Genomic DNA, 56,353 nt, shown 5'->3' with positions numbered 1-56,353 from the left:
ACGTTAGCGGCGTTAGCAGCTTCGTTGGCGGCGTTGGCGGCGTTGTCAGCAGCGTTGGCGGCGTTTTCGACAACGTTCTCGACGACGGCGTTCGAAGCGTTCGCGGTTTCGTTGGCCGGCTTCTCACCGCAAGCGGCGAGGGCCATCAGGCTGGCCGAAGCGAAAACAACAGCGATCTTCTTCATTGTGTACGGCTCCCATAGCATTATGCCGCGTCTGGCACGTTACAAATGTGACCCTACGCGAGCGACCCGCATTAACGTGTGCGCTGCACAAATCAATGCTTTTCTGACGTCGGTGAAGCGGCAGAATCACGCGACGGGGCGTTCTCTACTATAAAAGTTCAGTTAATGCCCAATGTTTCTGTCGCATTCGCAGCAATGTTGAGCGTGACCGCCCAGGCTGCGACATTCTGGCGCAACTGCGCCGGATCGATCTTGTCCAGCGTGTCGTCAGGCGTGTGGTGAATGTCGAAATAGCGCGTGCCATCCTGCTGCAGGTCGATCACCGGAATGCCTGCTTCCACCAGTGGTTCGATGTCCGATCCGCCATGCGCCTTGTCACGGCTCGGCACGATGCCCAGCGGCGCCAGCCCTTGTGCGATCCGGGTCGAAAGCGCTTCATGGCCGGCGGGCAGGGTGAAGTCGACCTTCCACACCTTGTCGGCGCCAAAGTCCGATTCCAGCACCAGCGCGTGCGGCTCCTTGCCATGGGCGGCATAATAAGCGCGGCCACCATTGCCGCCCACTTCCTCGGCACCGGCGAACAATATGCGGATCGTGCGGCGCGGCGTGCCGGCCTTGGCGACCTGCAACGCGGCGGCAGCGACGATACCGCAGCCCGAAGCGTCGTCAATCGCGCCGGTGCCCTGGTCCCAGCTGTCGAGGTGACAGGCGGCGACGATGACGCCAGCCTTGGGATCGCTGCCGGGGATTTCCGCGATGACATTGCCCGACGGCTGGTCCTTGGCGGTCTTCGATACGGCGGTCAGATGGACGCGGACCGGCTGGCCGCGCGAGACTACACGCGCCATCTGCTCGGCATCGGGCACGCTGACGGCGACGGCCGGGATCGGCGTCACGCCATCGGCCCACATCTGCACGCCGGTATGGGCGATGCGGTGATGATCGGTGCCGATCGACTTCACCAGGATTGCGATCGCGCCCTTCTTGGCGGCGATGCTGGGGCCCTGGCGACGGGCGGCGCCATAATAGCCATAGCCCGACCCGTCCTGGGCGGCGACCATGTCATGGCTGACGAACACGATCTTGCCCTTCACCGCGCTGTCCGGCGCGGCCTGAAGGTCGGCGATGGTCGGGAAATAGGCGATTTCGCCCTCGATGCCCTGGGCCGGGGTCGATCCGCTGTTGCCCAGCGCCGCGACGACCAGTTTCTGCGGGAAGGGGGCGATGATCGCCGCCTCGTCATGGATGCGTTCCCACAGCGGCATCTTATAGGGTTCGATGCGGACGTTGGCGAAGCCCAATGCCTTGAGCTTGGTTGCGGCCCATTCGCGCCCGCGCGCTTCGAGCGGCGTGGCGGCCGGGCGCGGACCGACTTCGGTCGTCAGCCCCTCGGTAATGTCCCAGGCGACATCGTCCTTCAGGGCGGCTTCGCGAATCGCCGCGTCACTGGCCGGAGCGGCCTGGACCAGAGCGGGGGTGAAGATGCTGCCAAGGAGCAGGGCGGCGAGCGGGCCCGATCGGATTTTCTGCATGGCTGAAGGCTTACTCAGACATACCCCATTTGCCAATGGCTTCCGCCTTCGCTAATTCGGCGCAAATTTTCCTGTCCATACCCTTTGGAGCTGCGCGAACCCATGTCCGCCTCATCGCAATATGCCTATGTCATGAAGAACATGACAAAGACCTTCCCCGGCGCGCCCAAGCCGGTGTTGAACAACATCAATCTGCAATTCTATCGCGGGTCCAAGATCGGCATCGTCGGCCCGAACGGCGCTGGCAAGTCGACCCTGATCAAGATCATGGCCGGCATCGACACCGACATCAGCGGCGAAGCCTGGCCGGGTGAGAATGTCACCGTCGGCTATCTGCCGCAGGAGCCCCAGCTCGATCCGACCAAGAATGTGCTGGAAAACGTCAAGGACGGCGCCCGCGAGATGGCGGACAAGCTGGACCGCTTCAACGAGATCAGCATGATCATGGCTGATCCGCCGGAAGACGTCGATTTCGACGCACTGATGGAGGAAATGGGCACGCTGCAGGAGCAGATCGACGCTGCCGATGGCTGGACGCTCGACAATCAGCTCGAAATCGCGATGGAAGCGCTGCGCTGCCCGCCGTCGGACTGGTCGGTGGAAAGCCTGTCGGGCGGTGAAAAGCGCCGCATCGCGCTCACCCGCCTGCTGATCCAGAAGCCGGACATCCTGCTGCTCGACGAACCGACCAACCATCTCGACGCCGAAAGCGTCACCTGGCTGGAAAATCATCTCAAGGAATATGCCGGGTCGGTCCTGATGATCACCCACGACCGCTACTTCCTCGACAATGTTGTCGGCTGGATCCTGGAGCTCGATCGCGGGAAATATTTCCCCTATGAAGGCAACTACTCCACCTATCTGGAGAAGAAGGCCAAGCGTCTGGAACAGGAGGACCGTGAGGCCACCGGCCGCCAGAAGGCGATCAATGACGAGCTGGAGTGGATCCGTCAGGGCCCCAAGGGCCGCCAGACCAAGTCGAAGGCGCGTATCGCCAAGTTCGAGCAGCTGGTCGCATCCCAGGAAAATCGTGCGCCCGGCAAGGCGCAGATCGTCATCCAGGTGCCCGAGCGTCTGGGTGGCAAGGTGATCGAGGCCAAGGGCATTTCCAAGGCCTATGGTGACAAGCTGCTGTTCGAGGATCTGTCCTTCATGCTGCCGCCCGGTGGCATCGTCGGCGTCATCGGCCCGAACGGTGCGGGCAAGTCGACCCTGTTCCGCCTGATCACCGGCCAGGAAACCCCCGATTCGGGTGAGATCGACATCGGTTCGACCGTGCGCCTGGGCTATGTCGACCAGAGCCGCGACCATCTCGACGCGTCGAAGAATGTCTGGGAAGAAGTCTCGGACGGCCTCGATTACGTCAAGGTCAACGGCCATGACATGTCGACCCGTGCCTATGTCGGCGCCTTCAACTTCAAGGGCCAGGACCAGCAGAAGAATGTCGGCAAGCTGTCGGGTGGTGAGCGCAACCGCGTCCACATCGCCAAGATGCTGAAGCGCGGCGGCAACGTGCTGCTGCTCGACGAACCGACCAACGATCTTGACGTCGAAACGCTGGCCGCACTGGAAGAGGCGATCGAGAATTTCGCCGGTTGCGCCGTGGTCATCAGCCATGACCGCTTCTTCCTCGACCGTCTGGCGACCCACATCCTCGCCTTCGAAGGCGACAGCCATGTCGAATGGTTCGAAGGCAATTTCGAAGCCTATGAGGAAGACAAGCGCCGTCGCCTGGGCGATGCCGCCGATCGTCCGACGCGCCTCGCCTATAAGAAGCTGACGCGCTGATCTGATCGGGAGGCTGGAAACGGCCTCTCGCTAAATGGCGTCAGAACAATGATTTGAAACGCCCGGTGCCCCTCGGGACACCGGGCGTTTTGTCGTCCCATCGCCCTGGCGGTAATGAAGTTGCAATATCTGCAACGCCGGTGCCGCCCTTCGCAATTGCGAAAGAACGCGCTGCGCTGCACATAGGAGAGGCCTTTCAGGCATCCTCTCCTAAAACTTATCAAGGCCGGCCTTTCGGGGCTGGCCCTTTTTTGTCCGTGGAACGCGTGTTTTCAGGCGGGCACAGCTCACGCGGGGATGGGGCAGGACGCGGCAGGCCGGCCCAGTGCGGCATTCTTCAGGAAATCATGGTCCGTCAGCGCGTCGAGAAAGGCGAGCAGGACAGGCATGTCGACATCGACCAGCATCGGCGCGGCGTGGCGGCGGATCGCCGATTCGATCGTCGGCGACTGGCCATCGTGCAGCCAGGGGCCAGTGACGGCGACATTGCGCAACGACGGCGTGCGGAACTGCTCGGGCGGCGGCTCGAAGCCCGGCGGCAGGGGCTTGCCGCCATAGGCAGCCGCATCGACCTCCTGCGGCGCAGCGGTGCCGACATAATGGGTCTTGCTGTCGGTGAAGTCCGGCCCGGAATGGCAGCTGCCACAGCCCGCTGCGACGAATTGCCTGGCCCCACGCTGCGCCAGTGGCGACGATGTGCCGCGATCATGGGCGCTGCCGAAGGAGATCATCGTCCGCTGGAACGCCGCAAGAGCCGCGGTCACCCTTGCGAAGCCCAGGTCATTGGGTGCGTCAGGGAAGGCGGCCGCGAACATCCGGCGATAGCAGGGATCGGCACCGATCCGCCGGGCCAGCCCGACATCATCCTGCGCCAGTCCCATCTCGACCGGCTTGGTCCCGGTCATCGGCACCATCGCCTGCTGCTCCAGCGTCGAAAGGCCGGCCTCGGTCCAGGTCAGGCCGGTGCGCCAGGCTACATTGGCGAGGCCGGGCACATTGCGCACGCCCATCTCGCCCATCACGCCCTGATGGGTGGCTAAGCCATCGGCAAAGCCCTTTTCCTGCTGGTGGCAATCGGCGCAGGCCATGCTGCCATCAGCCGACAGGGCGCGATCATAAAAGAGCCGGCGGCCAAGCGCGACCTTGGCCGCGCTCATGCCGTTGTCGGACGGGATGACGGGCGCTGCAACGCCAGCGGGCAGGGCAGGCCAGCGCCAGGCGGGACGCGCAGCCCCCAGTCCCGTCGCCAGCAACGCCGCCCCGATGATCGCCGCTCCACCCACTCGCATCCGCCGTCCCCTTCGCCGCGCATGACGAACCAAGGCTGACCGATCCGCAGGCCGGGGTAAAGGGGGAGGGGACAGTCATGCTCGATGGAGATGGAGGATGGCGATCACTCGCAATGTCATTGCTTCGAGCGACGTCGGATGCACCCTGTCGACCAGAAGGTTGTTGAGGTCTGGTTAAGGGAATGGCAACTTCGGGTGGATTGCGGTCAGTCAGCTTTTGGAGAGATAAGTAGCGATAGCTGACGCTGCGCGTTAAAAAGTCTCCCGGCCGCAATCGCCCAGTTGCGGACCTTTCAGCGCGAGGTAAGCTGGACTTATGACGCAGGTAGCTCCCACTCCCTCGGCCCAGAAGGGCGGAACCTTTCAGTCGGCCTATCTCCACCCTTATGCGTGCTTTCGATGTCGTAAGAGCTTCAAGTGGGCTACGCGAGCAGAGGCTGTCCTGCCATGCCCTGAATGCGGAGGCCCCAGCATTGGGCTAACTCGCAAATTCAAACCGCCAAAGCGATCCGACGAGAGGCAGTGGAAAAAGGTCGAGGCTCTGGTGCGCCACGGCTTCCTGTTCTGGAGCATTGGGGAGCCTTACCTCGATACTCTCCAAGAGGTGGCGGCGTTTGCGCGTCGTCATGCGGACGAGATCCAACGCGCGCGGGCACGAAGCCCGGAAGGCTACCGCCAGATCGAGGAAGCGTTGGCAGTTCGGGATTGATCGCGCATGTCGACTTTCCCTCGATTTGGTAATACTTGCGATTTGAATGAGCGGCCGGTTTCAGGAATGCGGATGATCTAATGGAGTGAAGACCATCCTCCCCTGCAAGGGGAGGTGGCTGGCCGCAGGCCAGACGAAGGGGTGTCGCCCTTTCGATAGGGCGGCACCCCTCCACCACTTCGTGGCCCCCCTCCCCTTGCAGGGGAGGAATTTACCGCCGCTCTTGGTCGTTAGATACCATCGCAAATCCGTCAGCCATGCGAGGCGGGTCTGTCCTATTTTGCCTAATCCTGGTCTGCTCGGGCCATGAAAAAAATCGCCCCGATCTCGGCCGTTCAACCAACTCTTTCGCTTCGTTGTCGCCTGACCGTCGCGTCAGCGGCGCGCGGGGGTGCCCTGGCAATGACCCCGCTGGCGCGTCGCAGGCGCGTGGTTGTCGCGTCATGGGCGCGTGGCAGGGACAAAAGGCCCGAAATGGCCCGACGACACTGTGAACTTCGGGCGAAAATAAACTGTCGCGTCGATTGCTGCGCTGGCGGCCGGGCATTTCCGCTGTCCTACAGGCTGTCATCCAGCCTAGATTCGATCGGCTCTTTGATCTGTCGAGACCCTCTCGCGCCTCATGACCGCCTCAGCCTGTCGGCTTTTTCTCGAAGTCGTTCAGTGCCTCGACCGGCGCATTCGTCGCCTCGATCCGCGCGACCTTTGCCGCGGGCGGGCCATCCAGTGCCAGCGTGATGAATTGATCGACCACGTCAGCCTCGCCCTGCACCAGCGCCTCGACGCTGCCGTCCATACGATTGCGCACCCACCCCGTCAGCCCCAGGCTGCGTGCGGTCTCGACCGTCCAGTTGCGGTAGAAGACGCCCTGCACCCGGCCGAGGATCATCAGGTGGCGGGCGACGGGCGGCATCAGCGGATCCGCTTGATCCAGGTCTGACCGCCCTCGCGCACTTCGGTGGTGAAATTGGGGATGGCGGCAACCAGATCGGACAGCCGCTTGAAACCATAATTGCGCACATCGAAGCTGGAGCGGTTGCCGACCCGCTGGCCGACGGGCCCCAGTGCCACGAAGCCGCGCTCGTCCCGCTTCGCCTCATCATAGGCGTCGATCAGCAGGCGCACGACTTCCGGGTCCACCGCCGCGCCGGTGCCCGCTGGCGCAGGCGGTGCGACTGGCGGGGGTGGGGCCGCTGCGGGGGCAGGTTTGGCGGCCGCGCTGCTCTTGGCCGGCGCCTTCTTCTTGGGTGCCGCCGCCGGCTTGGCCACTGGTACTTCGACCGGCCGCAGTGCCGCGACGTCGATGAAGCGGGTGCAGGCGCGGCGGAAGCCTTCGGGCGCATTGGCGTTGCCGAAGCCATAGACCGGGATGCCGTCCTGGCGCAGGCGCGTCACCAGCGGGGTGAAGTCGCTGTCGCTCGACATCAGGCCGAAGCCGTCGACGCGCCCGCTCGACAGCAGGTCCATCGCGTCGATCGTCATCTTCATGTCGGTGGCATTCTTGCCCTTGGTCAGATCGAACTGCTGCTGCGGTTCGATCGCCTGCGCGACGGACAGTGCCGCCCAGGTCTTGAGCGTCGCCTTGTTCCAATTGCCATAGGCGCGGCGGATATTGACCGTGCCAAGCTCCGCCAGCACCGTCATCACCGCATCGAAATGGGCCGCCGACGCATTGTCCGCGTCGATCAGCAGGGCGATATTGCCGCGCCCTTCCTGCCGCATGGGCATGATGTGCCTCCCGTCAGGCTGCGGCGAAGACGCCGGTCTGTTCGTCCAATATGTGGAGCTGGCCATCGGCAATGGCGAAGAAGCTGCCGACCAGCTTCAGTTCGCCGCTCTTTTCCTTGGCGCGGACGCAGGGGAAGCTGCGCAAATTGGTGAGGCTGACCTTCACGCCTTCCTGCTCCATGGCGCGCTCGACATCCCGGTCGCGCTGGTCACCATAGCGGTCCACCACCACGTCGCGGGCATCGTCAAGCAGTTGTATCCAGTTATGGATGAAGCCGCCTTCGCCCGGAGGCGCGTCCTTCAGGTCATGGCTGAGCGCTGCCTTGCAGCCGCCGCACTTGCCATGGCCCATGACGACGATCTCGCCGACCTTGAGCACCTGAACGGCGAATTCCAGCGCGGCCGACACGCCGTGCCAGCCCGGATTGGTCTCGAACGGCGGCACCAGCGCGGCGACATTGCGCACGACGAAGATTTCGCCGGGACTGGTGTCGAAGATCTGGGCCGGGTCGACTCGGCTGTCGGAACAGGCGATCACCATCACGCGGGGGCTCTGCCCTTCGTTGAGTTCGTCCCATCGCTCGCGCTGCTGGGACCAGCCGGTGTCACGGAAGCGGCGATAGCCTTCGAGCATGTCTGCAAAGTCGGTCATGACGATTGATGTGCCGCACAAAGAGAGGGCTGGCAAGTATGGTCCTGCATCGCTATCTGGGGCCGATGAACGACATTGCCCCGATCCCCGTCCCCGGTCAGCCCGCCACGACCGAGCGTGCCCGCAAGCCCGACTGGATCCGCGTCAAGGCGCCGACCAGCCCCGCTTATCATGAGACGCGCAAGCTGATGCGGGAAAAGGGTTTGAACACGGTCTGCGAGGAAGCGGCCTGCCCGAATATCGGCGAATGCTGGACCAAGAAGCACGCCACGGTGATGATCCTGGGCGATGTCTGCACCCGCGCCTGCGCCTTCTGCAACGTCAAGACCGGCATGCCGCGCAAGGTCGATGTCAACGAGCCGCAGAACCTGGCCGATGCCGCTGCCGAAATGGGGCTGGAACATATCGTCATCACCTCGGTCGACCGCGATGACCTGCCCGATGGTGGCGCCAGCCAGTTCGTCAAGGTGATCGAAGCGCTGCGCCGCACGACGCCGGGCACCACGATCGAAATCCTGACTCCCGACTTCCGCAACAAGCATGAGCGCGCGGTCGAGATGATCGTCGCCGCCCGCCCGGACGTCTATAACCATAATCTGGAGACGGTGCCGCGTCTCTATCCGACCATTCGCCCGGGCGCGCGCTATTATGCGTCGCTGCGCCTGCTGGAGAGCGTCAAGAAGCTCGATCCGTCGATCTTCACCAAGTCGGGCATCATGCTGGGCCTGGGCGAGGAACGTCTGGAAGTCCATCAGGTGATGGACGACATGCGCTCGGCCGACATCGACTTCCTGACCATGGGCCAATATCTGCAGCCCACGCCCAAGCATGCCAAGGTGATGGAATTCGTCACTCCGGCGGCGTTCAACGCCTATGCGGCGATTGCGCGGGCCAAGGGCTTCCTGCAGGTGGCATCTAGCCCGCTGACCCGGTCGAGCTATCATGCCGGCAAGGACTTCGCCGAGATGCGCGCCGCGCGCGAGGCGAAGCTGGCCAAGGCGGCCGCCACGAAGGCCTGATCGGCGAATGCCCAAGCATAACGAGACCCGCCAGCTGCCCTATAGTCCGGAACAGATGTTCGACCTGGTGTCGAACGTCTCGGCCTATCCGCAATTCCTGCCCTGGGTCAGCGCGATCCGTATCCGATCGGACAGCGAGAGCGAGATGGTTGCGGACATGATCGTCGGCTTCAAGGGGATCAGCGAAAGCTTTACCTCGCGTGTCCACAAGCATCGCCCGGACCATGTCCGGGTCGACTATCTCAACGGCCCGCTCAAACATCTCCACAATGAATGGCGCTTCCGCGACGACGGGCAGGGCGGCGTGCTGGTGGATTTCGAGGTCGAGTTCGAATTCAAGAACCGGATATTCGAGATGCTGGCCGGTCAGTTCTTCGACAAGGCGCTGCGCAAGATGATCGGCGCGTTCGAGACGCGCGCGGCGGCGCTTTATGGTGCTGGCGAGTCGGGCAGCAGCAGTTCGAGCGCGCACAACGCCGCCTGAAGGCGGACGCCGCCCCGGCCATTATCCTCGAAATGATGCATGTCGGCCACGACCTTGTCGGGGCTGCCGCCGCGTTCCGCACGCGCGAAGACGACGGTGCCGACCGGCTTCTGCTCGCTGCCGCCGCCTGGCCCGGCGATGCCGGTGATCGCGACTGCGACATGGGCGTGGCTTTTCTTGAGCGCACCCTGCGCCATCGCCCAGGCAGTGGCGATGGAGACCGCGCCGAACGTGTCCAGCACATCATGCGAAACCTTCAGAAGTTCGGTCTTCATATCGTTGGAATAGGTGATGAAGCCGGCTTCGAAGACGTCGGAGGAGCCTGCAATTTCGGTAAGGGCCGCGGATACCAAGCCGCCAGTGCAGCTTTCTGCCACGGCGACGGTGCGACCGGCGCGGCGGTTGGCGATGATGACCTTCTCGGCAAGGTCGACGAGCTGAGCGGGCAGGATGGTATTGGGCATGGTCGGCTCAGAATAGCGTGGGGAGGGAGAGGGTGGCAACCGCCTGCGCGGCGATGCCCTCGCGCCGGCCGGCGAAACCCAGCCGCTCGGTGGTGGTGGCTTTCACGCTGATCCGGTCGAGCGGAACCGCCAATATCTCGGCGATCCGGGCGCGCATGGCGTCGCGATGCGGCCCGATCTTGGGCGCCTCGCAGATGATGGTGAGGTCGACATGGGCGATCCGGCCGTCCCGTTTCAGGACCAGATCGCGGGCATGGGCGAGAAAGCGATCCGACGAGGCGCCGCGCCATTGTGGATCGGACGGCGGGAAATGGCTGCCGATATCGCCATCGGCCAGCGCGCCGAGGATCGCATCGACGATCGCATGGAGCGCCACATCGGCATCGCTATGGCCGGCCAGGCCCCGGTCATGCGGGACCAGCACACCGCCGAGCCACAATTCTTCGTTGGGCGCGAGGCGATGGACGTCATAGCCCATGCCGACGCGGGTGGTGCGAGCGTCCATGATGCGCGCTTCGGCGCGAGCGAAATCCTCAGGATAGGTCAATTTCTCCAGCCTTTCATCGCCCTGCACCAAGATGACGTCATGGCCCCAGGCGCGCAGGATCTGGGCATCGTCGGTGGCTTCTCGCGTCTCGTCCCAATCGCCGTGCGCGGCCAGGATCGTCTCGAAACGGAAGGCCTGCGGCGTCTGCACGCGATGAAGACTGGCGCGATCGACGCCGTCGCCCATCAGAGCGCCATCGCTGCGCACCAGCGTATCGGCGACGGGCAGGGTGGGGATGGCGCCTTCGGCATCTTCCAGCGCGGCGAGCAGCCGGTCGACGACCGATGCGGGCAGGAACGGGCGGGCGGCATCGTGGATCAGCACGATGTCTGCGCTGCCCGTCGCCGCGATTGCCTCCAGCCCGGCGCGGACCGAGCCGCGCCGGCTGTCCGCGCCGGTGACGACATGGGCGGTGCGATCGCCGAGCGCAGCCTGAGCGCGGTCTTCCTCGCCTGCGCCCAGGACAATGTGGATGGCCGACACGCCGCCATGCGCCGTCAGCGCGTCATGGGCATGGGCCAGCACGGCCTTGCCGCCGATCTGCCGATATTGTTTGGGAATGTCGCCACCAGCCCGGCTTCCCTGCCCGGCGGCGACGATCAGCGCGACGATCCTGCTGTTCGATGTCATGCTGCGGCGCATAGACGCTCTGCCCCATGATCGCCAACCTCTAAAGCGCGACAAGTGGTCAGGAGCCTGCCTTGTCGTCGCGGCCATTTTCGGCTAAGGGCTGCCTGTTTTTTAGGCAGTGATAGAAGATGACGCGCAGGCTTTCCCCTATTTCCGTTGGACCGGTGACGGTCGACATGCCGGTCATATTGGCGCCGATGACGGGCGTTACCGACATGCCCTTCCGCACGCTGGTCCGTCGTTTTGGTTCCGGTTTGAACGTCACCGAGATGATTGCGAGCGCGGCGATGATCCGCGAGACGCGCCAGTCGCTGCAAAAGGCCGCCTGGCATCCGCTGGAAGAACCGGTGTCGATGCAGTTGGCCGGCTGTTCGCCGATGGAAATGGCCGAAGCCGCCAAGCTGAACGCTGATCGCGGCGCGGCGATCATCGACATCAACATGGGCTGCCCGGTGAAGAAGGTCGTCAACGGCGATGCGGGCAGCGCGCTGATGCGCGACCTGCCGCTGGCGGCGGCGCTGATCAAGGCGACGGTCGAGGCGGTCGATGTGCCGGTGACGGTCAAGATGCGCATGGGCTGGGATCATTCGAGCCTCAATGCGCCCGAGCTGGCGCATATCGCCGAAGATCTGGGCGCGAAGCTGATCACGGTTCACGGCCGTACCCGCTGCCAGATGTACAAGGGCAGCGCCGACTGGGGCTTCGTGCGCTCGGTCAAGGAGGCGGTCAAGCTGCCGGTGATCGTCAATGGCGACATCTGCTCGATCGAGGACGCGGAAACCGCGCTCGACCAGAGCGGCGCCGACGGCGTGATGATCGGCCGTGGCGCCTATGGCAAGCCGTGGCTGCTGGGGCAGGTGATGCACTGGTTCGCCACCGGCGAGCGCCGTGCCGACCCGAGTCTTGCCGAGCAATATGATCTGATTACAGAGCATTATCGCATGATGCTCGACCATTATGACAATATGACTGGCGTCAACATGGCACGCAAGCATATCGGCTGGTACACCAAGGGCCTGACCGGATCGGCGGAGTTCCGCAACACGGTCAATCAGGAGGCCGACGCGCAGCGGGTGCTGGGTATGCTGGCCGCCTTCTACGAGCCGCTGATTGCGGCGGATGAACCGGCGGTCGCACTTCAGGCTGCATGACCATGCCATTGCCGTCCCTCCCGCCGCTTCAGATGCAGCAGGATGGACCATCCCTGTCGGAACTGATGACGGCGTTGCCGGTCGCGACCTTGGTGGTGCGGCCGGATAACGGCATTGCCGACGCCAATGTGCGGGCGGAAACCCTGCTCAACATGGCGCGGTCGGCGATCATCGGCAGCGATGTGGCGCGCACCGTGCGGATCGCCGAGGCTGGCGCCCGGTTCGATATCTGGCACAGCAACAAGCCGATCGCCGCCTATGACATCAAGGTCCATGCCGGGCGCACCGCGGAGATGGAGGTGGACCTGATGATTTCCCCTATCGTCGATCATGATGGCTGGCGGGTGGTGTCGATCCATGCACAGGGGCAGGCCCGCAAGATCGGCCATCGCGGCACGGCGGGCGGCGCGCGATCGGCGGTCGGCGCGGCGGCGATCCTGGCGCATGAGATCAAGAACCCGCTGTCGGGCATTCGCGGTGCTGCGCAGTTGCTGGAGACGAGCAACGGCGGCAGCGATGCGGCGCTGACCCAGTTGATCTGCAACGAGGTCGACCGGATCGCCGCGCTGATCGACCGGATGCAGGATTTCACGACCGATCGCACGCTGGAATGCGGCCCCGGTAACATCTATCCGCTGATCGATCGTGCATCGCATATTGCGGCGGCTGGTTTTGCCAAGAATGTAAAAATTATAAAGCGTTATGATCCATCCCTGCCATTCGCGATCATCAATGACGATGCGCTGGTGCAGGTGATGATCAACCTGCTGAAGAATGCGGCGGAAGCGCTGGAACGTGTCGAGCAGCCCTGCATTCGCGTGGAGACGGCTTTCCGGCATGGCATGTCGGTGCTGGTCGGCGATCGCAAGGGCAGCGCCGTGCTGCCGATCGAGATCGTGGTGATCGACAATGGACCGGGCGTGCCCGAACATATTCTGGACCACCTCTTCAACCCGTTCATCACGGGCAAGCGGGACGGGCAGGGCCTTGGCCTGGCATTGGTAGACAAGTTGGTGAGGGACATGAGCGGTTTCGTGCAATATTCCCGCGATCAGGAAGCCGGGGAGTCGACCTTCCGCATCCTGCTGCCGATGGGAATGGGCTGATGGCCGCGACGGGCACGGTCCTGGTCGTCGATGATGATCCTGCCATCTGCGTGGTGGTAGGGGAAGCTCTGCGGCGCCAGGGGCACAAGGTGAAGATCGCCGGATCGATCCGCGAGCGCACGGCGTTGATGGAGAGTTTTTCTCCGGACATTCTGATCACCGACGTCATGTTGCCGGATGGCGATGGGCTGGATGGCGTGGCGGAGATTATCGAGCGCAAGCCCGACCTGAATGTTATCATTCTTTCTGCACAGAACACCCTGAACACAGCGATCCGGGCGACCGAGAAGGGGGCGTTCGAATATCTGCCAAAGCCGTTCGATCTCAATGAGTTGACGCGCGCTGTTGCGGACGCCTTGGGGCATCGATCGGGCGGGGCGGATGCGACGGAACAGGGGCTGCCGCATGACGGCCTGCCGCTGGTCGGTCGCTCGCCTGCGATGCAGGAAGTCTATCGCACCATCGCCAGGGTTCTTTCCAATGATCTCAGCATATTGGTGCTGGGCGAGTCGGGGACGGGCAAGGAGCTGGTGGCCGAAGCCATCCATAGTCTGGGTCAGCGGCGCACCCGGCCCTTCGTCGCGATCAACATGGCGGCCATTCCGCGCGAACTGATCGAAGCGGAACTGTTCGGTTACGAAAAGGGCGCCTTTACCGGTGCGCAGGCGCGGACCGCCGGCAAGTTCGAGCAGGCGCAGGGCGGCACTTTGTTCCTGGATGAAATCGGCGACATGCCGATGGAGGCGCAGACAAGGCTGCTCCGCGTGCTCCAGTCGGGCGAAGTGACCACGGTCGGCGGGTCGAAGCCGGTGCGGGTCGATGTCCGCATCATCGCCGCCACCAACAAGGATCTGCCGCGGCTGATCGAGGAAAATCGGTTCCGTCAGGATCTCTATTATCGGCTCAATGTCGTGCCGGTGTCGCTGCCGCCTTTGCGCGAACGACGCGAGGACGTGATCTTGCTGGCCCGCCATTTCCTGGATCGAGCGGCGCAGGACGGCTTGCCGCGCAAGGCTCTGGCCGAGGACGCCGCGCAACTGTTGATGGCCTATCATTGGCCCGGCAATGTCCGCGAGTTGCAGAATATTATGCAGCGACTTGCCGTGCTGAGCCGCGAGAATGTGATCGCGGCCGACATGCTGCGCCACGCGCTGCCGCTGGATGCCGTGCCGGCCGACCATGCCGCGCCCGCGGGGCAGCTTGCGCAGGCCGTGCGGGAATGGACCAAGCGGCAACTGGGCGTCGGGCTGGGGCAGGCCAATCCCCAGTTGCATGACAATCTGCTGGCGGTGATCGAGCCGATCCTGTTGCAGGAAACGCTGGCCAGCGTCGACGGCAACCAGATCCGCGCCGCCGGCCTGTTGGGGATCAATCGCAACACGCTGCGCAAGAAGCTGACCGACTATGGCCTCGACCCGCTGCAATTGCGGCTGAGCGATTAGCGAGGGCGAGACGAAGCGCCCAATCGCATCGACCAGCGACATGGTTTTATGTAAAAACTGTGTTTGATCGGGCACGGCATTGTTGTAACGAAGCCACTATGACTGGTGCGGTGACAATCCCCCGACGGGGGCAGGCTTGGGCAAGGCTGATCCGGCCTTACCTGCGCAACGGTCGCCTGGCCGCCGCGATCGAAGCGGTCACGCTCATCCTGTTTCTCGGCACCGCTGGCCTGACCTATCGCCTGTTGTCCGGGCAGGACCAGTCCTACACCTTGCTGACCCCGCCGATCGTGGCGCTGTTGCTGGTCGCCAATCTGGTGCCGGCGATCGCGCTGCTGATGCTGCTGGGGCGTCGTGTGGCCAAGCGCAGGGCCGCGAAATCCGCCATCGGTAGCGATGGTCAGCTCCACGTCCGCCTGGTGGCGATCTTCTCGGTCGTGGCCAGCGTACCGATGCTGCTGGTCGTGATCTTTGCGTCGCTGCTGTTCCAATATGGCGTGCAATTCTGGTTTTCGGACAGTGCGCGCGGCATGCTGCAGAACGCCAGCGACCTGGCGCGCGGCTATTATGAGCAGAATTTGCGCGAGGTCCGCGACGAGACGCTGACCATGGCGAGCGACTTGCGCGACTATCTGGGCCAGTCGAGCGTTTCCAGTCCCCGCTTTGCCGAGGGCTATATCTATCAGGTGGTGACGCGAAAGCTGAACCGGTCGGCGATCATCGAGATTGGCAAGGACGGCGTGGCGCGGACCGCCGCGACAGTCGATCCCGAGAGCCGGCCGGCGTCCGAAATGCTGTCGGCCGATGTGGTCAAGCGCCTGGCGTCCGGCGAGGATGTGGTGGTGGCGGCCAAGCCCAACCAGATCGAAGCGGTGACGCTGCTCTACCCCAATTCCAAAATCTATCTCTATGCCACGCGCAATGCCGGCAGTTCGTCCTTCTCCAATGTGGAGCGGGCGCAGAAGGTGCTGGGCGATTATGATCTGTTCGCGGCCCAATCCCGCGCGCTGCAATTGCGGTTCAACCTGCTGTTGTTCGTGGGATCGCTGTTGCTGGTCGGCATCGCCGTCTACATTGCGCTGGCGGTCGCCGACTGGATGGTCAGGCCGGTCAATGAACTGGTGACAGCGGCCCGCAAGATCACGGCGGGCGACCTTTCCGCACGCGTGACCAGCCCGGCCAGCCGGGACGAAATCGGCACGCTCGCCTCCGCCTTCAACCGCATGACCCAGCGGTTGGAAGCGCAGACCGGCGCGCTGGTCGCGGCCAACAGCCAGCTTGATGAACGGCGCGCCTTTATCGAGGCGATCCTGTCGGGCGTGAGTGCCGGCGTGCTGTCGGTGGACCGCGGCGGCGTGATCCAGTTGCTGAACAGCTCGGCCGCTGCGATCCTGGTGCGTGAAGGCGACGATCCGGTCGGACGGCCGCTGGCCGAAATCTCGGCCGAACTGGCCGAACTGGTTGCCTCGCAGGAGGATGCCGGCATCGTCCAGGTGCGCGCGCAGGGAGATTTGCGCACGCTGGCGGTCAAGGTGTCCGAGGATGTGTCCGGTCATATTCTGACCTTCGACGACATCACCCAGCAATTGTCGGATCAGCGCCGTGCGGCCTGGTCGGATGTGGCGCGCCGTATCGCCCATGAGATCAAGAACCCGCTGACGCCGATCCAGCTGGCGGCCGAGCGCCTGCAGCGCCGCTATGGCGAGGAGGTGACGAGCGACAAGCCGACCTTCGCCCGGTTGACCGGCACGATCGTGCGGCAGGTGGGCGATTTGCGCCGCATCGTCGACGAATTTTCCTCCTTCGCGCGCATGCCCAAGCCGGTATTCCGGCGCGAGGCGCTGGGCGACATCGCCCGCCACGCGCTGTTCCTGCACGAAGTGGCCCACCCCGATATTCGCTTCGCCTTCGAGGCGGATGCCGGGGAGATGGAAATGGTGTGCGATCGCCGCCAGCTTGGCCAGGCGCTGACCAATATCGTCAAGAATGCGGTCGAGGCGATCGAGCCGAAGCCGGTGCCCGAGGATGGCGGGGTACGCGGCCATGTGCGCATGCGCCTGCACGAGGCTGACGGCGCGCTGGTGATCGAGGTGCGCGACGATGGCATCGGCCTGCCGCCCGAACGTGAGCGCATCCTGGAGCCCTATATGACCACCCGGTCGAAGGGGACGGGTTTGGGCTTGGCCATCGTCAAGAAGATTGTCGAAGAACATATGGGCGAAATCCGCTTCGATGACGCGGAAGGCGGGGGCGCGCGGGTGACGCTGCGCTTCCCTGTCGCGGCCCTGGAGAAACTGGAAGAGGGGCAGGTGGTTGCCTTGCCCAAAGGAAAAGTGACGGCCAATGGCGCTTGATATTCTGATAGTCGACGACGAAGAGGACATTCGCGATCTGGTTGCGGGTGTGCTGGAAGATGAGGGTTTTACCACCCGCACCGCCGCCAACAGCGACAGCGCGATCGAGGCGCTGGACAGCCGGCGCCCCTCGCTGGTGCTGCTCGACGTCTGGCTGCAGGGCTCGAAGCTCGACGGGCTGGAACTGCTGGACGAGATCAAGCGGCGCGACGCGACCGTCCCGGTGCTGATGATTTCCGGTCATGGCAATATCGACACGGCGGTAGCGGCGATCCGCAAGGGTGCGGCCGATTTCATCGAGAAGCCGTTCGAGGCGGACCGGCTGCTCCATCTGGTGGCGCGCGCCACCGAGACCGAGCGGCTGCGGCGCGAGAACCAGACGCTGCGCGCGCGCTTTGGCCAGGATGATGAGCTGACCGGCACGTCGGCATCGATCAATGGCGTGCGGGCGACGATCAAGAAGGTTGCGGGCACCGGTAGCCGGGTGCTGATTTCCGGGCCGGCGGGCGTCGGCAAGGAAGTCGCCGCCCGCATGCTGCACAGCTGGAGCGGTCGCGCCGACGCGCCGTTCATCATCGTCGCCGCGGCGCGGATGGATCCGGACCGGGTCGAGGAGGAACTGTTCGGCGTCGAGGATCCCAGTGGGCTGGTGCGTCCGGGCTATCTGGAACAGGCGCATGGCGGCACGCTCTATCTGGACGAGATCGCCGACATGCCCGTCACCACCCAGGGCAAGATATTGCGGGTGCTGACCGACCAGAGCTTCACCCGCGTCGGCGGGCAGCGGCAGGTGAAGGTGGACGTGCGCGTCATTTCCTCGACCGCGCGCAATCTGACGGCGGAGATCGAGGAGCGGCGCTTCCGCGAGGATCTCTTCTATCGGCTCAATGTGGTGCCGTTGCAGATTCCGTCGCTGTCCGAGCGGCGCGATGATATTCCGCCGCTGGTCGAACATTATCTGGCGCGCTTCGCCGCCGATCGCCGGGTCAATCCGCCCGAGATCGCCAGCGATGCCATGGCGGCGCTGCAGGCCAATGAATGGCCGGGCAATGTCCGTCAGTTGCGCAACGTGATCGAACGGACGATGATCCTGGCGCCGGGCGACCGGATCGGGCGGATCGAGCTGGACATGCTGCCGGCCGAACTGACGAGCGGTGGCGGCGGCGATGGCATCGGCCAGTCCGCCATCATGGGCGCGCCGCTGCGCGAGGCGCGTGAAAGTTTCGAACGGGAATATCTGCGTATCCAGATCCGGCGTTTTTCGGGCAATATCTCGCGCACTGCGACCTTCATCGGCATGGAGCGGTCTGCGCTGCATCGCAAACTGAAATTGCTGGGCATTACCGACGGAAAGGACGGCTGACGCTAGGGAAATTCCCGATGGCGATGTCAGGCATGGACGCCCCTTCGCAATTGCGGTAGGATTGCCTCGCCCTCGACAAGCGGGGGCAGGCAAGACACCTCCGCCCAGAGGTGCGAGAGCGGGTAACGTCCCGCCAATAAAGGACTGGCAAAAACCATGGCCGACAAAGTGAACAACCTTCAGGATATTTTCCTCAACAGCCTGCGCAAGTCGAAGACCCCGGTGACCATGTTCCTGGTCAAGGGCGTGAAGCTGCAGGGCATCATCACCTGGTTCGACAATTTTTCCGTGCTGCTGCGCCGCGATGGCCAGTCGCAGCTGGTCTACAAGCATGCCATTTCGACGGTCATGCCGGCCCAGACGATGGACCTGACCGATCTGCGCAAGGCCAGCGACGGCAATGGCAAGCCGCGCCTGCTGCAGGAAATCTTCCTGAGCGCCGTGCGCAAGTCTGGCAGCCCGGTGACCATGTTCCTGGTCAACGGTGTGATGCTCCAGGGCGAGATCGCCGCCTTCGACCTGTTCTGCATGCTGCTCGAACGCGACGGCATGGTGCAGCTGGTCTACAAGCACGCCATTTCGACCGTGCAACCGCTCCATTCGCTCGACCTGTCGGGCGAGAACGAGCAGGACGACTGATCGTCCACGCCGCATCCGGTCTTCCCGCCGATCCGCGCGGGTAGACCGGAGCGCGGCCAGATGCTCTAAGCTGACATGGCCATATTCAATCGCGACTCCGAGGACGAAGTGGCGCGCGGTGCGCGTGCCATCGTTGTGCATGCCGAAACCCATGGCGGCGACCGCCGCGACAGCGACGCTCGGCTGGAGGAGGCCCGGGGCCTGGCCCTGGCGATCGGCATCGACGTGCGCGCCGCCCAGAGCTTCCGCGTGCGCGACCGCAAGCCCGCCACATTGTTCGGCAGCGGTCAGGTCGACCAGATCGCCACGCTGGTAGTGCAGGAAGAGGCCGAACTGGTCATCGTCGACAATGCGCTGACCCCGGTGCAGCAGAGCAATCTGGAAAAGGGAACCGGCGCCAAGGTCATCGACCGGACCGGGCTGATCCTGGAAATTTTCGGCGAGCGCGCGGCCACCAATGAAGGGCGGCTGCAGGTCGAACTCGCCCATCTCGATTACCAGGCCGGGCGTCTGGTGCGCAGCTGGACCCACCTTGAGCGCCAGCGCGGCGGCTTTGGCTTCCTCGGCGGTCCGGGCGAAACCCAGATCGAGGCGGACAGGCGCATGATCCGCGACCGCATGGCCAAGATCCGGCGCGAACTGGATCAGGTGACCAAGACGCGCGGCCTGCATCGCGCCCGGCGCCAGCGTGCGCCCTGGCCGGTGATCGCGCTGGTGGGCTATACCAATGCCGGCAAGTCGACCCTGTTCAACCGCCTGACCGGCGCCGAGGTAATGGCCGAGGATCTGCTGTTCGCCACGCTCGATCCGACGATGCGGCAGATCGTGCTGCCGGGGCTCGACAAGGCAATCCTGTCCGACACGGTCGGCTTCGTCTCCGACCTGCCGACCCAGTTGATCGCGGCCTTCCGCGCGACGCTGGAGGAAGTGCTGTCGGCCGATATCATCGTCCATGTGCGCGACATCGCCCATCCCGATACCGAAGCGCAGCGCGACGATGTGCTGGACGTGCTGAGCGAACTGGGGGTGGCCGGCGAAGAGGCGCTGGAGCGCGGCGATGGCGAGGGCGATCCGCCGCCGATCATCGAGGCGTGGAACAAGCTGGACCTGCTCGACGCGGAGAGCGCCGCGCAGGCGCGGGAGATTGCGGCACGGCATGATGACGTCGTCATCATCTCGGCCTTGACCGGCGAGGGTGTCGAGGGGCTGCAGCGGGCTATCAGCAGCCGGCTGACCCGTGGCGCACGGGTTCACAGCCTGCGTCTGCCGATCGCCGATGGTGCTGCCCTCGCGTGGCTGCACGAGCATGGCGAGGTGCTGGCAACGCGGCCGAGCGAGGCGGAGATGCAGGTGGATGTCCGCCTGTCCGACTCCGGCCTCGCCCGCTTCCTCAAGCGCGATCGTTAGAGCAAATTCCGATCCGACTGCGTCAGATCGGTTGCTCTAAATTTTTGGTTTAACGCGTTTTCCGAGTCATCAGGTGATTCCACCTGATTAGAAAACGCTCTAATCGGGCAGTCGCGCCACGAAATCCTGGACGACGCGGGCCGAATTGGCCGAGGCGAGCGCCATGAAGACGCTCATCTGGTTCTGCTCGGCGTCGCCACCGGCGAGATCCGAGAGGCTGCGGAAGGCCAGGAAGGGCACGCGGTTGGCATAGGCGACCTGCGCCACGGCCGCGCTTTCCATGTCCAGCACCTGCGCCTGGAAGGTCGCGAACAGATATTGGCGATAGGCGGCATTGTCCATGAAGGCGGGGCCGCTGATACCGCGCCCGCCGACATGCAGGCTGGGCTGATGCGGCAGGCATTTGGCGGCGGCCGCATCGGCGCAGCGGGCCAGGCTTTCCGAGGATGACAGGGCGCGGGCGATAGCGAGCAGGGCGGGATCGGCCGGGAAGGCGCGGTGCCAGCTCTTGGCTTCGGCTTCATTGCCGACCTCGACGTCGCGCGGAAAGATCATGCCATAATTGGGCAGGTCGTTGCCCGGCGTGCGGAAGATCGGCGCATAGCCGCCCGGCGACTCGCGCGCGATCGTGCTTTCCATGAACTGGCCCCAGTCGGCCGCGACCACGACATCGCCGATATGCAGCGACGGATCGATGCCGCCGGCAATGCCGGAAAAGAGAATGCGCTTCACCGCGAAGCGATCGACCAGCCACTGGGTGGTCATGGCGGCATTGACCATGCTGACGCCGCTTTCGACCAGCAGCACCGGCTTGCCGGCCATCTGGCCAAGCGTCACCGGCACGCCGTTGACGCGCACGGTCCGCGGTTGCTCTATCCGGCCGACAAGCGCGGCATGTTCGGGCGGGAAGGCCGTCATGATCGCGGTGCGGGGCCGCTCATCGAGCTTCTGGGCGAGGGCGGGGGTAGCGGTCAGCAGGCCGACCAGGGCGAGGAGGAACTTCATGCGGCGGCAACCCAGGCAAAGCGGATGACGATCAATATGGCGAGCAGGAAGAGCAGCCAGTCGGCGCGGCGCATTTGACCGCGCAGCAGCTTCAGGATCGCATGGGCAACGATGCCGAAGGCGATGCCGTTGGCGATCGAGAAGGTGAGGGGGATGAGCGCGAGGGTGAGGAAGGCGGGAACAGCCTCGAACGGCTCTTCCCAACTGACTTCCACCAGCGGCGCCATCATCAGGCTGCCGACCAGGATCAGCGCTGGCGCCGTTGCATAGAGCGGCACCAGGCCGGCATAGGGCGCGGCGAAGATGGTGAGCAGGAAGAGGAGGCCGGTGACGATGGCGGTGAGGCCGGTACGGCCGCCCGCGGCGACGCCCGCTGCGCTTTCGACATAGGATGTGACGGTGCTGGTGCCCGCCGTCGCGCCGACCATGGTCGCGGCCGCGTCGGCGATCAGGATGCGGTTGAGATTGGGGACGCTGCCATCGGGCCGAGCGAGGCCGGCGCGCTTGGTCACCGCCATCAGCGTGCCCAGATTGTCGAACAGGTCGACGAACAGGAATACGAAGATGATTTCCAGCACGCCGATGCCATGGCTGCCGGCGAAGACCGCACCAAGATCGAGATGGAAGGCGGTGCTGCCGAGCGCCGAGACGTCATAGGGCGTCGGCGTGAAATGGAGGGCGCCGACCAGCCAGCCGAGCAGAGTGGTGGCAACGATGCCGATCAGGATCGCGCCGCGCACCTGGCGGATCGACAGGCCCGCGATCAGCGTCAGGCCGAACAGGGTGAGCAGCACCGGCGCCGATCGAAGGTCGCCGAGCGCGACCGAGGTGGCGCTATTGGACACGACGATGCCGGCATTGCGCAGGCCGATGAAGGCGATGAAGAGGCCGATGCCGCCGGCGACAGCAGCCAGCAGATGGGGCGGGATGGCGGCCAGGATCATCTGGCGGATGCCCGCCAGGGTCAGCGCCAGAAAGGCGATGCCCGAGAGGAAGACGCAGCCGAGCGCGACCGGCCAGGGAATGCCCAGGCCCAGCACGACCGAATAGGTGAAATAGGCGTTGAGGCCCATGCCCGGCGCCAGTGCGAGCGGCACGTTCGCGACCATCCCCATCAGGATGCTGGCAAAGGCAGCGGCGAAACAGGTTGCGGCGGCCACGCCGACCAGCGGCATGCCGGCCTCGCCCAGGATCGCCGGGTTGACCAGCACGATGTAGGCCATGGTCAGGAAGGTGGTGATGCCCGCGACGATTTCCGTGCGCACATTGCTGCCGCGCGCGGCTATCTGGAAACGGCTGTCGAGCCAGGACGACAGGGGAGCCGTCATTGCGCGCAACCGGCCAGGAAAAGGGAAGGGGCCATGGCCGGCCCGGACAGCGAAGTTGACACCAGATACCCCCTATGCGCGATGGTCGCGATTGCGCGCCCTATGCCGCTGCGCACGCGCCGCGTCAAAGGTAACGATGCATCACAAATGTGTCGACCAATCCGAGTGTCGGATGGGTAAAGGCATCGGGCACGCGGCCGACAATGGCAAAGCCCATCGCCTGCCAAAGCGCGACCGCGCGGCTGTTGGAGGAAACCACGAAATTATATTGCATGGCGCTGAAGCCCAGATCGCGGGCCAGATCGAAGGAGGTGGCGCACATGCGCCGGGCGACGCCGCGTCCGGTGGCGTGGCCTGCGGTGACATAGCCGGCATTGGCAACATGATTGCCACCGCCTGGCTGATTGGCGCGGACGTAGAAGATACCGAGCAGGGTGCCATCCTCCTCGACGACGCGGACGGTGCGGTCTGGGGACAGCCACAGGGCAAGGGCATCTTCGCGGCCGATCGCGCGATCGGCCGCCAGGGTTTCGCCAGCGCGCAGCACGGGTTCCAGGATTGCCCAGATCGCGTCATGATCCGCCGGCGTGACCGGCCTGATTATTCCACCTGCTTCGCCTGCTGCCATAGCGCTTCCTTCTCGTCGAGCGACAGGCCGACGAACGCGTCGCCGGCGATTGCCTCCATCTTACGGAAACGACGATCGAACTTGGCATTTCCGCCACGCAGCGCGACTTCCGGATCGATCTTCAGATGGCGTGCGAGGTTCACTACGGCAAAGAGCAGGTCGCCGACCTCTTCCTCCCGATGGGCATGGCTGGTCGCACTGGCAACCTCGTCCAGTTCCTCATGGATCTTGGCGATCGCGCCCTGGGCATCGGGCCAGTCAAAGCCGGTGCGGGCGGCCCGCTTCTGCAATTTTTCGGCGCGCAGCAGCGCCGGAAGCGCTTGCGCGACGCCGGCCATGGCGCTCGGGTCGGGGATCTTGTCGGCGCGTTCGGCCGCCTTGATGCTTTCCCACTGCGCATGACCATCCTCGCGCCGGGCGCCTTCGCCAAAGACATGGGGATGGCGCCGGATCATCTTGGCCGCAATACTGTCGATCACGTCCTGCAGGCGGAAATGGCCGGCCTGTTCGGCGATGCGGCTGTGGAACACGACCTGCAGCAGCAGATCGCCCAGTTCATCGCGCAGGTCCGCCATGTCGTTGCGCTCGATCGCATCGGCCACTTCATAGGCTTCCTCGATCGTATAGGGCGCGATGCTCGCGAAATCCTGCTCTATGTCCCAGGGGCAGCCCGTTTCCGGATCGCGCAGCCGCGCCATGACATCGGCGATCGGCATGATATCGGCGGGACTGGCTTTGGACATGGGAACCTTCGCATTGGCTGCTGATGGGCCTGCGGATAGGCGTTTGCCGGATACAAGGCCACCCCCGATGTCGAACGGGGCGCCGATAGGCGGATATGGTGCCCATGGCGATGCGAGTCGGAGCCTATGGGAGGGCTATTCCGCTGCGGCGACGACATCCTCGTCCTTGACCGGATTGTTCGTCCGGACCTGCACGACCCGACCCCGGTCGAGATGAACGATGACGTCGGCAAGTGCGACGAGCGATGCCGTATGGGCTATGGCCAATATGGTGATATGGCCCCGCAAACCGGCAATCGCGGTTTCGATCTTGGTCTGTGCGTCCATATCGAGGGCACTTGTCGCCTCGTCCAGGATCAGCAGTCTGGGATGGCGCAGCAGCGCGCGCGCGAGGGCGATGCGCTGCCTTTCCCCGCCGGACAGACGGCTGCCACGATCGCCGACCACGGTATCGAGACCCTGAGGCAAGGCGCCGACGAACTGCCGGGCATTGGCGGCGTCGAGAGCGTTCCACAACTCCTCATCGCTCGCATCCGCCTTGCCGATGCGTAAATTGGTTGCGATGCTGTCATGCAACAGGAAGACATCCTGGGGCATATAGGCGATCTGGGACCGCCATTGCCGATCATCCTGGGCAAGGTTGACACCGTCGACCAGAATTTGGCCCTCGCTGGGATCTAGCAGCCCCATCAGCATGTCCGCTATGGTGCTCTTGCCTGCACCCGAAGGCCCGACCAGGGCAATGATCTTGCCGGCGGGTAATTCCAGATCGAGGTTCGCGACCGTCGGCGTGCCCGCGCCCTGATGGGTGATGGATACACGGTCGAAACGGACATGCCGGGTCAGGAGGGGCATCTGCCCGCGCTCCGGTCCTTCGGTGCGGTTCTGCTCTGCCGTGAAGATGTGCAGCAGCCTCGCGACATTCTCATAGCCGGGCAGGCAGAGGAGCAGTTGCTGGAGCGTGCTTTGCAGGGCGTTGAAGCGCGGCGCGAGGCGCATGAACAACAGCAGCATCGTCATCAGCTGCGGCAGGGGCAGCGCGATGACGGCATAGGCCACATAGACGAACAGGGCTGCGGCCGCACCGCTTGCCAACTGGAACAGAGCGGTGCTGTTGGATGTCAGCCGGGCGAACTCGACAGTGCCGACGCGCAGCGTTTCCAACAACCGATCCAAGCGTTGGAGATAATAGGGTTCGCTGTTGAAAGCCTTGGCGATCTTCATGCCGGTGATGAATTCGAACGCGACATATTGCCGTTCCTGCAGGGAATTCGACATGGATTGCGCATGGCGGGCGATCTTCCGGCGCACCGGATACAGGCCGAACAGGGTTGCTGCGCCAACGGTCATGGCGAACAACGTCATCTGCCAGGATATCAGCGTGGACAGCAGGCCGTAGAGCGTCAGCCAGATGATATTCTGACCAAATGACATGAGGCTGAAGACCGCGACCTGGATGCGATCGACATCGTTGCTGAGCGCATGGTTGAGATCGGACCCGCGCATGTTCGCGACCAGCGACCAGCGACCATAGCCGATGGCCGTGAACAGGCGCATGCGGATGTCGTCTACCGCCTGCTGCATCGTGCGGGTCATGAGGAGGAGGCGGCGGCGCGACACCAAGGCCTGAAATACCATGAGGCACAGCATTGCCGTCAGCAACCAGCCGAGCGAGATGCTGCCAATCCAGGGCAGTTGAATGCTGCTCTGGGCCGCACCGTGATTGGTGCCGATCAGTTTCAGCAACGGGATCATCGCCAGCAGGGAGCAGCTTTCCAGAATGCTGCCGATCAGGATCAGCAACAGGATGATGGACACTTGCCGCCGATAGCCGCCCAGGGAAAAGCGTGCGAAGTCGCTGATCTGACGGAACAGGCTCACCTATGGTCCTCGCAGTCGGCACGGACGAGCTCGACCGTCTCTTCCAGTCGATTGAGGGCATGCGGGACGTGCAGCGTTGCCACCTGGACGCAACGGGCCAGGGCAGCGCAGCCCTGCATGTGACGGGCCTCGTCGGCGGGCGAGAGCGCTGCCTTCCCGAAACGGGTTATGTAGGAGTAGCGCAGGATCGCCGACAGGGCCTGGGTTCCGGCAAGTCGGGTGAGGCCGGGCTGATCCCCCACGCGGTCGAGAACATAGAGGCGTTCGGGTTGAAGCTGATCATGGCGGAAATCGCCCATCAAGCGATGCTGGCGTTTGGAAAAGCCGGGATAGACCAATGGCAATGGCTGCGCTTCGGCCAGTTGCATGGCGTCTGCGGCCTCTTCCGCGAGCTTGAGCTGGCCATAGGCCGGCAGGATTTCGAGCGTGCCGTCCGGGTTGGCGCGGATCGCCAGGAGGTCGTCCGTCAGCAGACGATGGCCCGCCCGGAGGAAGGCTGCGGCGGTGGTGGACTTGCCCGCCAGTTTGTCGCCAACGAAGATGACGCCATGCCCGTCCAGGTCGATCGCGCTGGCGTGGAGCGTGATGTAGCCGCGCATGTGCAACGCCAGCGCCATGATCGGCCCCAGCAGAGGAAAGGGGAGGTAGGTCACGGGCGTATCGGGATAGGGCTGTATCTCGATGAGGTCGGGGCCGTGGAACTGGAAGGCTGCAACGTCGGGCCATGCCAGGAAATGGGTCCCGTCCGTGCGGAACCGCGTGATCACGCCCTCTTCGCGCGACGGCAGGGGCAGGTCGCGACTGTAGATGATGCGGATGTCGGGCACGGAGCCCGCCGGGGCGGCCGTCAGTTCCGGCAGCGGAACATCCGATTCGATTGTCAGCCCAAAGGCACGATAAAGGGACGAGGCCTTGCTGGCGGGGGCAAGGGCGGGCTGAGGCGTTGGGCCCATCTTCATGTCATCCTCCTGCATGTACGATGTGAAATTTAGCCCTCGGAGCGGCGGGCCGGGATCGTCTTGCAAGCCAGCGGCCCAGACTTGCGACCCGATACGCAGCGAATAAGGGGGCGGCATCATTGGCCATGGACTGATCGAACTGCGTGATGGCCGCGCGGGCCACATCGATGTCGACAAATGGCGCCAACATGTCAGCCTGCGCATCCAGCATCGTCAGCAAGGATGCCCGGTGACGCGCCATGCCTGTTCCCAACTGGCCAGCAAAATTGAACTTGTCGCGCCGCAGTCGGACCTGCTCTGGCAACAGGCCTGCCATGGCTTTCCGCAGGGATGCGCGCGGATAGCCATTGTCGAGCTTGGCATGGGCCGGGAGCGATACGCAGAATTCGACGAGACGGCGATCATAGAATGGGAAGCACAGCCGCACCCCGGATGCAGCGGCCGAACGATCCAGCACTTCAAACGCATAGGGTTGTTGTGGCGATGTCAGGGTCGACAGGTGACGCTGCTGCTCGGTCTGATAGGCCGAGCGGCTGGGCATTGTCGCTGTGCGGCGCAAACCTATGTCCGTGCGACGGGCGAGGTCCGGTGCGACGAGCGCAGTCGTGAAATTCGGTGAGGTGCGGGGCGGATGTGCATGGTGGACGATGCGCCGCCAATTCTGCCGGAATCGCCGTATCGTCGCGATATGATCGAAATGGGGGGACGCTGCCTGCCAGGTCGAACAGCGGAGAATATGGGCCAAGCCATGTGCTTCGCGCAACAAGGTGGCCCAGCGCCGTTCCATCGCCAGTTCGTTCAGCCGCCCAAACCCGTGGGAAACGACTTCATCGCCGCCATGTCCGTCCAGAAGGCGGGGAAGCCCCAGTTGCCGGGCCCTGTGATAGAGGCGTCGTGAACTGCCCAGATTGTAGGCGAGGCAGGGGCCATCCTGTTCATTCAGGATCATGTCCAGTTCCTGCAGCGGATCCTGATGCTCGGTGGGCAGGAAATGGGAGGCAAAACGTCCTGCTTGCAGAACGGCTTCTATGTGCGGGCCATCCGTCCAGTTGGGACTTGTGTCGAACGTCATGGACAGGCTTGGCACGGGCGGTCCCGCCGCCTCGGCCCGCAAGCTCGATGCCATCATGGCGATGGACGAGGAGTCCAGCCCTCCGCTGAGCAACACGCCGGCTTGTTCGCTGATCCGACACGAGACCGCCTGCTCGAACAAATGGCGGAACTGCTCGGCGGTTTCTTCATCCCTTGGTGGCTGCGATGCCGCCAGATGCCAGTAACGGCTGATGGTGAGTTCGTCGCGTGCGACCTGGATGACGTGCCCTGGCGGCAGACGCCGGATTTCGCGATAGAGCGTCGTCTGGGCATCGCCGACTATGCCGGCGACAAAGTCTGCTGCACCAATTTCGTCGATGGCGGATGAAATCTCCGAACCGAGCAGCGCCCCAATCGTTGTCGCCGCCATGAACAGTCTGGGCGAAGCATGATAGTAGAACGGGCGGACGCCGAAATGATCACGGGCGCCAAATAATGTCTGTGTCGCTTCGTCCCAGAGCACAAAGGCGAAGTCGCCCAGCAACATGGAGGCGCAGTCTGCGCCATAGCGCTCGTACAGCGCGGCTATCAGGCTCGCTTCAGGGAGGGCGGGGCGGGGAGGAAGGCCGAGCCGTGCCTCGATTTCCGCGCGATTGTCGAGCCGGACATCAGCGGCCACAATGAGGCCCGGACGCCGCTTCTCATGGTCCAACGCCTCCATGCCAGCCCCGGCAAGAATCGTCGGGCCGCTATCGATCGCGCAACGGACCCCGCGTGATACCAGGGAGGCGATGCCTTCGCCGGGCCAATGCCGTGCCGGCCGGCCATCGCGGTGGAACAGGCCGGCAAAAGCATTCATTGCCGGACCAGTCCGTCCAGGTCCGCCAGGACGTTGAAGCCGGCCAAGTCCTGCCGGCTGCCGCCAATAATAGGCCTTGCACGATGGTCGAGCAGCCAGGCATGGGCCTGGAAGCTGCCATCTTCGGAGCGGCGTACACCGATCCGGATCCAGCTTTCATGTCCCATCCAGGCGAGCAACGTCCGTGTGGCCACGGCCTGGGTCAGGCACGTGGCGCCGGGAACAAGTCGTGAGACGATGCTGACAGCGCGGGCTACCTGGCGCACCCAGAGCGGATTGCGCTCGCCAGTGGACTGCGGCAACCATTCGCACAGGCGCGCATAGCCGGTGAGGCTGAAGGCAAGGCGGACAGCCAATACCACAGGCAGTGCGACCGGCAGCAGCAGTGCCAGAAGTAGCCCTGCCAAAGTGCGATCAGGACGCCGGCGCATGCTGGACGCTGATCAATGTGAACTGCGACAGGTTGCTTAACAGGCTCTCCAGATCCTTGCGACACTGCTCCGGTCGGACGTCGAAGCGTTGCTCGATATTATCCTGCAACGCACCGACACTGGTGGGGGTCGCGATCGTTTCCCAGACATGGACGCCGACGCGATTGAGCGCGAAATAGCGGCTGGAGGTCAGGTCCAGTAGAACTCTCTCATTGTCCAGGTCGCAAAACACGATGTTGGGATCTGCTGCCACGATTGTCGCGGATGGCCAGTCGATCGTCATCTTTCTTCCCCGCTACCAAGGCCTTTGCAGGAGAATGGACGCCCCCTCTGTCCGAGAAGGGCGTCCACCCTGTCAGGAGAACGTGAGCTCGCCGCGCGGCGTACCGTCCGGGAAGGTCGCGTCCAGGCTTTCGCCATATGACGTGCCCTGCGTCAGCGATTCGAACGAGCCGAGTTCGACGAGCTCGGGCGATTCATAAGACTCCTTTTCCATACTCAACTCCTCATCATCTGCTGAACCATTCAGCGGATATAAATTGATCGTAAGTAAATGTTTAAGTCAAATTCCAATCCATCCGCGGTAACACCTATAGGTATAAACACATATCGCCATAGTTTAACTTTGTAGGGCAATGTTTTGTATAAGATAACATTCGAGGCGTGATTGATGTGTCGTTAGATCCCTCCCGCAAGGCACGGAAAATCGTGGACATCGTAAGATGCCATGTGGCCCTGTCCGTTTCACAGATGATCGTTAGCGCTTCCTCTCCGGCGATCGACGCCGACGATTGGGCGGACATCATAGCGGTTGGGAAATCTTGTAAACTTCTGCTGCATCTTGGTGCCGGGCTCCGCGCCGCTGGGCAGGATATTCCGGACGCCTTCTCGCGCGAGGAGGGTAGATTCAGGAAGTTGACGCTCGCGATGAACGGCGTGAACATCTCTACAATAACCAATATATCTAAAACTCTAATCCAAGATGATCTGCGATTTATAGTTTTCAAAGGGCCGCTTGCTCAGGGAAGAATTTATGGCGGATATTTTCATCGTCCGTCATCGGATGTCGATATCCTGATCGATCGCAGTGATCTGCGTCGCTGCACTGCGCTGCTCCAAGGGGCGGGTTATTTCCTGCCCGTGGAATGTGATCGTATCTGGTGGCGTGCGTTTCTGGGAGAGCAGCATTTCTTCTCGCGTTCGCCGAACCAGGCAACGGTCGACGTTCATCACCGGCTCCAGCAGCCGGGTTGTCCGCACCCCATGGACGTGGGCGCATTTCTGCGTGAGCCGGCGGATCAGGAACTGGGGCAGCTGAAGGTTCCCTGCATATCGCCAATCCACGAGATCCTGCTGGCAAGCCTGAGCTTCGTGAAGTCTCTGACCCAGCATTGCCACGCAGCGGCCTATCTTCTGGATTTCTGCGCCGCAGCCTCTCGGCTCGACAGCGCAGGCTTGGCGGATTTGCATCAGCGGGCAATGGAGCAGAATATCGAGCACAGCTTGCGCATCACCATCGCTTGCGCTGACAGCATATATGGACTGAAACTATCCGGGGTTGCTGCACCACTTCCGATTGCAGACCTTTTTGGCGATGATCTGTCGCTGGCCATCTTTACACCGGATGATCCATCCATCGCGTGGCCCCGATTGCGCCAGCTCTTGTGGCGGCTGTGCGACGACCGGCGGACTGGCCAAAAGTTGGGTACCTATATCTGGGTTGGCGGGAGCTTTCTCGCCTCCAAGGCTGCACGCAAAATGCCGAGTTGGCCAAAGGAGGAGCTGAACGGCATGGGCACGACATCCGTTGCATTGTCAGGGTGATCAAGCCGAAGTTGGAGAGGGGTCACACCGTCGCAAACAGATAGTCGGCATCGCTGGCCGCTCGGATCAATGGTGTCGGCTGGGTCAGCAACCAGCATTCGCCGGCACGCCAGGTGACGCCATCGATATCGCCACGGCCGCGTAGCGGAATAAACCATGCCAGGCCGCTATTGGTGACATGCAGCGCATCTCCACCCTGCATATGTGCCAGCCGCAGGCCGAACGAGCCATTATCCAAAAGGATGCCGCTGTAGCCAAGTGGTCGATGCAGAGCCGTGGCAGGACGAGGATCTGCTTGCCATGCAGGAATGTCCGACTCCACTTGAGTTAGCCGGGAGCGGTCGTAACCATCCAGGCGGTAAGTCAAATCGATCTTCTGTTGTACTTCGACCAGAGATATGCCCGCGCCGATCGCATGAATGGTTCCGGCGGGCACGAAATAGAAATCACCCGGCCGTGCGGGGCGCCAGTCAATAAGTCGCTCCAGCCCCCCGCTCGCGGCCGCGTCGTGCAGGGATTGACGATCAAGCGGAAGGATCGTTCCAATTCCGACAACAGACGCTGGCTCGGCATCGAGAATATACCAGCATTCTTCTTTTCCTGCGCAACCTGCGCTGGCGTGAAGCCGGATGGACAGTTTTTCGCTGGTGTAGATATACTTCACCAGGAGAGGTGGTGTCGTACCCTTTGGGTGATCAAACCACAATTCGCCAATTCGTTTGCCCAGTTTGTCGATTGGGTGATTAGGGACTACATCCCTACCCCAGATCTTTTCCACGAATTTGGGCTGAAGCTTAATGCTTGGCATCGATCAAGCCTTGCGCTTTTTGCTTTCGCAATGTGGCAGAACGTTTTCGATGTCTCATAATCTATTCCTGTAAGGATTGTGATAATGAGAGTGGTGGATTGTTGCATAATTGAAATCCGTTCGAACACCTAATCAATCAATGTTTTAGGAAATCATATTTTGATTTTTACTTTTCCCACAAAATTGATCACGATGGTTATCCTTCCAGCGCGCGCTGGAGCGGGTGTCTTGGATCACTTTTACGCAGAAAGGCGGTCAGTTTACGCCTGACCCAGTTGCCTACTGGCCGTTCGAACAGTTCATGAGACAAGCCCGCGACCGCCAGCGACAAGATCGTCGCGGACAGAATCTGCATGGGCATGCTGATGCCCCATGCAGGTCCGGCGAGGCGAACCGACTGAAGGATCGGCATGTGGAGCAGATAGAGCGAGAAGCTATATGCACCCAGTCGGCGCATCAACGGATTGCCCCATAGCATGTCGTTGAACGGATGACGGATTGCTGTGCCCAGAATGACCAAGGCGCAGGCGCCGATCTTCAAAGGGTCTGCATAGTAGATGATGTGTTTCGGATCGTTGGTCACGGGCGGGAATACCCATGCGCTGACTGAAGCAGGGGGTGCGATGAGGACCCAGATAAAGGCCGCGGTGAACAGCAGCAGCGGCGGGAATAATCGCGTCATGCGGTCTTCCGGGATCTGTCGAACCAGTACTGCGCAGAGAATGCCGGTCATGAAGATGTGCATCTTAGCCAGGGCAAAGATGCCCGGCAGCCAAGGGCTCGCTGCATAGCAGCCTGCCACGATCAGCCCGATCAGCACATATAGCCAGCCGCGTAGCGGTTGGTTCGCATAGGTTGCCGCCCAGATCGCCGGGAAGAGAAAGTAGAATTGGAACTCCGGCCCGATCGACCAGAAGACCGATACGGTACTGGTGAATGTTCCCTGCCGGACCAGTTCGATCAGTCCGATCGGATAGATGAAATCGGCGTAGACGAAGCGATAGATCAGGAAGGATAGCAGCGAGACACAGGCGTAGAGCGGCACGATGCGGGCTATGCGCGCCGCAGCGTAGGATGCCAACGCATCTCGGTCGGGCGTTCTGGGGAGGTAGAGATGGCCCATGAGAAAGCCGCTGAGCGTGAAGAACAGCAGGACGCCATAATCGCCGGCGCGCGGATGCAGAAGTTCCGGATAGCCGAACGTGCGGAAGTGGCAGAATACGACGAGCAGGGCAGCAAAGCCTCTAACGCCGTCGAGTGCCGGTATATGACGGCCAGGGCTCATGCGGCGTTTCCTTCCATGCGCGTCAGGCGTCCGCGGGCATAACAGAAGCCGTAGACGACCCACATCAGAGCGGCTGTCTTGATTGACAGCAGTGAATTGCTGATGGGCAGGCAGAGTGCGAGGAAGAGCATAATGCCATGCTTTGCCATCCGGTTGCCGGGATCGCGCCCGAAGCTGCTGCAGGCGAGTGCCAACCAGAGTCCGATCGCGATCACCACGGATTGGGCCTGGACGAAATCGGCCCAGCCGGCGTCATCGAACCGGACCCGATCCGCGCGGATGCCCAACAACTGGTCAAGGTCCATCGATCGCAGCGCATCGAGCCCGACGCTGAGCCGTCCGGGAAGATTGTCTTGATGCTCCGCCAAAATTCCCAGCGCTTCGCCCCCGACCAATGCGACAAGCAGCAACGGCAGATAGGCGACGCTCCATTGATCCGGAACATAGGCGCTGAACGGCAGATAGAGGCAGAAGAGCAGGATCACGCTGAGCGCAAACCTGCCATCGCACGTGACCAGCAGCACCGCCGTCGAAACCAGCATGAATAGTCGCGCACCGTTCGACAGAGACCGCCACATGGCTGCCGTGAAGATGGTGCCGACGATCGCCCAGTTGCCGAGCGATACCGGCTCCAGAAACAGCGATGATCCGCGATGCAGGCCAAGGCCGTCGAGCAGCATGCGGCCGCCGGGACGTTCCGAACTGAGGAAAAGGTCGCCGCCAGCCCAGAAGGCATCTGCGTCATAGCCACGGGTCTGCACATAATAGTCGATCACGCGAAAGGTCGAACCAAAGCCGCCAGGGCTCGCCAGTTCCCACAGGCCGACCAACATGATCAGCAATTGCAACGACAACATTGTCTGACGCAGCAACGCGCCTTCAATGCGGGTTCCAAGCAGGATGAAGGCGGGGATCAACAATATATCGCCCAGGATCTTGGGTTCGAAATATCCCTTGATCGCGCTCGTCAGCAGCGCAGAAAGGACCATGATCCAGGTCAGCGCCAGCCACCGGAAACTATATTGGACCGGTTGTGTGATCCCAACGAGCAGGGCGGTCAGAACTATGCCCGCCTGCGCGGCGGACACGATTCCGGCTGTCATCGGGAACAGATGCGCGTTGACCCAGGCCAAGGCCGGATTGAAGAGTACCGTGGCGACAAGCAGTCCGGCGGCGACATAGTTGATGAGCCTGTCATGGATCAGGCTGCGTCGATGCACCGCGTCGTGCCGCGCGCGAGCCGGCGGAGAAAGGGCAATCTCAGCCAAGAGAAGCCTCGACGAGCCTGGCGGCCACGTCGCTCCAATCCTTGCTCGCCACCGGGCTGCGGCCAGCGTTCAGCGCCCGATCAAAAGCCTCGACGATCTCCTGCGGATGATCAGGCCGGTAGCCAAAGCGCAGCGCATGGTCGCCAACGGCGAAATCGGGGCAAACGGCGGGCAGGCCGATTGCCTTATATTGCAGGAGTTTGAGGCTGGAATCTGCGAGATAGGCGGCGGCAGCCGCGCGCTGATAGGCCGCGATCCCGACATCGGCATGCTGGAGATAGGGGAGCGTTTGCGCAAAAGGCATCTCGTCATGCTGGATCACATTGGTCGGAAAGACGCTCTTGGGCGATCCGATGGTGTGGAAGGTGAATTCCGGGCGTGCCAGCGCGAGGGTGCGGATCGCCCCGGCATCGAACAGCATCGATCCGACCGTGACCGCGTTGCGCTTGGTCGCGTAGGGACTGTCTGTTGCCTGATTAAGCAAAGCAGTGTCGACGCCATGCGGAATGAATAATTTGGGGCAGCTGAAGGCCTCGAAATGCGGGAGCATGGAGCGGGCGACGACCACGATCAGGTCGATATCGGCCTCCGATTGCCAAAGCATGTCTTCAATGCATTCAGGCACGCCGGCGGTGGATAGAAGATCCGTGGCCCGATAGACGATCCGCGCCGAGGGTGCGACGGCTCGGATGCGCTTCAGCAATACCGGCGCAATGCCGGATTCGACGATGATGATGTCCGCCGCGCCTGCCGCTTCGTCCAGTGCGGTGCAGCGGTTTCTGGCCCATTTGCTGTAAAGCCAGGATTCCACCTTGCCCGAGACCGGCAACTTCACCGGATGCCATGCGCTGCGCCACAGATAGGCTTGCAGCCCATCCACCTGTTCCCAGGCATTGGCGCGATCAAACAGATCGGCCCGGCTGTCACCACGCAGGCGCGACAGCCAGCTGTAGCCGATCGACATGAAGGTCACCTGATGGCCCTGTTGCGCCATATGGCGCGCCACGAAATGCACGCTCGCGCGGCGCCGGGTCCGATAGTCATGGCGCGAGATGATGAGGACGCGGTGTCCTTCGGCGTGAACCGGCTGTGGCTTTGCGGCGGATTGTCCGATCATGAACGGGCCTCCGTGCTGGCAAGAATCTCGTCATAATAATCTTCCAGGGCGGCTACGCGGTTGCGGAGGTCGAACTTGGCGGTCACATGGGACCGGCCGGCTCGGCCAAAATCGCCGCACAGGTCCGGCGCGCCCAGAAGCGTTTGCAAATGGTCGGCAAAGTCGTGGCTGTTGCGCGATCGTGCGAGCAGCCCGGTCATGCCGGGTTTGATCGCTTCGCGCATCGGGCCATCGTCAAACGCGATTACCGCCATGCCCATCGCCTGCGCTTCCATCAGCACGATAGGAAGCCCCTCGGAATCGCCGTTTGACGCGCGCACGCTCGGCATCGCGAAGATGCGGTGACGGGCCATGGCCGCGAAGACCTCCGCGCGAGATCGTGCGCCCAGGAAATGCGGCTGGATGCCAAGCCGGTGGGCCTGGGCGACCAGGGCGGGCATCAGGGGGCCGTCGCCGATAATGGTGAGCGGTTCGCTTCGGACGCGTTCTGGCAGTTTCGCCCAGGCGTCGAGCAGGAAATTGACCCCCTTCTTCTCGACCAGACGGCCGACGAAGAGGGCGCCCCGGCGGCCATGGGCGGCGGGTGGCGGCGGCAGGCTGGACGTGTCGATACCCAGCGGAATGACGCGCAGCTTGTGGTCGGGATAACCTGCGTCGAGCAGGCACTGCTTGATCCACTGGGATACGCAGATGATGCCATGGGCGTAACGCAGAAGGAAGGGCTTGAGCATCAGATACCAAAGTCCCTCGGTGCGGCGCGCATGTTCGCGCGCGGTCACCGTTGCATCATAGCCATGGGCGGTGACCACCAGTGGGATGTTCCGTCGCGCGGCAAGGGACAGGATGTTCGCCCCATCCTGCAGGAAATGCGCATGGATCAATCGCGTCGAGGGAGCCGACAGGACATCGCCGACATGGCGATATCGGCCGGTCAGCCGATTATAGACTTTTTCATATTTACCCGCCTGAGCACGATGCAACAGATGGGGAGTGTGGCCGTTAATAGAGTATCCGTTCAGTATATTTTCAGTTATTATGATCGGATTATATCTATTAAGACCCTGTATGTGGTCTGATATGAAGGTTTCAGAAAGAGGAAGGAAGCCTCTTCTGTATATTGCAACGTTGGGTGTGTCAGATAATTCCACTAGGTGAAATTCCTCAATTCGTTGCGGTTTCATCGATTGGTATATCGAAGCTTATTATCGCTTTCGAGTAAGGCATAACACCTATGCAAAATCCCGCGATTGCTCCTGTGCTCCCCCTTGTCAGTGTCGTGATTGCGGCGTTCAACGCCGAGGACAGCCTGGATCGCGCGGTGCAATCTGCGCTTGCGCAGAAACTTCCGGTGGAGGTGATCATCGTCGATGACGCGTCCGGCGACAAAACCGTGGCAATCGCCGAACGGTTGATGGAGCAGGACCCACGGGTGCGACTGGTGCTAAGCGAGGCCAATGGTGGGCCTTCGGTCGCGCGGAATCTGGGGATTGGGGCCGCGCGGGGCGAATGGATCGCGATACTGGACGCCGATGATGCCTTCGCACCGGGCAGGCTGGTTCATCTGACCGCGCTCGGCGATCGGCATGACGCCGATCTGGTCGCGGACAATCTGTTTTTCTATGATTGGCACGCCGGAGCAGTGGTTGGCACGGCATTGTCGCGGACAGCGGAGCCGATCCGGCATATCCGACCGGCCGAATTCGTCCGCAACGCGATCACAGGGCGCTCGCCGTTCGATTTCGGCCAGCTCAAGCCGATCTTTCGTCGCCGCTTCCTGACGACCCGTTGCCTGCGCTACCCGCCCCAGTTGCGGCACGGCGAAGATTTCGCCTTCATCATCGATTGCCTGCTGGCAGACGGTCGTTTCATTCTGAGTGCAGAGCCGCATTATCTGTTCACTCAGCGGCAGGGCTCCATTTCGGATCAGGGATCGGGGCAATCCCGGACATTACTGAACCTGGATGCAATGCGCGCCCATAGTCTTGCCATGCTGGATCTGCCCCGCGTTCGGGATGATCGTGTTCTGTCTCGGTTGTTGGCCCGTCGCGCCAGCGCCATTAGGCAGCAGCATAGCTGGAACCGCGTCTATCCGCATCTTCGCGCACGCAAGCCGATGGCATTGCTGGAGGCTATGATGACGGACTGGAGCAACTGGCCCATGCTGGGACGCCATCTGATCCGCCGCTGGCACCATCGCGCGCAGATGGCGCGGATAGTTCAGCCCGAACGCACCAGCTTGTCGAATTCGACGCTGAGCTGATCGACACGGTTGGCAAAGATCCGATCGTCGCTCAGAAATCCCGCCTCGCTCTTCAATTGTTCAAGTGCGGAGGCGATGCGGCCGTGTTGCCGCCGGTTCCACGTGGCGATACGCCGCGCGACCGCGGGTGGTTGTGGCAGACGCCGGGGCAGGGCGAGCAGATGATGTTTCAGTTTTGGCCGCATGGACATCCACCAGCCGCGCTGTTCACGACGGGTCATCTGCCTTTGGTGCGCAAGCGCGCCTTCTGCATCAGGATGCGCAAGTCGATAATGTTCACCGACCAAGCGCCGGACTCCGTCGCGATAGGCAGTGTCCAACGTTGCGGTAGGCAATATTCGCGGCTCATAGGGCAAGTTGAGGGAAAGCGACCAGTCGAGCCATTTGAAGCTGTTGATCCTTCCCGAGCTGGAGACCGGAACCCAGGGTACGCGCAGCGTATCGGCGATGATCGCTGCGTGCATCGAATCGGCGATCACCAGACGTGACCGGCGGATTTCGTCGATGACCTGATGCGCGCATTGCCGCGGGTCCACCAGCTTTACGCCGGCGGTAGCGCAGGCGGCGGCCCAGTCGCCCTCATCCATCGCCTCATAGTGGGGAATGAAGATGGGCCGGTCGCGCTCCGCTTCGGGTAGAGGCTTGAGCCGGTCCAGCGTGGAAAGCAGCAACGCGCCATCGGCAATCGCCCGATCTGGGCGGTTGACGACGCGCGCCGTGAGCGGGCCGCGTAATGCCACCACATCCCAGCGATCGGTCGAGAAATCCTCGGGCACCGGCCTATAGCCCAGGCCGCTCGAGAAAATTCTGATCCGGGATGCGGGCGGCATATGATTGCCGATGATCGTGCCGATGCCGCAGAACAGCGTATCGGCTTCGTCGGACCAACGGCCGGGAGCAAGCTCCTCCCACAGCCAGCCGTTGAGGTCGTCGCCAAAATTCCCTTCCTTGGCGCGATAATAGAAGAGTTTCATGTCATGGCCTCGTCCAGGCGGGGGCTGTGCCAGCGCATTTTTCGAATGATGATGTCGCGCCATAATGGCAGCAGCGAGACGTTCATGAGCCGATAGGCATCCAGGATGATGCGACGCTGCTCACCATTTTTCAGGCCCTGATAGACACAAGGGTGAAGCAGGATCGCCGCCATCTCTAGGCGCAAGATTTCGATGCGCTGATCGGTCAGGCGCGCGGCAGCAGCGCTGATGCCCGGCGTGATCTTCATCAATCGATTGGCGAGCACCATCGACATGAGGCGGCGCAGATTTTTGGCACCAAGCCGCTCATGCGCATCGCGATAGAGATTGATACCTTCTCCACGCTGGGCCTTGGCCAGCTTGGAGAAGCAGATCCCCTCAACGCTGTGCGCCAGCCGCACCCACATCAGCCAGTCCTCGCCGGCATAGCGAAGCCGTTCCTCGAACCGGAGATCGCGCACCGCCCTGCGGCGCAGGATCACGGCGGATGTCTGGCATAGATATTCCTGCACCATGAATTGCCCCGCGCGGTCGGGCTGCAGGCGATAGATTTGCCCGCCCAGAGGCAGGGGTTCGAACGCATCCTCATTGGCGCCCTGCGCAAAAAGTGTCAGCGAAGCAAACAGGCTGGACGGCGGCATGGCGCTATCGCAGAAATAGAAATCATTCCCAAGTTCGAGCGCGCCGACGCCCTGTTGCAGATGGTCTGGCGCCCAACTGTCATCGGAGTCCAGGAAGGCGACATAGTCGATGTCGGGTCCGATCTGATCGAGGCCGCGATTGCGCGCAGCAGCGGGGCCGGCGTTCGGTTGCTGCACGGTCCGGAGCTTCAGCCAGGGTGGCAATTCCATGTCTGCCAGTTCGTCTAGCGCAGGAATGGGCGAACTATCGTCGATTATCAGGAGTTCCACCTCGGTGGGCGCGGTGAACGTTTGTGCAACGATCGAGCGGATGGCCTGCTGCAGGATACCCCGCTCACGCTGGAAGTAAGGGATGATGACCGCGATCCGACGCAGCTCTCTTGGGTTCGGCGGCACGAGATCAGGCGGCATCGGCGTTGCGGACAGTGTGGGAGTGGGGCGATGGCGGCGGGATCGGCCCGTCCGAGTAGCCACCCCTGGCGTCACGGATGGCATTCATGAGGAAGGTGACATTGCCGCGCAAATAGCGGTCTGCCAGTCGGGTCGGTTCATTCATGAGCCGGAATATCCATTCCATGCGCATGCGGCGCAGCCAGCCAGGCGCGCGCGGGACATGGCCGGCGGTGAAATCGAGCAGGGCGCCCGCGCACAATATGGGGCGGCCGATATGGGATGCCCATTTGGCCGCCCACAATTCCTGGCGGGGGTTCCCCATGGCTGCGATTACCAGATCCGCGCCGCTTTCCCGAATATGGCGGCTCAGATGCTCCTCCTCTTGCGGGTCGAAGAAGCCATGGAGGGTGCCGACTATGCGAATATGGGGATGACGCTCTTCCAGAATGGCGGCTGCACGTTCCGCGATGCCGGGGGCTGCGCCTACCAGAAATAGCCGGAGGCGGTCCGGGTAGCTCTTCAGCAACTGGGGAATGAAGTCCGTGCCGTTCAGATTGTGCGGGAAGGAGTCCCCGTAGCGGAGGCGGCTTGCGATATCGACGCCGACGCCGTCATTAAGGACCAGCGCGTCGTTCAGTGCGGCAGCGACGCCCTCGACCCGCCGTGCCTGGTTGATCAGATGGGCATTGCCGAATGCGACCACGCGCGGCGACTGGTCCCTGATCAGATCGGAAACGGCTTTCAGCGCGTCGCTCTCCGAAAGAACGGCAAGGCGAAGCGGCCCGATCTGGCGGGTCTGACGTCCCAGAATATGTTCGTAGATGGCCGAGATCCTGGCGCTCACGCCCGGCCAACCATAAGCGAGCAGACCTGCGGCAGTGGTGGGGGAGGGCGAGCGTTGCTGCGCCTTGCGAATGTCCTGCAGGGTGCGCGCAGCGGACAGCGGATCGGCGAAATCGATCAGGCTGCCGGTATCGAGTTTGACGCAGGAGCGGCGATGCGCCGGAATGTCGCTGACGACTGGATAAAGCCCGGCGGACACCCCCTCGATCAGGGAAATACCGAAACCTTCATAGGCGCTGGGCGATGCGAAGATGGTACTACGGGCAATCAGCGCCTGCAGCGCCTCGTCGCTGGGGCTGTCATGAAATTCCACCAGATCGCCCAAACCGAGCTGTTCGACGATCTGTTGCAGATCGGCGAAGGTGACACCCATCGGCTTTCCCGCGATGATCAGCCGAGCCTTGCGGTCCAGCCGGTGCAGATGCGCAAACCAGCGGATCAACAGGTCGATCCGCTTGTTCGGCGCGATCCGGCCGAAATAGATGAAGCGATGCTCGGTGGAAGGCGATTGCGCAAGACCGGCGAACTTGACCGTGTCCACGCCATTTTCGACCAGCGTGAGTGCGCGACGATTGACCTTGGCGAACGTCTCATAGTCCGCTTCGCTGCAGGCAATGATCGCCCGATATCCAGCCAGCGAAAGGCGGGTCATGCTGTGAAAATAGAGTTGCTTCAATCGACGGGCATAGCCGGTATGAAAGAAGCCGCCATGCGTGGACAGGACCAGCGGTTTGCGATGCAGCAGCCGGGTCAGTGCCAGATAGTCGGCGAAGAAATCGACGGCGTGGACATGGACGATGTCGCAATCGTCCAGATGGTGCAGCACGGATGGTGCGAGCGGATAGCGACGTCCTCCCCGGTAGGGGATTCGGACAACCTCGACATCGTCGATGATTTCGGATCGTGGCAAGGGTGCGTCGTCGCCGTCGAAGATGCGGTCCAGGGTGATCATCCTGACCTGGTGCCCGGCGCGAGCCTGTTCGCGGCACAGATTTCGGGTGAAGCTTTCCAGCCCGCCGAGTCCGGGATGATATTGTCGGGAAATATGGGCGATTTTCATATCATACCCCCTTGGTGCCGACCGATCGCTGACGGCTAGATCAGCATGATGGTGCCGATCAGCACCGTGTTCAGCATGGTCATCTTGTTGATCACGGCCTTGAGTTCGCTGGTGGATGTCTGATCGCGCTGGACCGCAACGATCGCGCAATCGGCGCTGCCTGCCGCATGAGCGAGATCGTCGATATGGCTGGCGTCGACCAGGCACAGATCGAAATGGGCCGTCAGCGACGACAGGCGTTGCGACAGTGGCGCAAGCGGACTGCCGTCGATGGCGCAGCCATCCTGCTGGGGAGCGGCCATGACGAACAACGACCGGATGCTGCTCGGCTGGACCAGCTGAAATGGCTGATCCATGTCGTCCGGCGAGCCGGTTCGTGCATTCATGCCAAGCAGGCGATGTTGAACGAAGCCGGAATGCTCCATGTCGACGACCAAGGTGCGCAGACCGCTCAGGGCTGCCGAGACCGCGATATTCGCGGTCAATATTGCCGCCTGCTCGCTCGCCTCGATTGCGATGACCGCGATGGAGCCGGGCGCGCGACCGTCGGGATGGCGCATTGCAGACAGGGTCGACTGGATGTCCCGCGCTTGTTCCGCCAGCATTGCGCTGGGGGCGTGGATCACCGCGATTGCGGGATCGACATTGGCGTGGACCGCCACCGTCTCCTCGCCCGGATCGCCATCGTAAGTCGGGGGCAGGCCGGGATAGACATCCTCTACCGGTTCAGTCGAGCGAAGCCTCATGACCAATTGCCTCCTTCAATACGGAGTTGCTTGCCGTTGACGCGCAGGTCTGCCTGACCAAGCAACGGCACGCCGGTAAGATAGGTGACGGTGTTGCGACTGCGGACGCGCGGGCTGAGCCATTCGGCGAGAATGACCGAGCCAATCGCGAGCATGAGGGCCACCATCGTCATCATCAGGAACCGCACGCCAATATTGGGCGCGTTGGGGATCATCGGCGGTTCTGCAATGTCGAGCCGCACGATATTGAGCGACGGGGCCGTGCTGGTGGCATGCAACTGCGAGAATTGTTCGGTCTGCGCCTCATATTCCTTGCGCGCCGATTCCACATTGCTTTCCAGCACGGCGAGCTTTCCGCGATCGGCCGCGAGCGACAGCATGCGCCCGCGATGCTGGTCGAGCAGGGCCTGCATCGTGCCCTGATTGGCCGATGCCGCCGAACTGGCCGCCGCCAGCGTGCCCGACATCTTGCCGGTTTCCTGGGCCAGACTGTCCTGCATCTGGCGCAACTGCTGCTGGGCGGCGCGCATCGTCGCATGATTGGGGCCGAGTTCGGCAGCCATCTGGCTGATTTCCGCCGATTTGGCCGCGATCTGAGCCCTTAGCCCCTGGATCACCCCGCTCGATTGAATGTCAGGCATATTGGCGCCCCCCGCCGCGCGCGACCGGGCCTCCGCAGCAACGGCTTCGGCCGACGACAGTTTCGACGACAATTCGCTCAGGCGCGTGCTTTCCGCATCGATGGCGCCGGTGGCGACAATGCCATGAGCGCGCTGGAAATCGGCGAGCCGTGCTTGCGCCTCTTCCATGCGCTGTTCGGACGCGGCGATTTGTTTCTTGTACCAGGCAGCAAAGCGCTGGGCGAATTCGTTGCTGATGCCCAGGCGCGCATCATTGAAGGCCTGGGCGAAGCTGTTGGCCATCAACGCCGAACGTTGTGGATCCAGGCTGCGGTAGGAGACGTCGATCGTATTGCCGGTGGCGCTCGGCGAAACCTGCAAACCGGACTGGACACTGCGGCTGATCCAGCCTTCGAAACTCTGGTTGCCGTTCGTCTGCTCCTGCCAGCGGGCGCGCATGGCCGGATTCCTGAACAGGCCAAGCCGCTCGGCCACCTTGCGGGCGATCACCTCGCTCTGCAGGATTCTGGACTCCGTCGCGAGCATGGATTCGCCGGTCGCCTCGTTCGATTTGCCGCCGGTCGGGTCCGGTGCCCGGTTGTCGAACAGCAAAGTGGCGGTCGCGCGATATTCGCGCGGCGTGATCGCAATCCAAAGGACCGTCAGCGCCATGACGCAGCAGAAGATGGCGGCTGCCATTCTCCAGCGCTGCAGGATGGCTCGCGTTATGTCGAACATGTACATCCTATCGGTCCCTTACGATGCAGCGCTTTGGCGCTGCCCTTCTACAAGGCTGACGACACGCCGGGTCAGGTGGTCGCCGTGGCGGCTGGCAGACAACATGCCGAGCAGGAACTGGGGGGCGAGGCTGTCCCGGAACATGAGGGCAGTGCTGCCCGGCCGGGCGTGCATGGCGCGGCGCAGGATATCCAGGACCGGAGCGTAGCGGTCGATATGCGGCGCCTGCTGTTCCGGCGCGAGGCCGGGAGGAACGATCGCGGCGCGGACGACCTGTTCAATCATTGGCCAATGGCCGGCGCCCAGATCGATGGCTTCATGGAACAGCGCAGCATCTGTCGGATTGGTGATCGTCCAGTCGTCGACCGCGCGCATCATTCCCGCGAGCGTTGCCGGCATTTCGACGATCGTCTTGCGCTGCCTGAGGGTTTCCAGGCAGGCCAGCGCGCAGAACAGGCGGACATGATAGGGGGAGCCGCATGCGACATGGGCAATTGTCTCGCGCGCGGCATCGCTGAAGTTGAGGCCGGCCTGGGCGGCGCCGCGGTCGATTAGGTCGAACACGGCGGCCGTATCGATCCGCACGATGGGAACGGCGGTCATGTGCCGCCGCAGGGATTCATGGCCTTCGATGAGCTGGCTCAATCCGGACGCGATGCCGACCGCCAGAATATGAACCGGCAGGGCCGCGTCGGAGAGCAGCTTCATGGTGCGCGACAATTCGCCAAGAACAGCCGGATCGGTGATGCGGTCGAACTCGTCGAGGATGAAGATGAATTTTCGCTGCCCATGTTCGGCGAGTGCTTCCACGACATCGCGCGGTCCAACGACGATAGGTGCATCTGTCGCAGGTGAGCGCGGCAGGTTTCCGCGGGCGGCATCGAGGAACGGTGAGATCAGGCTGGTGAAATCCTGCCCGGGCTCGCAGGCCATGTAGAAGACCAGATAGCCGCGATTGTCGGCAACATTGGCGAAGACGCGCGCCAGCGAGGTCTTGCCTGTCCCACGGCCGCCAAAGATCATCGCATGATTGCCGCGGTCCAGCACCCCCTCCACCAGCAGATCCATCTCCTGCTGCCGGCCATGAAGATGGCGGGCGGCTGTGACTGGCTGGGTCGCGTTGAACCCCTTGCGTATCGCTGATCGGACAGCGTCAGCGGACATGGCTGCATTGGTAGACGGCGTGACGGATGCAGCGCCGGCCGATTGCGCATTTTCAGGCACGCTGCCCGTTGCTCGGGAACGCCGGCCAGGCACTTCTCGGCGCCGCTCGGGCTCGGGCGTTCGTTGGAGCCAGCGGGCAATTCTGGTGAAGATGTTCACGCAATGCCTCCTGTCAGGATACTGGATCGCATCTCAGAAGGTCCGCTCGTTGACGGTGTAGACGTCACCAGGCTTGACCAGCATATCGAGGCTGGCCTTCTTGATGATCTCCGTGCCGCGGTGCAGCGTGATCTTCTTTTCCGATCCGCCCAAAGTCGGCCCGCCGGCCTGGGCCAGCATCTGGCGCAGGGTCATGCCGGTTTCGAAGGCGACGCGGCCGGGCTTGTTCACCTGGCCGTAGATGAATACCTCCTCGGCCTTCGGCACGAAGATGGAATCGCCTGCGCGCAGGAACTGACCGGTCCCGCTTTGCGGGTCGAGATCGCTGAGGGCAATCCGCCGATCCGCTTCTCCCGTTCGTTGCAGGATCGCATAGTCCGCCGCGTCCGCGCGGGCGCCGCCGGTGCGCGCCAGCATCATCGCGATCGTCTGAGGTCGATCCAGGGGGTAGAGCCCAGGGTTCTGGAGGTTGCCGAACATCGTAACCGATCGACTGACGAAGCTCACGACTTCGACATTGACGATCGGATCGACGAAATATCCGCCCGTCTGCAATTGCCGGCGGATATTGTTTGCAAGGGCGTTGGTCGTGGATCCCTCCGCGACCACTTCGCCGATGCTCGGCAGGGTGATGCGCCCATCTTCCTTGATCCGCGTTTTGACTTCGATCGGATAGGCGCCGAATATCGAGACGCGTATCTCGTCATTGGCACCCAGGACATAGGCAGCGACAGCTTCCTTGTTGTCGACGCCGGCCAATACGGGATTGGCGAGCGTGGCCAGAAGAAGGGAACTGCACAGGTTTCGCATCGCACGGGGTAAGAACATGGCCATGCTCCTCACAATGTAAGGCCAAGGGACAGCATCATCGATGTCGATTTATATCGGTAGCGCTCGACTGCGCTTTCTCGCCATTCGTGGCGAACGTCGACGCCGGCCGTCAGGCGGCTGCGCAGTGCAAATCGATATCCGGCGTTGAGTGCGGTCGTTTCGTCGGTACCGCGCATCATGTCGGTGTCGATCAACAGCTCGCCCTTGAACTGGCGCCTGGCATAGCTCGCGCCAGCCTGGATCGAAGATCGTGAACTGAGGGTCGCATTGCCGCGCAGCGAAAAATTGGTCAGGACGATATAGGTCGCACCGGTGTTGCTCTGGTTGCTGGTGCTGCGGCTGCCGTCGAATGTCAGGGAGGTGCGCGGCGATGGCCGGTAGACGGCACCTGCGTGATAGCCCAGGCCCGAATAGTCATCGACCCGTTCATCACGCGCCTTGGTATGAATATAGCCAATTCCGGCACTCCAACTGAGACGCGGCGCGACAGCGCGTTTGAACTCGATCCCAACCCGATAATTGTCGGCACCGCGGCTCATGCGCAGTTCGGACGTCTCGTCTGACCAGTGGGGGCGGCGGAAAGCTTCGACGTTGAACATCAGTCGAATGTCGCCAAGGCTTGCCTTGCTATAGGCGATACCAATGCCCGCGCTGCGGGTGCGGATGTCGAACGGCCGGCGTGAATCGACGCTATTGTTCGTTTGCAGATATCCGAGTTTGATGACGGGATAGTAACCATAGGGCTTGTCGCACTCGGCCGTGACCGCATAGTCCTGGGTGCGTTCACTGTTGCCGACGATCATGCCTTGGTCGGCGAGATCGGCCTGTGCGAAATTCAGGCGGGCGCTTGGACGCAGATAGCAGAGCGCGCTGACCTTTACATCGCCCTTGGCGGTGAGCGTAACGCGCTCCCGATCGAGATTGCTGTAGCGCTGATGGAAGTCATAGCCCAACGAACCCACGACCGTGACCTGATGGACACCCAGATTTTTCCTGAAGGTGACATCGAGCGCCGGGGTGATGCGAAGATCGTCCTTGTCGCCGGAGACGACTTCATCGCTCTGCCGCAGGACGTTGTCGTCGTAGAGCATGCGCACCGTGGGTGCCACGGTCAGGCCGTCAGGCGGCACTTCGACCTGCGCAAAGGCTGGGCAGCCCAAGACGATCGAGCAGGCAAGGGGAAGGCGCGCATAATGCAGGCGGGTCATCTTGCGGCTCCCGTCTGGCTGTATTTTGCAACAATGGCTGCCTGTGGCCGGGCTTTGCCTTGTACGGGTTGCAGGCTCATGGGATAGTTTGCGCCCCACCATGGGCCGCCGGCCCAATAGGCCCAACCCATCCAGACATCGGCATTGGCATCGAGATGCTTGAGCAGGGCGTCCAGGCTGTCGAGGCAGGCGGCATTTGCTGGGGCGCCGAACTCGCCAAGGAAGCCCTTGTGGCGGTTGTCCCGAAGCCATTTTGTCGCCGCTTCCATGCGGCGTTGGATGACCGGCGGTGCTTCGCATTGCGCCTTCATCCCGGAACTGTCCGAGTCCAGATATTGGTGCATCTCGATCGCATAATTGCCGGCTGGATCGCGGAAGTTCTGGAAGGCGGCAGCGTTGGAGGCGCGGCCGCCAGCGATCCAGCTATGCGCGCCGGTCCAGTTGGAGCCCGGCACGAACAGCATGTTGCGCGCACCCGCCTTTCGGATGGCGACGACGCTTTCGTCCACCATCGATCGCCAGCGTGCTGGAGCCATGCCGTTCGGTTCATTCATCAGACCGAAGGCCACCTGCCGGTTCCCGCGATAATGCTCGGCCAGCCGGCGCCACAGATCGGCAAGTTTCGCGCTGCCATCTGGCGATTGATCCAGTCGCTGCCCCCCGTTTGCGCCATAATTATGGATGTCGAGGATGATGATCCGGAACGGGGCGAGGATCGCCACGACCTTGTCAAGGCGGGCCTGCTCGGCGGTCGAAAGGGGCTGGAGCGGGACGGGTTGGATCCGCTCCCACAATATCGGAACCCGGACGATCTTCATGCCCATCGCGACGAAGGGCGCCGCGGTGCGGGTATCGGGGTAGATATAATCCTTCCCGAAAATACCCGGCTTCCTGCCCGAGTTGAACTCTCCGCCCGCGAGGTTGATTCCCGACAACGGTGGCTCCGCGCAGGCCATCCAAGGGCATGCCGTCAAGAGCAGGGCAGCACATCGGATCGCAAGGACCGTCCGTCTCGGGCGCTGAGGGGCGCTCATGGTCAGCGCTGCCCGCCTGTGCTAGCAGGGCGCCGCAAAGGAATAGATTGTAGGACATGGCACCGATCGGGAACAGGCAGGCGAGCGTGGATGTCGCTATCGCGCCCGCGTCGCGACATGCAGCGCGGGCCGTCGCCGGACGTGAACGACATGCCGCGTTGCTGACTCATTTCGGCAGCGTCGGATTGTTGTTGATGCGGGGCATCGTGACCGACGTTGGGCAGTCGGGCGATGCGGAAACGCGCATGATCCATTATCGCCGGCAGGTTGATGGAAAATATTGCGTCGAACTGCCCGCGGGCATCGATGTCGATATCGGAGATATGATCATGATCCGTGCGCTGACGCTGCCCGACGGGGCGGTGCGGCCGATCATGGCGCGGGCGAAGAGCCAACGGGAATGGATAATGCTCGATGATGTCAACGTGATCGTCGACGATTATACTCGTGCCACACGCCGGTTCGTTCGTTGGGGCACAGGGGCCGGATCGGCTCTGGCAATGCTGGCGGTTTGCGGCATCGCGGCTCCTCTCGCGCTGACCACAGCGGTATTTTCCTTTGCCGGTGCCTGGAGCTTGCATCGCCGAGATCGCCAAGATCGGACTAGGATCGGCCGCTGGCTCGCCCGTTAGGGCGGCAAGAATTCCAATGGACATGGTCATGCGAGCATCCCCTGCTGTCGATACCAGGTGATGGTGCGACGAAAGCCTTCCTCCAGATTGATCAGCGGCTGATAGCCCAGAACGGTCTGCGCGCGTGCGATGCTGAACGCGCGGTTGTGCCTGAAGATGGTCAGCCGGCGACGAGGTAGAGGGGGTTGCAATCCCAGCGGCGCATAAAGTGCTTCGCACAGGCGTGCGGCCATTAGCGCGAGGCTGTAGGGGATGGTCGCCTTGGGCGGTGGCACATCCAAGGCGGTCGCGACGGCCCTCACATAGTCGCGCAGCGGCAGGAAGACGCGATCGCCCAGGATGAAGGTGCCCGATGGCGCATCGGGATGAACCATCGTCAATATGTAGCCGGCGACCAGGTCATCAATGTAGACAGGATGGAAATTGGGTGTTTGCCGACCCGCAAACAGAAAACGGCGGCGCTGGACCAAGCGGAACAGCTTTAGCATCCGGGTGTCGCCTGGCCCATAGGTGGAGCAGGGGCGAACGATGACGACGCTCATGCCCGGCCGGCCCATTTCGTCACGGCAGAGATCTTCGGCTCGCAACTTGCTTTCCTGATAGGGATCGCGGGGGTCGAATGGCGCATTTTCGTCTGCGGGGGCGTCGGCCACATTCCCGTGGACGCCAATCGACGAGCAATAGATGAAGCGCTCGACTCCGGCCCGTCGGCTCGCTTCGAGCAGGGCCCGAGTAGCATCCCGATTGACCTGCATGAACGCCTTGCGCGGTCCTTCGGTACGGAACATCGCGGCAATGTGGAAACAATAGCGTGCGTCCCGAAGCAGTGCGTCGAAACGATCAGTGTCTGTCAGCGAGCCTTCGATCCACTCTATGCCGCTCTCGCGCTCCGCTTCGGTAAGGGGCCTGCGGCACATCGAGCGGACGCGGTAGCCCATTTGCAGGAGTTGACGTGCGAGCGCCCCGCCAACGAAGCCAGTCGCGCCGGTCACTGCTATGATGGGCTGATAACCGATTTCGTTCATGTAAATAGCTTCCGGTCGACGGCGAAAGGCGATGCATTCATCATCGCTATTTTGCGTCCAGGCGCGTTGATCGGCGAAAGCAATTGCGTCTCCATTGAAGAAACGATCATTTGATATCCCGATCTCAATAATATTGCGTGGATCCTGATTGCGGAAATTCTTACGCAACTGCGGTATTAGTCAACATCAGGGGTAACACCTATCAATTAGGTGCAAATACATAATGGAACATGATTTTGTTATGTGTGAACTTGTTGTCGTTAGGTTGGGCGGCGCGAGCACTCGGTGCATGCGCCATTTTGTCCGAGGCGGACGTGCTTTCATGAGTGGATCTGCATGGTGCCTTCGGTTTTTGGCGCCGGCTCGCTCTCGGAGTCATGGCGCTATTCAGGCTTTCGTGCTCATGCTTGCCGTGTGAGTGCCAGTCGGAGAACGGGTTTGGCATTGCAATTTCTGTCTGCACAACTGGATCATCTTTACGCCCGGCTGACGGTGATGCGACTCCGCGCGCAAGGCTGCCAATTGGGGCGTGGCCTGCGCGTGCGAGGTGGCGTGCCTTATCTCCGGAACCCCGGATCCTTGGTTATTGGCAACAATGTCCGTCTGCGGAATGAACCGACCCGGATTCGCCTGGCTACGGTTCCGCAGGGGGCCATCATTCTTGGCGACGAGGTTTCGTTGAACACGGGAGTTCATATCTTCAGCGCTGCGCGGATCGATGTCGGCGGCGGGTCACGTATCGGTGACAATGTCGCGATGTTCGACACGAGTTTCCACCCCGTCCATGAAGGGCGTTCCGTATGGCCCCGTCCGATCACCATTGGTCGCAACGTCTGGATTGGCCGCAACGCCATCATCTTGCCCGGCGTGTCGATCGGCGATCACTCAGTGGTGGCAGCCGGATCAGTGGTCTTTGATGATATTCCCGCCCGACAAGTGTGGCGGGGCAACCCCGCGGCATTCGTGAAGCATGTCCGGGCGACCGACGATTTTCGACGTAGCTAGGGGGAGGGCGATATGTCAGGTCCGGGGTTGGGGCGCGCAGTCCGTTCAGGCATGGCCTGGTCCATCCTGGAAAGTTGGGGTGTGCAACTGTTGCAGTTCCTGACCTTCCTCGTGATTGCGCGCTATGTCGATGCGACGATGCTGGGTATTGTCGCCATGGCCCTGCTTGTGGGGCAATGGTTCCAGATGATTATATTGTCGGGGATCAGTGCATCGCTTGTCAGCAAGGGCACTGCCGATGCCGACTTGGATGACACGGCCTTCTGGATTTCTGCTGCGGCCGGCGCACTGCTGCTGATCGCGACCTTCCTGCTAGCCGACTGGGTCGAGCGAACCGCGGCCCATCAGGGCTTGGGCATGGTTTTGCGCTGGCTGAGTGTCGCGAACTTCCTTGGCGCGCTGAACGTCGTGCCACAGGCTTGGCTGACGCGAGCCTTGCTGATGCGGCCATTGGCCACGCGCTCGACAATCTCGACCCTGGTCGGTGGCATTGTCGGAATAGCGCTGGCGGTGGCCGATTATGGCGTGATGGCGCTGGTGGCACAAAATCTGGCCGTAGCCGTCATCGGAACGATAATCCTGTGGGCCGCCTGCCCGATGCGGCCCCGACTGCGTTTTTCACGGGAAAAGGCAAGGGACGTGCTTTTCTATGGCCGTCATGTCGGCGTGACGGGCGCTGCGAATTTCTTCAACGCCAATGCTGACATCATGGTCATCGGCCTGGCGCTCGGCGGCGCTGCGACAGGCGTATATACCGTCGGTAAGCGGGCTTTGCTGGCCGCCAATCTGATGCTGGCGCGCGCGCTGTCCCGTGTGGCACTTCCGGTCTTCTCGCAACTCAAGGGGGATCCGCCCCGCCTTGCAAAGGCCTTCCTCAAAATAGTGTCGGCGACCTCGTCTATAACGACCCCGGCCTTTGTCGGCCTGGCGATCGTATCGGACGAGTTTATTTTCCTGTTGTTCGGTCCGCGTTGGGCGGCGGCAGCGGATGTGATGCGCTACCTCAGCCTGTTCGGGGCGCTCCAGTCGATCGGCATTTACAATCAGTCGCTGATGCTCGCCATGGGGAAGCCGCAATGGCAGACTTGGCTGGCGGGCATTTATGCGCTGGTCAATATTGTCACCTTCTTCTTTGCCGTCGAATATGGGATGGCAGCGGTCGCTGCCGCGTTCACGGCGCGGGCCTATATCCTCTATCCCTTGTCCGTCTGGCCAGTTGTGGTTCTGCTGCCGCTCGGATGGCGGGATTATTGGAAAGCGCTGCGGCCTAGTGTCGTCGCATCGGTGGTCATGGCTATTTTTCTATGGGGCCTCCGGTTCGCATTGGCCGGCCAAGCGCCGATTCCGATGCTGTTGTCGACGGTCATCGCTGGGGCAGCGGTCTATATGATCGTCCTCGGACTGGTCGGGCGGACCATTGTCGTCGACATGTTCCATTTCGCACGGGCAGGGGGCAAACGCGTGTCCTCCACCAGCTAAATTTCCGAAGTGGACATTTTGGGAAATCCTCCGGCAATGACATTTTGCAGCTGCGGAACGAAATTTCTCAAAATGTGTAAAACTACCTACTATACTTCCCCTAATACCGATGTTAAAAATTGCGCATTGCAGCAGAGAATTATGTAATCCTCTAACTGGATCAATAATCGGTCAGGGGTAAGCATGGGGCAGACGTCCGATTGAAGACGTGAGCCGGTTTCTGCCATCCCTTTCAGGGTGACGGTCGCAGCATATGAAATAATTCTGGGCGTTAAGCGCGGGGTTTGAGTTATGTTCGCAGCCGTCAGACGATTTAACATCATGCCGATCTCCAAGGCGGGCCAAGTCCGCGCCAGCTTTTCGCTGGTCAGGCTGCGATGCCTCAGACGCCACGTCTCGTGGAGCGGGGGCAGTCGCTATCTGATCGGGTTGGCCATGGTCGCGATCGCGCTCGCCGCTTTTCAGGCCGATGAATATCCGTCCTTCTCCAGCGAATTTTATGTGATATTCACATTCGTTGCATTGTTCACAACGATGCTGTGCGGCGCCGGCCCGGGCTTTCTGGCTGGTATCGCCGCCTTGGCGGTCACTTATCTGCTTGAAGGCTTTCATGGCGGCCTGCTTGCGGCGGGTGCCTTCCTTATGGCCCTGGTTGCCGCCAACGTCGTGGCGCTTCGCGCGACATTCTGGCGCGCTAGGGCGGAATATCAGGCTGCCCATGTCGGCCGGCTGATGACGCAGATGAAGCTGCTGACCGACGGTGCGGCGCATTATGCCCTCTACATGACCGATGTTTCGGGGTTCATCCTGCATTGGAATCGAGGCGCCGAGCGCTTTACCGGCTGGTTGACCGGCGAGGTGATGCATCGCCATGTCGCGCTGCTCTACCCAGGGCGCGCGGAGATCAAGGCGCGCATGGCGCAGGCCTTCGCCTTCGCCCGCCAGCATGGCAGCTGGGAATTCGATCATGAATGCTGCCGCAGCGATGGCACGATCTATCTGCAAAATTGCGTTGTCACGGCATTGTACGACAATGACGGAGCGTTGCAGGGTTTTGCCAACCTGATCCGCGACGTCACGCTGGAGCGCGCGCATGAGCTTGCGCTGCAGGAGCGGGAGCATGAGTTGCGGCTGATATTGGAGACCGCGCCGGACGCCGTCTTCGTATTCGATGCCGACGGCTGCATCGAATATATCAACGAAGCGGCCTCCCGCATGTTCGGCTATGATCTGGTGGATCTCAAAGGCCAGAATTTCGAGAGCCTGCTGCTGGTCTGTCCTTCTGAAGACGAAGTGCCTGATGAATATCCATTCCGGATCGTCGATGTTTCGGAAAAGATCGAGCGGCAGTTGATCGGCCGGCATCATAATGGCTCGAATTTTCCAACCGAGATGACCTTCGTGCGGATGGAGGCGAACGGCGGCACAAGGTTTACCGCTTTCGTCCGCGATCTTTCTGAGCAGGAGGCGACGAAGGCTCGGCTGGAAACCCTGCAGGCGGAAATGCTGGATGGCACCCGCTATAGCGCAATGGGTGCGATGGCGTCGATGCTGTCGCATGAGTTGACCCAGCCATTGACAGCGCTTGCAGCCTATATGGAGGGGGGCAGCATTCTGCTCAACAATCTCAACGGCGGGAGCCGGGCGAAGCTGGATGAGATTTTCCATCTCGCGTCGAGCGAAGCGGTGCGGGCGGGAGCGATCATGCGCCATTTGCGCGACTTCACCAGTAGTGGTGAAGCGCAACTGGAGGTGCAGGATATCGGCGAAATGGTGCGCAGCAGCATTGCGCTGGTCCGTCCTGCGGCTGCCCGTGCGCAAGTCCGCGTCGTGCTTCGGGTTGCGCCAGACGCAGGGCCGGTATTCGCCGATCCGGTCCAGATCCAGCAGGTGATCGGCAATCTTTGTCGCAATGCCATTGATGCGATGCGCAACATGGATGAGCGGATCCTGACGATCCACGCATCCCGCGTCGATGAGCTTACCACCCAAGTCATGATTACTGACACTGGCTCGGGCATCGCCGCGGAAATCCGCGAGCGGCTGTTCGACGCCTTTGTCACGACCAAGGAAGAGGGAACTGGGGTCGGATTGTCCATTTGTCGAACAATTGTGGAGGCCCATGGCGGGCGGATCTGGGTTGAGCCCGCGCCTGCCGGCAGCTGCTTTTGTTTCACATTGAAGCGTAAGAAGGGGATTCTTTGTGGAGGAAATGAAGACGATTCACATCGTGGACGACGAATATTCCGTCAGAGCGGCAACGGCATTCTTGTTGGAGCTTGAAGGATATTCGGTCCGCACGTGGCAGAGGGGCGCTCATTTTCTTGCCGCCGCGCCGACCGAGCCGCCGGGCTGTGTCATCCTGGACCTGCGCATGCCCGACATGGATGGACTGGAGGTGCAGCGCCGGCTCAATGAAGCGGATCTCAATTTTCCGGTCATCATGCTGACGGGGCATGGCGACATTGCCGTGACGGTCGCGGCAATGAAGATGGGGGCCGTGGATTTCCTGGTGAAGCCGTTCGAGCGACAGAGCCTGTTGCAGGCGGTCGAGAACGCCTGGTCGGTGCTTTATGATAATGGTGCGCGCCGGCAAAGGGTCGCGCAGGCGCAATCGCTGGTGGAAAAGTTGACGCCGCGCGAGCGCGATGTGCTGGCAGGCCTGACGATGGGGCTACCGAACAAGCACATCGCCCTTCAATTGGGCATCAGCCCGCGCACGATCGAAATTCATCGCGCAAACCTGATGGCAAAGCTCAAGACACGCAATCTTTCGGATGCCCTGAGAGTTGCATTTGCGGCGGGAATAGGCCGGAGGCTGGACGGATGAGCGTCAATATTTCTGCCGCCGTGGTGCTTTTTGTCGCCATAAAGAGGGGATTGTCGCGATGAGCGCCAATAGTGCGATCGGGAGCCAGAAAATTGCGAAAAGGCGATCTGGCCATGCTGGCTTGATTTCGACGAGCGATGCATTTTGACGTTGCCAGAGGTGATAAAGGCCGATCGCCCAAACGATCAATATGATTGCCGCACCGGCGCAGAGCGCAATGCTCATATTTCCCTGAACCTCCCATTTTTTGATGAAGGGGCGATGATCTGGTTTGTCGGATTTAACAAAATCGGCATGTGAATAATATAGGTGAAATTACTCTGTTAACAAAATTGCCAATTCATCTGTATTAATTTTAATATTTGATTGGTTAATATTCATTAGGTGTTGTCACGGATTGATGTTTTTGAGGTGTCCGTGCTCTTGTTGGCTGAATTAATTTCGCTCCTCTGCGTGTTACGCGATTGGGAGCGGCCGGCCATTGCTGTGCCATTGGTCGACAATCAACGAGAAAAGGACAGGCCATGGCAAATCCGGATTTGGCGGCGCGTTTCCACAGCGCGAGCGGAACGGGGACGTTAATCGCCAGGCGCAATGCGCGCCTGTGGCTGTGCCTGCTCTTGCTATCAGCTGATTGCTTGGCGCTGCTGATTGGCTTTGGTGTAGGCGCGCGTCTCTCGCCGGCATCCTCGTCGGACATGATCGGATCATTATCCGCAGGCATTCTCGTCTTTGCGATCATCGCCTTTCACAGCCAAGCTTACAGCATGTCCTGTCTGACCAGCGCGACGATCAGCTGTCGCGCCGCGACATTGGCATTTGGCGCTACCATGCTGCTGTTCTTCCTTGTAATTTTTGCATCGAAGGCGGTGGGAACCTTCCCGCGCTCAGGCATATTGTTCGGCGTCTTTGGCAGTCTGGGGCTGCTGGTCGTGCAGCGCTCACTGATGGCCTATGCGGTCCGGCGTTGCTTCGGAAATCAGTTGTTCGCGGAAATATTGATCCTTGATGGTATCGCGCGCCCCAATGATTGCGGTGCGGCGGCCGTGATCGA

The 56,353-nt window shown here is 62.1% G+C and carries 52 protein-coding genes (2 of these 52 running past the window's edge); 18 read left to right on the top strand and 34 right to left on the bottom strand.

Annotated features, from left to right (window positions below; genetic code table 11):
* Together ACI6S0_RS08535 and ACI6S0_RS08530 are read right to left on the bottom strand one after the other, a co-directional pair.
* Positions 1-185 carry the 5' portion of a hypothetical protein gene (locus tag ACI6S0_RS08535; RefSeq protein ID WP_004212530.1) on the bottom strand. 28 nt of this gene lie to the left of the window's left edge, so the window shows 185 of its 213 coding nt (coding positions 1-185); its start codon is at positions 183-185; the stop codon falls past the left edge of the window.
* 158 nt (positions 186-343) lie between these two features.
* On the bottom strand, positions 344-1,717 hold the full coding sequence (locus ACI6S0_RS08530) for a M20/M25/M40 family metallo-hydrolase (RefSeq protein ID WP_434405518.1): 1,374 nt from the start codon (positions 1,715-1,717) through the stop codon (positions 344-346).
* 102 nt (positions 1,718-1,819) lie between these two features.
* On the opposite strand from ACI6S0_RS08530, the gene ettA reads away from it, so the two are divergent.
* Positions 1,820-3,505, top strand: coding sequence for an energy-dependent translational throttle protein EttA (gene ettA, locus ACI6S0_RS08525; RefSeq protein ID WP_004212532.1), 1,686 nt, complete (start codon positions 1,820-1,822; stop codon positions 3,503-3,505).
* A 287-nt stretch (positions 3,506-3,792) separates the two neighbouring features.
* Here ettA and ACI6S0_RS08520 read toward each other — a convergent pair whose 3' ends face one another.
* From ACI6S0_RS08520 to ACI6S0_RS08505, 4 genes are all read right to left on the bottom strand, one after another.
* A complete protein-coding gene (locus ACI6S0_RS08520) occupies positions 3,793-4,794 on the bottom strand; it encodes a cytochrome-c peroxidase (protein WP_434405517.1) in 1,002 nt (333 codons plus the stop codon).
* Between the two features lie 1,340 nt (positions 4,795-6,134).
* The gene (locus ACI6S0_RS08515; protein WP_434405516.1) at positions 6,135-6,416 is read right to left on the bottom strand and encodes an acylphosphatase; all 282 of its coding nucleotides are present in this window, start codon (positions 6,414-6,416) and stop codon (positions 6,135-6,137) included.
* Entirely contained in the window at positions 6,416-7,231 is an 816-nt protein-coding gene (locus ACI6S0_RS08510) for an NYN domain-containing protein (RefSeq protein ID WP_278393889.1), read from the bottom strand. The genes ACI6S0_RS08515 and ACI6S0_RS08510 overlap by 1 nt, the downstream gene beginning before the upstream one ends.
* Before the next feature lie 13 nt (positions 7,232-7,244).
* Positions 7,245-7,883, bottom strand: coding sequence for a carbonic anhydrase (locus ACI6S0_RS08505; RefSeq protein ID WP_004212572.1), 639 nt, complete (start codon positions 7,881-7,883; stop codon positions 7,245-7,247).
* Positions 7,884-7,921: 38 nt separating this feature from the next.
* On the opposite strand from ACI6S0_RS08505, the gene lipA reads away from it, so the two are divergent.
* Both lipA and ACI6S0_RS08495 read left to right on the top strand, forming a co-directional pair.
* Entirely contained in the window at positions 7,922-8,902 is a 981-nt protein-coding gene (lipA, locus tag ACI6S0_RS08500) for a lipoyl synthase (protein ID WP_434405515.1), read from the top strand.
* 7 nt (positions 8,903-8,909) lie between these two features.
* On the top strand, positions 8,910-9,386 hold the full coding sequence (locus ACI6S0_RS08495) for a type II toxin-antitoxin system RatA family toxin (protein ID WP_026109377.1): 477 nt from the start codon (positions 8,910-8,912) through the stop codon (positions 9,384-9,386).
* On the opposite strand, the gene ACI6S0_RS08490 is transcribed toward ACI6S0_RS08495, so the two are convergent.
* Together ACI6S0_RS08490 and ACI6S0_RS08485 are read right to left on the bottom strand one after the other, a co-directional pair.
* Complete coding sequence (locus tag ACI6S0_RS08490) at positions 9,332-9,850, bottom strand: CinA family protein (protein ID WP_434405514.1); 519 nt, start codon at positions 9,848-9,850, stop codon at positions 9,332-9,334. The two genes, ACI6S0_RS08495 and ACI6S0_RS08490, sit on opposite strands and share 55 nt — an antisense overlap.
* 7 nt (positions 9,851-9,857) lie before the next feature.
* Positions 9,858-11,039 (bottom strand): bifunctional 2-C-methyl-D-erythritol 4-phosphate cytidylyltransferase/2-C-methyl-D-erythritol 2,4-cyclodiphosphate synthase, encoded by a 1,182-nt coding sequence (locus tag ACI6S0_RS08485; RefSeq protein ID WP_434405513.1) that lies wholly within the window; start codon positions 11,037-11,039, stop codon positions 9,858-9,860.
* Positions 11,040-11,155: 116 nt separating this feature from the next.
* On the opposite strand from ACI6S0_RS08485, the gene dusB reads away from it, so the two are divergent.
* From dusB to hflX, 7 genes are all read left to right on the top strand, one after another.
* The gene (gene dusB / locus ACI6S0_RS08480) at positions 11,156-12,178 is read left to right on the top strand and encodes a tRNA dihydrouridine synthase DusB (RefSeq protein ID WP_434405512.1); all 1,023 of its coding nucleotides are present in this window, start codon (positions 11,156-11,158) and stop codon (positions 12,176-12,178) included.
* Positions 12,175-13,284, top strand: coding sequence for a two-component system sensor histidine kinase NtrB (locus ACI6S0_RS08475; protein ID WP_434405511.1), 1,110 nt, complete (start codon positions 12,175-12,177; stop codon positions 13,282-13,284). Before dusB ends, ACI6S0_RS08475 begins: the two co-directional genes overlap by 4 nt.
* On the top strand, positions 13,284-14,726 hold the full coding sequence (gene ntrC / locus ACI6S0_RS08470) for a nitrogen regulation protein NR(I) (RefSeq protein ID WP_287429265.1): 1,443 nt from the start codon (positions 13,284-13,286) through the stop codon (positions 14,724-14,726). Before ACI6S0_RS08475 ends, ntrC begins: the two co-directional genes overlap by 1 nt.
* Before the next feature lie 98 nt (positions 14,727-14,824).
* A complete protein-coding gene (locus ACI6S0_RS08465; RefSeq protein ID WP_434405510.1) occupies positions 14,825-17,080 on the top strand; it encodes a sensor histidine kinase in 2,256 nt (751 codons plus the stop codon).
* Positions 17,070-18,443 carry a sigma-54-dependent transcriptional regulator gene (locus ACI6S0_RS08460; protein ID WP_004212586.1) on the top strand — a complete coding sequence of 458 codons (1,374 nt, stop codon included), beginning with the start codon at positions 17,070-17,072 and terminating at the stop codon, positions 18,441-18,443. The genes ACI6S0_RS08465 and ACI6S0_RS08460 overlap by 11 nt, the downstream gene beginning before the upstream one ends.
* A gap of 156 nt (positions 18,444-18,599) precedes the next feature.
* Positions 18,600-19,082: an RNA chaperone Hfq gene (gene hfq / locus ACI6S0_RS08455; RefSeq protein ID WP_004212587.1), complete on the top strand. Its 483-nt coding sequence runs from the start codon at positions 18,600-18,602 to the stop codon at positions 19,080-19,082.
* A 75-nt stretch (positions 19,083-19,157) separates the two neighbouring features.
* Positions 19,158-20,489: a GTPase HflX gene (gene hflX / locus ACI6S0_RS08450; RefSeq protein WP_434405509.1), complete on the top strand. Its 1,332-nt coding sequence runs from the start codon at positions 19,158-19,160 to the stop codon at positions 20,487-20,489.
* Positions 20,490-20,588: 99 nt separating this feature from the next.
* Here the strand turns inward: hflX and ACI6S0_RS08445 are convergent, their stop codons facing one another.
* From ACI6S0_RS08445 to ACI6S0_RS08400, 10 genes are all read right to left on the bottom strand, one after another.
* Positions 20,589-21,494 carry a 5'-methylthioadenosine/S-adenosylhomocysteine nucleosidase gene (locus tag ACI6S0_RS08445; RefSeq protein ID WP_434405508.1) on the bottom strand — a complete coding sequence of 302 codons (906 nt, stop codon included), beginning with the start codon at positions 21,492-21,494 and terminating at the stop codon, positions 20,589-20,591.
* Positions 21,491-22,822, bottom strand: coding sequence for an NCS2 family permease (locus ACI6S0_RS08440; RefSeq protein WP_434405507.1), 1,332 nt, complete (start codon positions 22,820-22,822; stop codon positions 21,491-21,493). Before ACI6S0_RS08440 ends, ACI6S0_RS08445 begins: the two co-directional genes overlap by 4 nt.
* 124 nt (positions 22,823-22,946) lie before the next feature.
* Entirely contained in the window at positions 22,947-23,450 is a 504-nt protein-coding gene (locus ACI6S0_RS08435) for a GNAT family N-acetyltransferase (protein ID WP_434405506.1), read from the bottom strand.
* On the bottom strand, positions 23,423-24,193 hold the full coding sequence (mazG, locus tag ACI6S0_RS08430) for a nucleoside triphosphate pyrophosphohydrolase (protein WP_434405505.1): 771 nt from the start codon (positions 24,191-24,193) through the stop codon (positions 23,423-23,425). Before mazG ends, ACI6S0_RS08435 begins: the two co-directional genes overlap by 28 nt.
* Before the next feature lie 135 nt (positions 24,194-24,328).
* Entirely contained in the window at positions 24,329-26,074 is a 1,746-nt protein-coding gene (locus ACI6S0_RS08425; RefSeq protein WP_434405504.1) for an ABC transporter ATP-binding protein, read from the bottom strand.
* Positions 26,071-27,033 carry a hypothetical protein gene (locus ACI6S0_RS08420; RefSeq protein ID WP_434405503.1) on the bottom strand — a complete coding sequence of 321 codons (963 nt, stop codon included), beginning with the start codon at positions 27,031-27,033 and terminating at the stop codon, positions 26,071-26,073. Before ACI6S0_RS08420 ends, ACI6S0_RS08425 begins: the two co-directional genes overlap by 4 nt.
* 1 nt (position 27,034) lies before the next feature.
* The gene (locus ACI6S0_RS08415) at positions 27,035-28,924 is read right to left on the bottom strand and encodes an asparagine synthase-related protein (protein WP_434405502.1); all 1,890 of its coding nucleotides are present in this window, start codon (positions 28,922-28,924) and stop codon (positions 27,035-27,037) included.
* Complete coding sequence (locus tag ACI6S0_RS08410) at positions 28,921-29,355, bottom strand: lasso peptide biosynthesis B2 protein (protein ID WP_434405501.1); 435 nt, start codon at positions 29,353-29,355, stop codon at positions 28,921-28,923. The genes ACI6S0_RS08415 and ACI6S0_RS08410 overlap by 4 nt, the downstream gene beginning before the upstream one ends.
* A complete protein-coding gene (locus ACI6S0_RS08405; RefSeq protein WP_434405500.1) occupies positions 29,339-29,638 on the bottom strand; it encodes a PqqD family protein in 300 nt (99 codons plus the stop codon). Before ACI6S0_RS08405 ends, ACI6S0_RS08410 begins: the two co-directional genes overlap by 17 nt.
* A gap of 72 nt (positions 29,639-29,710) precedes the next feature.
* On the bottom strand, positions 29,711-29,851 hold the full coding sequence (locus ACI6S0_RS08400) for a lasso RiPP family leader peptide-containing protein (RefSeq protein ID WP_004212599.1): 141 nt from the start codon (positions 29,849-29,851) through the stop codon (positions 29,711-29,713).
* A 167-nt stretch (positions 29,852-30,018) separates the two neighbouring features.
* On the opposite strand from ACI6S0_RS08400, the gene ACI6S0_RS08395 reads away from it, so the two are divergent.
* Entirely contained in the window at positions 30,019-31,179 is a 1,161-nt protein-coding gene (locus tag ACI6S0_RS08395; RefSeq protein ID WP_434405499.1) for a nucleotidyltransferase family protein, read from the top strand.
* Positions 31,180-31,201: 22 nt separating this feature from the next.
* Here the strand turns inward: ACI6S0_RS08395 and ACI6S0_RS08390 are convergent, their stop codons facing one another.
* From ACI6S0_RS08390 to ACI6S0_RS08370, 5 genes are all read right to left on the bottom strand, one after another.
* Positions 31,202-31,987, bottom strand: coding sequence for a class I mannose-6-phosphate isomerase (locus tag ACI6S0_RS08390; protein WP_434405498.1), 786 nt, complete (start codon positions 31,985-31,987; stop codon positions 31,202-31,204).
* A 196-nt stretch (positions 31,988-32,183) separates the two neighbouring features.
* Entirely contained in the window at positions 32,184-33,272 is a 1,089-nt protein-coding gene (locus tag ACI6S0_RS08385) for an acyltransferase family protein (RefSeq protein ID WP_434405497.1), read from the bottom strand.
* Positions 33,269-34,189: a polysaccharide biosynthesis protein GumE gene (locus tag ACI6S0_RS08380; RefSeq protein WP_434405496.1), complete on the bottom strand. Its 921-nt coding sequence runs from the start codon at positions 34,187-34,189 to the stop codon at positions 33,269-33,271. Before ACI6S0_RS08380 ends, ACI6S0_RS08385 begins: the two co-directional genes overlap by 4 nt.
* A gap of 343 nt (positions 34,190-34,532) precedes the next feature.
* Entirely contained in the window at positions 34,533-35,657 is a 1,125-nt protein-coding gene (locus tag ACI6S0_RS08375) for a GumK N-terminal domain-containing glycosyltransferase (RefSeq protein ID WP_434405495.1), read from the bottom strand.
* The gene (locus ACI6S0_RS08370) at positions 35,654-36,805 is read right to left on the bottom strand and encodes a glycosyltransferase (RefSeq protein WP_434405494.1); all 1,152 of its coding nucleotides are present in this window, start codon (positions 36,803-36,805) and stop codon (positions 35,654-35,656) included. Before ACI6S0_RS08370 ends, ACI6S0_RS08375 begins: the two co-directional genes overlap by 4 nt.
* An 83-nt stretch (positions 36,806-36,888) precedes the next feature.
* Here ACI6S0_RS08370 and ACI6S0_RS08365 point away from each other — a divergent pair, with 83 nt between their 5' ends.
* The gene (locus ACI6S0_RS08365; protein WP_004207152.1) at positions 36,889-37,917 is read left to right on the top strand and encodes a glycosyltransferase family 2 protein; all 1,029 of its coding nucleotides are present in this window, start codon (positions 36,889-36,891) and stop codon (positions 37,915-37,917) included.
* Here ACI6S0_RS08365 and ACI6S0_RS08360 read toward each other — a convergent pair.
* The 9 genes from ACI6S0_RS08360 to ACI6S0_RS08320 form a co-directional block, all read right to left on the bottom strand.
* Entirely contained in the window at positions 37,875-38,891 is a 1,017-nt protein-coding gene (locus ACI6S0_RS08360; RefSeq protein ID WP_434405493.1) for a polysaccharide pyruvyl transferase family protein, read from the bottom strand. The two genes, ACI6S0_RS08365 and ACI6S0_RS08360, sit on opposite strands and share 43 nt — an antisense overlap.
* Positions 38,888-40,027: a glycosyltransferase family A protein gene (locus tag ACI6S0_RS08355; RefSeq protein ID WP_434405492.1), complete on the bottom strand. Its 1,140-nt coding sequence runs from the start codon at positions 40,025-40,027 to the stop codon at positions 38,888-38,890. The genes ACI6S0_RS08360 and ACI6S0_RS08355 overlap by 4 nt, the downstream gene beginning before the upstream one ends.
* On the bottom strand, positions 39,933-41,828 hold the full coding sequence (locus ACI6S0_RS08350; RefSeq protein ID WP_434405491.1) for a WecB/TagA/CpsF family glycosyltransferase: 1,896 nt from the start codon (positions 41,826-41,828) through the stop codon (positions 39,933-39,935). The genes ACI6S0_RS08355 and ACI6S0_RS08350 overlap by 95 nt, the downstream gene beginning before the upstream one ends.
* Positions 41,829-41,863: 35 nt before the next feature.
* The gene (locus tag ACI6S0_RS08345; RefSeq protein ID WP_434405490.1) at positions 41,864-42,574 is read right to left on the bottom strand and encodes a hypothetical protein; all 711 of its coding nucleotides are present in this window, start codon (positions 42,572-42,574) and stop codon (positions 41,864-41,866) included.
* Positions 42,571-43,932, bottom strand: coding sequence for a hypothetical protein (locus ACI6S0_RS08340; protein ID WP_004207147.1), 1,362 nt, complete (start codon positions 43,930-43,932; stop codon positions 42,571-42,573). The genes ACI6S0_RS08345 and ACI6S0_RS08340 overlap by 4 nt, the downstream gene beginning before the upstream one ends.
* Positions 43,933-43,950: 18 nt before the next feature.
* A complete protein-coding gene (locus tag ACI6S0_RS08335) occupies positions 43,951-45,096 on the bottom strand; it encodes an AAA family ATPase (protein WP_434405489.1) in 1,146 nt (381 codons plus the stop codon).
* Positions 45,097-45,288: 192 nt separating this feature from the next.
* Complete coding sequence (locus ACI6S0_RS08330; protein WP_257211622.1) at positions 45,289-46,083, bottom strand: polysaccharide biosynthesis/export family protein; 795 nt, start codon at positions 46,081-46,083, stop codon at positions 45,289-45,291.
* An 11-nt stretch (positions 46,084-46,094) separates the two neighbouring features.
* Positions 46,095-47,396 carry an outer membrane beta-barrel protein gene (locus ACI6S0_RS08325; protein ID WP_434405488.1) on the bottom strand — a complete coding sequence of 434 codons (1,302 nt, stop codon included), beginning with the start codon at positions 47,394-47,396 and terminating at the stop codon, positions 46,095-46,097.
* Positions 47,291-48,229, bottom strand: a complete 939-nt coding sequence (locus tag ACI6S0_RS08320) for a glycoside hydrolase family 5 protein (RefSeq protein WP_270093285.1) — start codon at positions 48,227-48,229, stop codon at positions 47,291-47,293. Before ACI6S0_RS08320 ends, ACI6S0_RS08325 begins: the two co-directional genes overlap by 106 nt.
* A 155-nt stretch (positions 48,230-48,384) precedes the next feature.
* Between ACI6S0_RS08320 and ACI6S0_RS08315 the strand changes: the two genes are divergently transcribed.
* Positions 48,385-48,960 (top strand): hypothetical protein, encoded by a 576-nt coding sequence (locus tag ACI6S0_RS08315; RefSeq protein ID WP_434405487.1) that lies wholly within the window; start codon positions 48,385-48,387, stop codon positions 48,958-48,960.
* Positions 48,961-48,986: 26 nt separating this feature from the next.
* On the opposite strand, the gene ACI6S0_RS08310 is transcribed toward ACI6S0_RS08315, so the two are convergent.
* Entirely contained in the window at positions 48,987-50,153 is a 1,167-nt protein-coding gene (locus ACI6S0_RS08310) for an NAD-dependent epimerase/dehydratase family protein (protein WP_434405486.1), read from the bottom strand.
* 270 nt (positions 50,154-50,423) lie between these two features.
* Here ACI6S0_RS08310 and ACI6S0_RS08305 point away from each other — a divergent pair, with 270 nt between their 5' ends.
* The 4 genes from ACI6S0_RS08305 (at position 50,424) to ACI6S0_RS08290 (ending at position 55,299) form a co-directional block, all read left to right on the top strand.
* Positions 50,424-50,990: an acyltransferase gene (locus ACI6S0_RS08305; protein ID WP_434405485.1), complete on the top strand. Its 567-nt coding sequence runs from the start codon at positions 50,424-50,426 to the stop codon at positions 50,988-50,990.
* A gap of 51 nt (positions 50,991-51,041) precedes the next feature.
* Positions 51,042-52,469, top strand: coding sequence for a lipopolysaccharide biosynthesis protein (locus tag ACI6S0_RS08300; RefSeq protein WP_434405484.1), 1,428 nt, complete (start codon positions 51,042-51,044; stop codon positions 52,467-52,469).
* 291 nt (positions 52,470-52,760) lie between these two features.
* Positions 52,761-54,752 (top strand): PAS domain S-box protein, encoded by a 1,992-nt coding sequence (locus ACI6S0_RS08295; protein WP_434405483.1) that lies wholly within the window; start codon positions 52,761-52,763, stop codon positions 54,750-54,752.
* Positions 54,682-55,299: a response regulator transcription factor gene (locus ACI6S0_RS08290; protein WP_072894451.1), complete on the top strand. Its 618-nt coding sequence runs from the start codon at positions 54,682-54,684 to the stop codon at positions 55,297-55,299. The genes ACI6S0_RS08295 and ACI6S0_RS08290 overlap by 71 nt, the downstream gene beginning before the upstream one ends.
* Positions 55,300-55,302: 3 nt before the next feature.
* On the opposite strand, the gene ACI6S0_RS08285 is transcribed toward ACI6S0_RS08290, so the two are convergent.
* The gene (locus ACI6S0_RS08285; RefSeq protein ID WP_434405482.1) at positions 55,303-55,524 is read right to left on the bottom strand and encodes a hypothetical protein; all 222 of its coding nucleotides are present in this window, start codon (positions 55,522-55,524) and stop codon (positions 55,303-55,305) included.
* 299 nt (positions 55,525-55,823) lie between these two features.
* Here ACI6S0_RS08285 and ACI6S0_RS08280 point away from each other — a divergent pair, with 299 nt between their 5' ends.
* Positions 55,824-56,353 carry the 5' portion of a sugar transferase gene (locus tag ACI6S0_RS08280; protein WP_434405481.1) on the top strand. Its footprint extends 856 nt past the window's final position, so 530 of the gene's 1,386 nt are visible here — the first part of the coding sequence; it begins with the start codon at positions 55,824-55,826; the stop codon falls past the right edge of the window.

This window comes from Sphingobium sp. DN12 (assembly GCF_051058005.1).
GTDB classification, from domain to species: domain Bacteria; phylum Pseudomonadota; class Alphaproteobacteria; order Sphingomonadales; family Sphingomonadaceae; genus Sphingobium; species Sphingobium yanoikuyae.
This window is presented reverse-complemented; position numbering and strand designations above follow the sequence as displayed.

What these genes read in the sequence shown, in the direction of transcription:
- ACI6S0_RS08530 (WP_434405518.1), bottom strand. Translation starts at nt 1,717, where the DNA reads ATGCAGAAAATCCGATCGGGCCCGCTCGCCGCCCTGCTCCTTGGCAGC.
- ettA (WP_004212532.1), top strand. Translation starts at nt 1,820, where the DNA reads ATGTCCGCCTCATCGCAATATGCCTATGTCATGAAGAACATGACAAAG.
- ACI6S0_RS08520 (WP_434405517.1), bottom strand. Translation starts at nt 4,794, where the DNA reads ATGCGAGTGGGTGGAGCGGCGATCATCGGGGCGGCGTTGCTGGCGACG.
- ACI6S0_RS08515 (WP_434405516.1), bottom strand. Translation starts at nt 6,416, where the DNA reads ATGCCGCCCGTCGCCCGCCACCTGATGATCCTCGGCCGGGTGCAGGGC.
- ACI6S0_RS08510 (WP_278393889.1), bottom strand. Translation starts at nt 7,231, where the DNA reads ATGCCCATGCGGCAGGAAGGGCGCGGCAATATCGCCCTGCTGATCGAC.
- ACI6S0_RS08505 (WP_004212572.1), bottom strand. Translation starts at nt 7,883, where the DNA reads ATGACCGACTTTGCAGACATGCTCGAAGGCTATCGCCGCTTCCGTGAC.
- lipA (WP_434405515.1), top strand. Translation starts at nt 7,922, where the DNA reads ATGGTCCTGCATCGCTATCTGGGGCCGATGAACGACATTGCCCCGATC.
- ACI6S0_RS08495 (WP_026109377.1), top strand. Translation starts at nt 8,910, where the DNA reads ATGCCCAAGCATAACGAGACCCGCCAGCTGCCCTATAGTCCGGAACAG.
- ACI6S0_RS08490 (WP_434405514.1), bottom strand. Translation starts at nt 9,850, where the DNA reads ATGCCCAATACCATCCTGCCCGCTCAGCTCGTCGACCTTGCCGAGAAG.
- ACI6S0_RS08485 (WP_434405513.1), bottom strand. Translation starts at nt 11,039, where the DNA reads ATGCGCCGCAGCATGACATCGAACAGCAGGATCGTCGCGCTGATCGTC.
- dusB (WP_434405512.1), top strand. Translation starts at nt 11,156, where the DNA reads ATGACGCGCAGGCTTTCCCCTATTTCCGTTGGACCGGTGACGGTCGAC.
- ACI6S0_RS08475 (WP_434405511.1), top strand. Translation starts at nt 12,175, where the DNA reads ATGACCATGCCATTGCCGTCCCTCCCGCCGCTTCAGATGCAGCAGGAT.
- ntrC (WP_287429265.1), top strand. Translation starts at nt 13,284, where the DNA reads ATGGCCGCGACGGGCACGGTCCTGGTCGTCGATGATGATCCTGCCATC.
- ACI6S0_RS08465 (WP_434405510.1), top strand. Translation starts at nt 14,825, where the DNA reads ATGACTGGTGCGGTGACAATCCCCCGACGGGGGCAGGCTTGGGCAAGG.
- ACI6S0_RS08460 (WP_004212586.1), top strand. Translation starts at nt 17,070, where the DNA reads ATGGCGCTTGATATTCTGATAGTCGACGACGAAGAGGACATTCGCGAT.
- hfq (WP_004212587.1), top strand. Translation starts at nt 18,600, where the DNA reads ATGGCCGACAAAGTGAACAACCTTCAGGATATTTTCCTCAACAGCCTG.
- hflX (WP_434405509.1), top strand. Translation starts at nt 19,158, where the DNA reads ATGGCCATATTCAATCGCGACTCCGAGGACGAAGTGGCGCGCGGTGCG.
- ACI6S0_RS08445 (WP_434405508.1), bottom strand. Translation starts at nt 21,494, where the DNA reads ATGAAGTTCCTCCTCGCCCTGGTCGGCCTGCTGACCGCTACCCCCGCC.
- ACI6S0_RS08440 (WP_434405507.1), bottom strand. Translation starts at nt 22,822, where the DNA reads ATGACGGCTCCCCTGTCGTCCTGGCTCGACAGCCGTTTCCAGATAGCC.
- ACI6S0_RS08435 (WP_434405506.1), bottom strand. Translation starts at nt 23,450, where the DNA reads ATGGCAGCAGGCGAAGCAGGTGGAATAATCAGGCCGGTCACGCCGGCG.
- mazG (WP_434405505.1), bottom strand. Translation starts at nt 24,193, where the DNA reads ATGTCCAAAGCCAGTCCCGCCGATATCATGCCGATCGCCGATGTCATG.
- ACI6S0_RS08420 (WP_434405503.1), bottom strand. Translation starts at nt 27,033, where the DNA reads ATGAAGATGGGCCCAACGCCTCAGCCCGCCCTTGCCCCCGCCAGCAAG.
- ACI6S0_RS08415 (WP_434405502.1), bottom strand. Translation starts at nt 28,924, where the DNA reads ATGAATGCTTTTGCCGGCCTGTTCCACCGCGATGGCCGGCCGGCACGG.
- ACI6S0_RS08410 (WP_434405501.1), bottom strand. Translation starts at nt 29,355, where the DNA reads ATGCGCCGGCGTCCTGATCGCACTTTGGCAGGGCTACTTCTGGCACTG.
- ACI6S0_RS08405 (WP_434405500.1), bottom strand. Translation starts at nt 29,638, where the DNA reads ATGACGATCGACTGGCCATCCGCGACAATCGTGGCAGCAGATCCCAAC.
- ACI6S0_RS08400 (WP_004212599.1), bottom strand. Translation starts at nt 29,851, where the DNA reads ATGGAAAAGGAGTCTTATGAATCGCCCGAGCTCGTCGAACTCGGCTCG.
- ACI6S0_RS08390 (WP_434405498.1), bottom strand. Translation starts at nt 31,987, where the DNA reads ATGCCAAGCATTAAGCTTCAGCCCAAATTCGTGGAAAAGATCTGGGGT.
- ACI6S0_RS08385 (WP_434405497.1), bottom strand. Translation starts at nt 33,272, where the DNA reads ATGAGCCCTGGCCGTCATATACCGGCACTCGACGGCGTTAGAGGCTTT.
- ACI6S0_RS08375 (WP_434405495.1), bottom strand. Translation starts at nt 35,657, where the DNA reads ATGATCGGACAATCCGCCGCAAAGCCACAGCCGGTTCACGCCGAAGGA.
- ACI6S0_RS08365 (WP_004207152.1), top strand. Translation starts at nt 36,889, where the DNA reads ATGCAAAATCCCGCGATTGCTCCTGTGCTCCCCCTTGTCAGTGTCGTG.
- ACI6S0_RS08360 (WP_434405493.1), bottom strand. Translation starts at nt 38,891, where the DNA reads ATGAAACTCTTCTATTATCGCGCCAAGGAAGGGAATTTTGGCGACGAC.
- ACI6S0_RS08355 (WP_434405492.1), bottom strand. Translation starts at nt 40,027, where the DNA reads ATGCCATCCGTGACGCCAGGGGTGGCTACTCGGACGGGCCGATCCCGC.
- ACI6S0_RS08350 (WP_434405491.1), bottom strand. Translation starts at nt 41,828, where the DNA reads ATGAAAATCGCCCATATTTCCCGACAATATCATCCCGGACTCGGCGGG.
- ACI6S0_RS08345 (WP_434405490.1), bottom strand. Translation starts at nt 42,574, where the DNA reads ATGAGGCTTCGCTCGACTGAACCGGTAGAGGATGTCTATCCCGGCCTG.
- ACI6S0_RS08340 (WP_004207147.1), bottom strand. Translation starts at nt 43,932, where the DNA reads ATGTTCGACATAACGCGAGCCATCCTGCAGCGCTGGAGAATGGCAGCC.
- ACI6S0_RS08335 (WP_434405489.1), bottom strand. Translation starts at nt 45,096, where the DNA reads ATGTCCGCTGACGCTGTCCGATCAGCGATACGCAAGGGGTTCAACGCG.
- ACI6S0_RS08330 (WP_257211622.1), bottom strand. Translation starts at nt 46,083, where the DNA reads ATGTTCTTACCCCGTGCGATGCGAAACCTGTGCAGTTCCCTTCTTCTG.
- ACI6S0_RS08325 (WP_434405488.1), bottom strand. Translation starts at nt 47,396, where the DNA reads ATGGTGGGGCGCAAACTATCCCATGAGCCTGCAACCCGTACAAGGCAA.
- ACI6S0_RS08315 (WP_434405487.1), top strand. Translation starts at nt 48,385, where the DNA reads ATGGCACCGATCGGGAACAGGCAGGCGAGCGTGGATGTCGCTATCGCG.
- ACI6S0_RS08300 (WP_434405484.1), top strand. Translation starts at nt 51,042, where the DNA reads ATGGCCTGGTCCATCCTGGAAAGTTGGGGTGTGCAACTGTTGCAGTTC.
- ACI6S0_RS08295 (WP_434405483.1), top strand. Translation starts at nt 52,761, where the DNA reads ATGTTCGCAGCCGTCAGACGATTTAACATCATGCCGATCTCCAAGGCG.
- ACI6S0_RS08290 (WP_072894451.1), top strand. Translation starts at nt 54,682, where the DNA reads ATGAAGACGATTCACATCGTGGACGACGAATATTCCGTCAGAGCGGCA.
- ACI6S0_RS08285 (WP_434405482.1), bottom strand. Translation starts at nt 55,524, where the DNA reads ATGAGCATTGCGCTCTGCGCCGGTGCGGCAATCATATTGATCGTTTGG.